General features: G+C 41.9%; 37 protein-coding genes (2 of these 37 cut by a window edge). 25 read left to right on the top strand and 12 right to left on the bottom strand.

The features are described from left to right. Positions 1-2116, top strand: the 3' portion of a protein-coding gene (locus IQ13_RS15995; protein ID WP_144887617.1) for a DUF8696 domain-containing protein. 1775 nt of this gene lie to the left of the window's left edge; only the last 2116 of its 3891 coding nucleotides appear in the window; its start codon lies off the left edge, out of view; it ends in the stop codon at positions 2114-2116. Positions 2117-2312: 196 nt separating this feature from the next. Here IQ13_RS15995 and rbp read toward each other — a convergent pair whose 3' ends face one another. Continuing rightward, entirely contained in the window at positions 2313-2630 is a 318-nt protein-coding gene (rbp, locus tag IQ13_RS16000) for an RNA-binding regulator (RefSeq protein WP_144887619.1), read from the bottom strand. 262 nt (positions 2631-2892) lie between these two features. Beyond that, positions 2893-3141, bottom strand: a complete 249-nt coding sequence (locus tag IQ13_RS16005) for a hypothetical protein (RefSeq protein WP_144887621.1) — start codon at positions 3139-3141, stop codon at positions 2893-2895. A 355-nt stretch (positions 3142-3496) separates the two neighbouring features. Between IQ13_RS16005 and IQ13_RS16010 the strand changes: the two genes are divergently transcribed. Then, complete coding sequence (locus IQ13_RS16010) at positions 3497-4426, top strand: proline iminopeptidase-family hydrolase (protein ID WP_144887624.1); 930 nt, start codon at positions 3497-3499, stop codon at positions 4424-4426. A 246-nt stretch (positions 4427-4672) separates the two neighbouring features. Here IQ13_RS16010 and IQ13_RS16015 read toward each other — a convergent pair whose 3' ends face one another. Further along, on the bottom strand, positions 4673-5284 hold the full coding sequence (locus IQ13_RS16015) for a fibronectin type III domain-containing protein (RefSeq protein ID WP_144887626.1): 612 nt from the start codon (positions 5282-5284) through the stop codon (positions 4673-4675). Positions 5285-6335: 1051 nt separating this feature from the next. On the opposite strand from IQ13_RS16015, the gene IQ13_RS16020 reads away from it, so the two are divergent. From IQ13_RS16020 to IQ13_RS16130, 23 genes are all read left to right on the top strand, one after another. Beyond that, positions 6336-7010 (top strand): hypothetical protein, encoded by a 675-nt coding sequence (locus IQ13_RS16020; protein WP_144887628.1) that lies wholly within the window; start codon positions 6336-6338, stop codon positions 7008-7010. A 226-nt stretch (positions 7011-7236) separates the two neighbouring features. After that, positions 7237-7842 (top strand): hypothetical protein, encoded by a 606-nt coding sequence (locus IQ13_RS16025; RefSeq protein ID WP_144887630.1) that lies wholly within the window; start codon positions 7237-7239, stop codon positions 7840-7842. A gap of 348 nt (positions 7843-8190) precedes the next feature. Beyond that, the gene (locus IQ13_RS16030) at positions 8191-8379 is read left to right on the top strand and encodes a hypothetical protein (RefSeq protein WP_144887632.1); all 189 of its coding nucleotides are present in this window, start codon (positions 8191-8193) and stop codon (positions 8377-8379) included. Positions 8380-8530: 151 nt separating this feature from the next. Continuing rightward, a complete protein-coding gene (locus IQ13_RS16035) occupies positions 8531-12451 on the top strand; it encodes a glycosyl hydrolase (RefSeq protein ID WP_144887634.1) in 3921 nt (1306 codons plus the stop codon). A 366-nt stretch (positions 12452-12817) separates the two neighbouring features. Then, positions 12818-13780 (top strand): sodium-dependent bicarbonate transport family permease, encoded by a 963-nt coding sequence (locus tag IQ13_RS16040; RefSeq protein ID WP_144887636.1) that lies wholly within the window; start codon positions 12818-12820, stop codon positions 13778-13780. 146 nt (positions 13781-13926) lie between these two features. Continuing rightward, positions 13927-14907: a type I glyceraldehyde-3-phosphate dehydrogenase gene (locus tag IQ13_RS16045; protein WP_144887638.1), complete on the top strand. Its 981-nt coding sequence runs from the start codon at positions 13927-13929 to the stop codon at positions 14905-14907. A gap of 124 nt (positions 14908-15031) precedes the next feature. After that, on the top strand, positions 15032-16213 hold the full coding sequence (uxuA, locus tag IQ13_RS16050; RefSeq protein ID WP_144887640.1) for a mannonate dehydratase: 1182 nt from the start codon (positions 15032-15034) through the stop codon (positions 16211-16213). A 513-nt stretch (positions 16214-16726) separates the two neighbouring features. Continuing rightward, complete coding sequence (locus IQ13_RS16055) at positions 16727-17980, top strand: DUF2264 domain-containing protein (protein WP_144887641.1); 1254 nt, start codon at positions 16727-16729, stop codon at positions 17978-17980. 146 nt (positions 17981-18126) lie between these two features. Beyond that, positions 18127-19347 (top strand): ROK family protein, encoded by a 1221-nt coding sequence (locus tag IQ13_RS16060; RefSeq protein WP_144887642.1) that lies wholly within the window; start codon positions 18127-18129, stop codon positions 19345-19347. Positions 19348-19414: 67 nt separating this feature from the next. After that, complete coding sequence (locus IQ13_RS16065) at positions 19415-22744, top strand: SusC/RagA family TonB-linked outer membrane protein (RefSeq protein WP_144887643.1); 3330 nt, start codon at positions 19415-19417, stop codon at positions 22742-22744. 27 nt (positions 22745-22771) lie between these two features. Beyond that, positions 22772-24358, top strand: coding sequence for a SusD/RagB family nutrient-binding outer membrane lipoprotein (locus IQ13_RS16070; RefSeq protein ID WP_144887644.1), 1587 nt, complete (start codon positions 22772-22774; stop codon positions 24356-24358). Between the two features lie 127 nt (positions 24359-24485). Beyond that, positions 24486-25943 carry an alpha-L-fucosidase gene (locus IQ13_RS16075; protein ID WP_199758283.1) on the top strand — a complete coding sequence of 486 codons (1458 nt, stop codon included), beginning with the start codon at positions 24486-24488 and terminating at the stop codon, positions 25941-25943. Between the two features lie 201 nt (positions 25944-26144). Next, a complete protein-coding gene (locus IQ13_RS16080) occupies positions 26145-28391 on the top strand; it encodes a glycoside hydrolase family 20 protein (RefSeq protein ID WP_144887645.1) in 2247 nt (748 codons plus the stop codon). 65 nt (positions 28392-28456) lie between these two features. Next, complete coding sequence (locus IQ13_RS16085) at positions 28457-30496, top strand: glycoside hydrolase family 2 protein (protein ID WP_199758284.1); 2040 nt, start codon at positions 28457-28459, stop codon at positions 30494-30496. Positions 30497-30532: 36 nt separating this feature from the next. Next, the gene (locus IQ13_RS16090; RefSeq protein ID WP_144887646.1) at positions 30533-31855 is read left to right on the top strand and encodes an alpha-L-fucosidase; all 1323 of its coding nucleotides are present in this window, start codon (positions 30533-30535) and stop codon (positions 31853-31855) included. A 16-nt stretch (positions 31856-31871) separates the two neighbouring features. Next, the gene (locus IQ13_RS16095) at positions 31872-34796 is read left to right on the top strand and encodes a GH92 family glycosyl hydrolase (RefSeq protein WP_144887647.1); all 2925 of its coding nucleotides are present in this window, start codon (positions 31872-31874) and stop codon (positions 34794-34796) included. A 127-nt stretch (positions 34797-34923) separates the two neighbouring features. Beyond that, positions 34924-35799, top strand: a complete 876-nt coding sequence (locus tag IQ13_RS16100) for a DMT family transporter (RefSeq protein WP_144887648.1) — start codon at positions 34924-34926, stop codon at positions 35797-35799. A gap of 87 nt (positions 35800-35886) precedes the next feature. Beyond that, positions 35887-39042 carry a glycoside hydrolase family 2 TIM barrel-domain containing protein gene (locus IQ13_RS16105; protein ID WP_144887649.1) on the top strand — a complete coding sequence of 1052 codons (3156 nt, stop codon included), beginning with the start codon at positions 35887-35889 and terminating at the stop codon, positions 39040-39042. Positions 39043-39048: 6 nt separating this feature from the next. Beyond that, on the top strand, positions 39049-40572 hold the full coding sequence (locus tag IQ13_RS16110; RefSeq protein WP_144887650.1) for an alpha-L-fucosidase: 1524 nt from the start codon (positions 39049-39051) through the stop codon (positions 40570-40572). 15 nt (positions 40573-40587) lie between these two features. Continuing rightward, positions 40588-41673: a sulfatase-like hydrolase/transferase gene (locus tag IQ13_RS16115; protein WP_144887651.1), complete on the top strand. Its 1086-nt coding sequence runs from the start codon at positions 40588-40590 to the stop codon at positions 41671-41673. 303 nt (positions 41674-41976) lie between these two features. Further along, positions 41977-43530 carry an alpha-N-arabinofuranosidase gene (locus IQ13_RS16120; protein ID WP_144887652.1) on the top strand — a complete coding sequence of 518 codons (1554 nt, stop codon included), beginning with the start codon at positions 41977-41979 and terminating at the stop codon, positions 43528-43530. Between the two features lie 42 nt (positions 43531-43572). Next, the gene (locus tag IQ13_RS16125) at positions 43573-45546 is read left to right on the top strand and encodes an alpha-L-arabinofuranosidase family protein (RefSeq protein WP_144887653.1); all 1974 of its coding nucleotides are present in this window, start codon (positions 43573-43575) and stop codon (positions 45544-45546) included. A gap of 6 nt (positions 45547-45552) precedes the next feature. Further along, complete coding sequence (locus IQ13_RS16130; protein WP_144887654.1) at positions 45553-46566, top strand: arabinan endo-1,5-alpha-L-arabinosidase; 1014 nt, start codon at positions 45553-45555, stop codon at positions 46564-46566. 14 nt (positions 46567-46580) lie between these two features. On the opposite strand, the gene IQ13_RS16135 is transcribed toward IQ13_RS16130, so the two are convergent. The 9 genes from IQ13_RS16135 to IQ13_RS16175 all read right to left on the bottom strand — a co-directional run. Next, positions 46581-47147 (bottom strand): DUF4256 domain-containing protein, encoded by a 567-nt coding sequence (locus tag IQ13_RS16135; RefSeq protein ID WP_144887655.1) that lies wholly within the window; start codon positions 47145-47147, stop codon positions 46581-46583. A gap of 11 nt (positions 47148-47158) precedes the next feature. Continuing rightward, positions 47159-47737, bottom strand: a complete 579-nt coding sequence (locus IQ13_RS16140) for a YdeI/OmpD-associated family protein (protein ID WP_144887656.1) — start codon at positions 47735-47737, stop codon at positions 47159-47161. A 174-nt stretch (positions 47738-47911) separates the two neighbouring features. Further along, the gene (locus IQ13_RS16145) at positions 47912-49123 is read right to left on the bottom strand and encodes an acetate/propionate family kinase (RefSeq protein WP_144887657.1); all 1212 of its coding nucleotides are present in this window, start codon (positions 49121-49123) and stop codon (positions 47912-47914) included. Between the two features lie 3 nt (positions 49124-49126). Further along, complete coding sequence (gene pta / locus IQ13_RS16150; RefSeq protein WP_144887658.1) at positions 49127-51214, bottom strand: phosphate acetyltransferase; 2088 nt, start codon at positions 51212-51214, stop codon at positions 49127-49129. A gap of 253 nt (positions 51215-51467) precedes the next feature. After that, entirely contained in the window at positions 51468-54881 is a 3414-nt protein-coding gene (locus tag IQ13_RS16155; RefSeq protein WP_144887659.1) for a PAS domain S-box protein, read from the bottom strand. 257 nt (positions 54882-55138) lie between these two features. After that, the gene (locus IQ13_RS16160) at positions 55139-55498 is read right to left on the bottom strand and encodes a YrdB family protein (RefSeq protein WP_144887660.1); all 360 of its coding nucleotides are present in this window, start codon (positions 55496-55498) and stop codon (positions 55139-55141) included. Positions 55499-55555: 57 nt separating this feature from the next. Further along, the gene (bla, locus tag IQ13_RS16165) at positions 55556-56290 is read right to left on the bottom strand and encodes a BlaB/IND/MUS family subclass B1 metallo-beta-lactamase (RefSeq protein WP_144887661.1); all 735 of its coding nucleotides are present in this window, start codon (positions 56288-56290) and stop codon (positions 55556-55558) included. Positions 56291-56435: 145 nt separating this feature from the next. Continuing rightward, positions 56436-57116: a DUF1349 domain-containing protein gene (locus IQ13_RS16170; RefSeq protein ID WP_144887662.1), complete on the bottom strand. Its 681-nt coding sequence runs from the start codon at positions 57114-57116 to the stop codon at positions 56436-56438. 228 nt (positions 57117-57344) lie between these two features. Then, positions 57345-57671 carry the 3' portion of a Cthe_2314 family HEPN domain-containing protein gene (locus tag IQ13_RS16175; protein ID WP_144887663.1) on the bottom strand. 459 nt of this gene lie beyond the right edge of the window, so 327 of the gene's 786 nt are visible here — the last part of the coding sequence; the start codon falls outside the window, past its right edge — the gene reads right to left on this strand; its stop codon occupies positions 57345-57347.

The raw sequence follows: 57671 nt of genomic DNA on the forward strand, positions 1-57671 counted from the left end.
TCAATGGAATGATCTTTTCCCGAACAGCCTCTCCTATATCGTAGAGTACGGCGATATGCCCGGCGATAATACCAGCAACAATGTGGTGTTTACAAAAGAACTTGCTGTTGCAGGTGCATCAAGCGGAAGCATCAGTGGTGGTAATGTTACAGTATGTGAAGGCACGAACAGTACTACACTTACACTCAATAATCTTACCGGTTCGGTAGAACAGTGGGAGTGGAGTTATGATAATTTCCTTACAGCTGGTACGGCTATCAGCAATAACACAACGTCGTTGGTTGTAGAAAATATCAGCCAGACTACTTATTACAGAGCAGTGGTTAACTCAACAAGTCCTGCAACTTGCAACAGTTTGGCAACATCAGCTGTTCCTGTAATTGTTGCTGTAACAGAACCCGGTACAGTAGATGCAGTTAACAACACTATTTGCGAAGGCACACAAGCTGAGCTTACTTTGTTTGGTAACAGTGGCGATGTTTTGCAATGGCAGGTTGCAACCGATGCAGGTTTTACAAACCCAACCACCATCAACAATACCACTACAACGCTTAACCACACGCTCAGTACTGCGGGTACCTATTACTTCCGTGCACAGGTTCAAAACAATGGTTGCGGTGCAGCTGAGTGGAGTACAGCCAAAACAATTTCTGTAAATGTTGGAACGCCGCCGGTAGGTGGTTCGGTTAACAGTTTTGAACACCTGGCCGGTACACAAAGCGGTACACTTACACTCAGCGGAAATACCGGTACAGTGAGTAAATGGCAGGCTTCAACTGATAATGGATTAATCTGGACAGACATCAGTAACACGAATGCAACGTACGATTATACAGTAAACAGCAGCACGCAATTCCGTGCAGTGGTAACCAATGCAGGTTGTGGCAGTGCTTACAGTAATGCAGGTACAGTGCGAGTGTATGCCAATAATCAATATGTATGGAAGGGAACCAATAATACTGATTGGAATACAAATGGTAACTGGCTTGAAAATACAAAGCCTGTAACTGGCGCAGATGTAATCATCAGCAATACTGCGGCAAATCACCTGGTAATCGATCAACAGTATACATTGAATGAGCTCGATTTTAATGGATCGAACCGCAAAGTGCAACTGGGGAATTACAACCTGATACTGAATAATATCATTGGCGCTGATGCCAATAACTATTTCCAGACAAATGGTATAGGGCAATTACGCAAGAGTATTGCGAATGGCAGCAGCTTTGCGTTCCCGGTTGGTAACAGCACCTACAATCCGGTAACTATTTCCAACAACACCGGTGCCGGCGATCAGTTCAGCGTTCGTGTATTGGATGAAGTATATGCAAACGGCAGTAACGGTTCGCTTGTTACTTTAAGCCGTGTACAACGCACCTGGGATATTAGTAAAGCAAATTCTAATGCTGGCAGCGGTATCAACTTTGTATTCAATTGGAATGCAGGCGATATTCCGCAACCATTGTCAAGCGCAGCATTGTACCATTATGGAACAAGCTGGGATAAACAAACCGGAACAACCAACAGCACATCTACCAGTCTTACCTATACGGGTTATACCGGCAGCTTCTCTCCATTTGCAGTAATGGAGTCAAGTTCTACACTGCCTGTAAGCTGGCTCAGCTTTACAGCAGCACGTAAAGAGCAAACAGTGCAGCTGCAATGGCAAACTGCTACCGAGCAAAACACAAAAGATTTTGTGGTGCAGCACAGCACCGGTAACAGCAGCTGGAGCAGCATTGGTACTGTGGCAGCAGCAGGTAACAGCCAGAGTGTAAGTAATTACAAGTTTACACATCTGCAGCCGGTTGAAGGCAGCAATTACTACCGTTTAATTCAGCGTGATGTGGATGGTAAACAAAGCATCAGCAAAACCGTACAGGTACAGTTTACAACGGCGGCACGTATGCAGGTTTATCCAACACCTGTAACCAACGGTGTGCTGCATGTGAAATTACCGGCCGATGCGGTAATCCGTATCTACAACAGCAACGGTAGTTTGGTGCTTGAGCAAAAAGGCAAGGCAGGTTTGCAACAACTGCAACTAAGCCTGCTTGGTAAAGGAAGTTACTACCTGCGTGCAGGTACAGAAACAGCAACCATTTTAGTGCAGTAGTTTCAATCAAGGTTTATAATCGAGTAAAGCCGGAGCAGCAATGCTTCGGCTTTTTTATTGCATGCCGTGCAGACAAGCTTGGTGGGTATAAGCCGGTTTGCTGTTAAATTATGAACAACAATACGTATATGCTAAAGATTACAGGACAATAAAAAAGCCCTGCCAATTGGCAAGGCTTTTTATGCGAACAGTAAGATTAGTAACGATTCTTATTATAACTTCTGTTGTTGTTGAAGTTACCACCGCCGCTGAAGTTGCGTGCTGGTCTGTCTTCTTTTGGCTTTGCTTCTGAAACTTTAATAGCTCTGCCTTCTACAGTAGCGCCATCGAGTTCTGCAATTGCTTTTTTCGCAGCAGCATCATCACTCATTTCCACGAAACCGAAACCACGTGAGCGGCCCGATTCACGGTCGTTGATAATTTTAGCTGAAGAAACTTCTCCGTAAGGAGTAAAAAATTCTCTTAAATCTTCGTCTTCTACGTTGAAGCTTAAGTTTGAAACAAAAATGTTCATGTTTGTTTAAATTAAATTGTCATCAATACTTGAGAAAGGCAAGAAGTAAGAAACTAACTAAGATGCGAATAAACAGCAGACTAATTAACCATTACGGTGCGAGGCTCAAATTAACAGGGCGAAGGTACGCTTATAATTCGGAATATGCACAAGAATCTTTTTCAAAGAGGGGCGGTTCATTAACCATGCCCCTCTTTGTTGTTCGGAAAGCTGCGGTAATGTGTTTGTGCTGAACCTGTTATAGCTTGCCGTGTGCCGGTCTTCAGCCAAATAACTCATTGATGGAAATGGACTGAAGGTAGGGCGAAAGGGCCGTAGTGTTATCGAACACACGGTATTCCTGTATTGCCCGGTTTTTGAAACTGCACCAGGTTTCGATGTAATAGTAGTCCAGCTGAAACAGGAAGATCATGTGTTGTTCCTGCTGCCGTTTACCAATTAAAACCCCGAGGTGCAGAACAGTTTCTTTCTTTTGTTGCTCATCTAACAGAATAAATTCGGATAGCCTCATTGTAATGCAGTTTACTTGTTAATGAATACTAACTTTTTAAACGATGCCTGAACAAAGACGGTTGATCTGAAACAGATCCTGAATAACTAAAAAAATGAAATTGTGCTAAGTGCGCTGTACCTGAGCTGAACGGATATACAAGAATCTACAGCGATAGCATAAAGTTAGCAGATTTCTATTCTTTTGCAGAAAAATAATTGCAGTTGCTGGGGAGGTTAGCTGTGAGTGGTGAGTTCGTTGGCCCCAGAGGCTGCTGCAACCAACCCCGGACAGTAAGCAAACCAATTCTCCATCTTCAAAAATAAATGCATCTTGCATAATGAATTTTTCAGCCAACCAATCAAACTAAACCCTCATGTTTCAACGGCTTTTTGTTTTTGCAGTTTTGCTTATCGCTCTTTCATCCTGTTCGCATCAACACATTAAAGAAGGGGAGGGCTATCTACAGGTGGAAGGAGGCTCGATCTGGTACAAGGTTATTGGCAGTGGCAACAAAACCCCGATTGTACTGCTGCATGGCGGACCCGGTTTTCCCAGTTACTCGTTAACGCCTTTGTTTGCCTTAGCTACAGACAGGCAGGTGATTGTGTACGATCAACTTGGCTGTGGCCGTTCAAGTAATTTGAATGATACAGCATTGATGAATATCGCATCTCAGTTGAAAGACTTAAAGACGCTTCTGCAAAAGCTGGAGATAACCGATTTTTATTTATACGCACATTCTTACGGAACGATGTTGGCGGCTGAGTATTATTTTAAAAACGAAAACCTGCCCAAGGCCTTGATCCTGGCAAGTCCTTGTATGAGTGCGAAAAGATGGGAGCTTGATGCAGATACCCTGATGAATTCGATGGACGCAGTATACCGTAAGCCTTTGCAAAACTTTAAAGCGGGCAACTATAAGGATACGGCGCTTTATTCGGAAGCAATCAAAAAATACTACAGCAGTTTTTATAACAGAAAGATGAACAGCTACATTGATTCGTCTATTGCCCGAAGTGGTAAAGCACTGTATGTACACATGTGGGGTAAAGAGGAGTTTACAGTAACCGGTAATTTAAAAAATTATAACCGCATCAATGATCTGCATCAAATCAAGATTCCAACCCTGTTTACCGCAGGTGAGTTTGATGCGGCACGGCCGGCAACGGTAAAATATTATCAGAGCCTTACACCCAATTCGAAGTTTGTCTTGATTGAAAATGCGGCCCATTCAACCATGAACGATAATACAACGGCAGATCTTAATGCTATCAGTTCGTTTATACAGTCAATTGAAGAATAAACGATTGAAGCCTTTCGGCACACGGGCAGCGCCAGGCTCACGAAGGAGTTTTGGCATGTGCGGCTTTTGTTGCAGTATTTCGTGACGGAGAAAGCCAACACTTATTGAACGTCTTTGCGAGCTCCTGTATTTGGCGAAGCAATCTCTATCTTCGGAGACCGGACTTCAAACCATCAACCATAAACAACAAAGCCGCCCCAAACGGCGGCTTTTTATCATCCTTAACAATCAACCAGCTGTTCATCATTAAATTACCATGCGGCTCACTGCATCGCTGTACAGCAGCTGGTTATTGGTACCAATTGCCCCTACACGGCAATAGTACACCGTACCCGGCTGTAAGTTGGTAAACTGCATGCGGCTGGTAGTACCTGTAGTACTTACCCAGCTGCCGGGCGCCATGGTGGCATCGGTGGTATACTCATGAAAGTAGGCATGCGCACCTTTTACTGCTTTTACACTTACCAGCAGCGTACCGGGGGCGGCACCATTATCAACCCGCAGGTTTTCGGGGCGGGTAAGCACCACCGGCTGCGGATCTTTGCTGATGTCGAAACCCGAACTGAGAATCATGGCTGCATCGCCGTTGGCCGTAAGGTTTACATACGTACACAGGCTGCGTAACACATTTTCCAGTTCGGCCCGTTTGGCATTTTTATCGGCCACATCGGCACGGTTACCCGTAAGGGCTTTTACCAGTGCAGAGCTGTAATTGTCTGCTGCAGTTTCCAATGCAGCTAAGCTGGGCGTTGGGGTGGGGAAATTCGCATTACCCGTCATGTTGCTGATAATGCTGTGGGTTTTGCTTTCCAGGTTACCGTCGGACATTCTGGAAAAAGAGCTGATCGCTTTTTTCATAGATTTTGGTTTAAAAAATGCTTGAAATATCTATGCTAAACCAGCCATGCAAAGCAGAGCAGATGTTTAACACAGGTTGACGCAACAAAGCAAAAAAACAAAACCTGCAACTGCAAGTACCCGAAAAGTGGTATGGCCAACCCCTTGCAAAAACCGCCTAAAAGTTTATTTTAATAGATGAATAAGAGGGACGCATGGCCCTGTAACCCTTGCTGCTGCTGCGTTTGCGCATGTGGAATTTCCGTAACAAAGGGCAAAACTGCGTAAATATTTTTTGGAGCAACCGGCCAAACAGCTTTGTTTTTTGCCTGCAGCAGTTGGTAAAAAGCAAAGAGAAAGCGCTTTGTACAACTGCACAAAACCATTGCAGCAGCAACAGAAGACCGCTGTATGGTTAACAGCAGGGCTTTGTATAACCAACAGAAAGCCATTGTATAGTTAACAGCAAGGCTTTGTATAACCAACAGAAAGCCTCTGTATAGTTAACAGCAAGGCTTTGTATAACCAACAGAAAGCCTTTGTATAGTTAAAAGCAAGGCTTTGTATAACCAACAGAAAGCCTCTGTATAGTTAACAGCAAGGCTTTGTATAACCAACAGGAAGCCTCTGCATGGTTAACAGCAGGGCTTTGTATAACCAACAGGAAGCCTTTGTATGGTTAACAGAACAGCTTTGTAGAACCAGCAGATGTGCAATGTATTGGCAACAGCCGCCTGCAGAACCTGTCCTGCACAGCCTTCATCTGTCTACTGCACAACAGCAACTGGCCTTGCAATGAAGTATACACGGCAATCGGAGCCTGATGCAACCGGCATTAAAAAACAATGAAAGAGAATAGATTGATTTTGAAGTGCAGTTATAAGCCGTGTGCAAACACTTATGAAACGTTTGCACACGATTATTGTAAAGTTGTATTTGCGCAACCAACAATACAAAAAGGCGAATGCTAAATGATTGAAAAACAAGCTTTGTTATTTGGGAGATGTTGCGTATAATAGCAGAAATACACGTGTTGCCTGCAAGCTTATAGCGACATTCGACAATTCCCAATATGACATACGAGTTAGAGAAAAAAATATGGACTGATAAAGATTTTGAGCAAATGGGTTGGCACGACTGCCGCATTTATAAAATTCGTTTGACAGACGATTTGGAACTTGATATTGACTACATTCTGCAATGGAATAAACCAGACCTTGAAGGAATGCCTTTTACGTTTTGGGTTGCACCGGCGACATTAGTTTTTAAGAACATCAAAAATCCCCATCTTGACATCGACACATCATTTAATGATGCAATCGAAATTGAAGACATAGAACGAACACAAGAGAATCATATTACTCGTTGGACAATCATCACACAGCAGGGCGACTTTGAGTTTATAAGCGAAGGATATGAACAATTCATTCGCCAAGAGCCATTCTTTGAGTTTGGTCAGACAATTTCATTCATTGAACGCAATGGCATTTCACTTGACAGAACAACGAATCAGGAAAATTTAAATAGAACCCGAGAAGACATTGTTGAGCGAAGAAAAAAAGATTTGGAGCATTACGAGAATGCGAAAAAGCGACATCTCAAAAAACAAGAGACAGAATACCTTGACAAAGCAAGAGAGAATAACGAAATCGACACAAAGCAATATCTCTTAAAGAAAAAAGAGATTAAAGAAATGCTCGACTATTATGACCATTGGTTAAAGAATACAATATTTGAAAATTGGTAACAAGACAGAAAGCCAGCAGGCAACAAACGCATTTGTGCTATTGGGGTGCGACGCAAAGCGTCGTTCAACAGCAGTAACGCTGTTCAGCTTTTGTCACAGCTGACATTTACTATTAAGCAACAGAATAAATTTTCTACTTTAGTTCTTCGTTCAGCAGGCGTCGCCGGGGCGACGAATAGATGAAGTCCCCAACAGCACAAATGCCTGAACGTTGTAGGCAATTTTAATGGACACATCCTTTCATATCAAAAATTGGTTGACAACGGCTTTTGAAGAGCCAGTGGACAGAATAAATGAAACATATTATTTTGACAAGTTGTACAATCAATTTTTCTCAATTTTTATTACAGACTATTATCTTTTAGAAGAAGAACCAGACACAAACATTCAGTCGCCATATAGTGACAAAGATTTACAGCTACTCAAAGACAGAGTAAATAGAATTGAAAGTAAGGACAGTTCAATAGTATATATTCCAAGACTATCGATTGATGAAAGGAAACAAATAATAAAAGAGTTTTTAGAGCGGAATCCACAATCGTTTGACAATGAAAAATCCCAGTTACTTATTGACGACGAAACAGGACGAAACTATTTCGACCTAAAGGAAATCAGCAACGGACTAAAATCTGAATGGAAGATTTTCAAAGTGACAAAGATTTTAGAAAAAGCAGAAACCTTTTGTAATCTTAGTAACATTGACATTGAATCTGCATCACTTTGGACAGACACTAAAGTAACTAGCATCAGTTGGGACTTAACAGAACCTAAAAATAAAACGGTGGACAAAGAACTAAAAGTTGAAAAGAAAGTGTGGTGGAAATTTTGGTGATGTGTCTCGACAAAACTGCCTACAACATTGGGTTTTATGCAAGTAGGGCTTGACATTGTAACATCAGCTATTTGCAAATCCCAGCTTCAGTTCCAGCAGACGAATATCTATCGGCTTTTGTACTTAACTTCATCAACATATTTTCAATCGGCAGCGGTTATCGGCAGACGGAATACTAATTCCCAACCTGCATAAAGCCCTGCTCGTTAGCGGCTATTAGTTCGACCCCAAAAGCCAAAACAACGTGCGACACATTCCCTTCGCCGCTGAGTCTTCGCACTTCAAAGGCGATGTCTGGCAGCGCCGACTCGCCGTCAAGAAGAAATTACAAACAGCCTTTTTTTGCACATGAAGACGATTGCTACGGCATTGTTTTGCTCACGTCGGCATCCCCGCCAACAGGTAATAAGTCAACATCAAACAGATTGTTCGTTTGTTGGCGAGTACGCCAACAACAGCACACCACCAGCAACCGTTACAACCGACACAGCTTTCTCAAAAAATAAGTTGCAGCAAATCAACAGCATCGCACAGTAGTACTGCAAATAAGCTCAGTAAATATGCCGTACCTTTCAACCTAAACAAGTTCCACAACAACATTTTCACCCCCCTTTAATGAATTGTTTGTTTCCCCCCGTTGCAATGGAACAAAATAGTTTTGGTACCTACAATCAAAACTAAACTTGCCATGTTCAAATTGCTTTCAACAAAGTGGGTGTATGTTGTACAACTTTGTTTTTTCTGCTGTTTATTTTCTGCAGCAAAAGCACAGGATGCTACTGCCTGTGATACTTCTGTACGTTACCTGTATTGGACGGGAGAGGTGAATAACGATTTCTTTAACGAAAAAAACTGGCGGGTTACAGTAGAAAAACCATCAACGGACGATGGTACTCCCGGCAAGCCAACCTGTTTACCCGGCGGCGGTTCGCATTTGTATGCTATTTGTCCCAATGTACATGAGCCGGTAAATGATAAATATCCGAAAGATAAAAGTTTAGAACCGGGGCAACCTATCCGTTTCAACTTATACATCGAATCGGCCAATGTGTTGGCCAATGGCGGTATCAGTTTTGCCTGTGCACAAAAAGGCATTACGCTCACAAACGCACAACTTACAGTACAGGGTGGAACCGTAAGCCGGGGTGCATTGTCGTTGTTGAATGAGAGTACGGTTTACTTACGTGAAGGCAGCATGTCGCCAACGTTATTGCTTAACTTTCTAGATGCAGCATCGTGGGTGTACCTGTACAACGAAAGCCCGGATGCATTGATGACGAAGTTGGGTAATATCCTTGTTGATCATGTTGCGGGAACTATTGATGAGAATTTTCGCATCAATCAATATTATCAAAAAGGATCAGTGGTACGTCCGCTTTCGGCAGCATTGCTGCCGTTAAAAATATATGCTGGTACTGCACAAACAGGAAGCGTTGCTCATTTGCAGGAAGATATCATTTACACAGGTGCGTCTATTCCTAATGGCATGGATAATGCTGCACGCTCTTTTGTGCTTAAGCGTGGCTTCATGGCAACATTTGCTGTTAACAGCAATGGTACAGGCAAAAGCAAAGTGTACATTGCTTCTGAAAATGATCTTATCATTGATGCGTTGGATGTTGCATTGCAGGGCAATGTAAGTTTCATCAGGGTGGTGCCGTGGAACTGGGTTGTTAAAAAAGGAACCGGCGGCTTTTATGATCAACTGCATGCAGGTTGGTTTTACAACTGGAATAACAACAACAATCCATTACCCAATTACGAATATGTGCCCATGGCATGGGGTGCGGGTGGTGCATTGCCGGCAGGCATCGGTACTGTTTTGCAAAAGAAAAAAACAACGCACCTGTTAGGCTTTAATGAGTCGGATAACTGCGAAGACCAATCCGGACAGTACAACAATCTTTGTCAGCCTGCAGTTGCTGTTGCGTATTACGAAAACTTAATGAGCCTTGGTGTGCGTTTGGGTACACCGGCACCACGTGAAAACGGACCATCAACCTGGTTGCTGGAGTTTGCACGTATTGCCAAAGAAAGAGATGTGCGTTTTGATTTTGTTGCTGTGCATTGGTACGATTGGGGAAGTAATCCTGCCGGCAGTCCCAATGCAGATCCGCAGCAGATCTTCAATCGATTTAAAGCCTACCTCGCCAACGTGTACAACATTTACAAACTGCCCATCTGGATTACGGAGTTTAATGCCAACCCCAACAGGGGAAATGCTACACAGGAAGCATTCTTACGTTTAGCGCTTCCTTATCTGGAAAGTCTCGATTACGTAGAACGGTATGCTTATTTTCAACCCAACTCTGCGTATGCAACGGTGCCGCAAACACCTGCTGATTATTACGACAGTAACAACGAATTAACCAATATTGGTTTGCTGTATAAGAATCATTCTTCAACAGCATCTATACCCGAAGCAACTTATGTTTGTCCGAATAATTTAGAAGGACTTGATCTGCCTTATGTTTCTAAACCAACCAACAGCTTGGTATTTGAAGCAGAGTGTGGCAAGTATATCGGTAACCAATGGGATGTGCTGGAAAACGAGCAGGCATCCAATGGTTTTTACATCAGGGGAAACAATTCGCTTACAGGCGCTTCACCTATTGCCAAGCAGGTGCATTTTGAATTTGAGTTGGCAGAAGCGGGCAGTTACCGTATGTGGATCCGTTCTGCATCAACAGGTGGTGCAGGTGCAATCCGCATTAGTGTAGATGGAAAATCGTTTGAACAAATTTCTCCGTTTACCGGCAGTACGTTTACCTGGTTCCAGGTGCCCCGGTTTTACGATTTGGGTGAAGGCAAACATCGTTTCAGCATTGAATATCCGAACAGTAATTTATTGCTCGACCAGGTACTGTTTACCAACGGTATTGAAAACTTTGACCTGCTAAAAAAGGAGAGTGGTTACTGTGTTCCTGAAACAACGAAATGGGGATTGGAAACAATCGATGTGCAATCGTTTTACGAAGCGGAAGCTGCTGCTTACGGTACAAGCTGGAGTACGCAAACATCAGCCAATGCTGTTGGCGGTGTGTATATGTTAAGTGCAGAAGGGGTGAGTGCAACGGATGTACCCGAAGGAACAGATAAAGTAATTGCCTTTACCGTACAGGTTGATAAAGCGGATGAGTATGATATTTGGACAAAGATCCAGGCATTGAAACCTTCGGCTACAGGTTTATGGATTGCAGTAGATGACGAGCCATTCCGTAAATGGAATGGATTGAACAATACAACCTATGAGTGGATGTGGAGAAAATTCCACTACAGTTATGGTGCAGAAAACAGAAGCTTTACTTATTTCCTTACAGCTGGACAGCACGAAGTAAGAATTGCAATCGGAAGCGGATTTGTCTTTGCTGACCGTATAGCTGTTGTTACCAAAGGAAAGCTGCCGGAAATAACTGATCCGAATGTATTGGCTCTTTCAGAAAAGCTGGAGTTTGAAGCAGAGTATGCACGGATCATTACAGGTGCAGGTACTACAGGAACGGTTCCAACAGTTGTCAGTTGTTCTACTTCATCGAATTTGCAACAGGTGAATTTAGGAACAAGAAGTGGTAACTGGATTGCGTTTGATGAAGTGGTTGCAGATGCAGCCGGTCCCTATAAACTAAAAGTTTCTTACATGAGTAAGAATGCAAGACCTTTCCGCATTCGTGTAAACGGAACATTAATGGGTCGGCAGCTTGTAGCACCATCAGGTAACTGGTGTTATATTGATGCAACCAATACTACATTGGGTTCGCCTGCAGTGTATGAAGTGGTGGTTATTTTAAAGCGTGGGCTGAATACAATTGAACTCGGACTGAACAACAGCGATCAGGCTCCTTTTATGGATAAAATAAAACTGGAGAAAGCAGACCTGAACGGACTTGGACTGGAAGCAGAGTTAGCAGAACTGTTTGGTACATCTGCTACCGTAGCATGTACTGTCGCATCAAACGGTGCACAGGTAAACATGGGGGCAGCTGCTGCAAATGGTATCCGTTACAACAACCTTGTAAGTGCAGCAACAAAAAGTTATGAAGTAGATATCTACTATATCACCAAAGTGCAACGCAACATGCGTGTTTCAATGAATGGCGAAGCATTTACTACACTTACATTCGATGCATCCGGCAACTGGTGTTATGAAACAACGCCGGTAGTAGCAAAGAAAACCATTACATTGAATTTTGTACAGGGTTCCAATACAATTGAGTTTCGTCCAACCGGTGCTGATGCGCCATTCATTGACCGGATTGTGATTCGTGAAGTTGCTCCGGAAGTAACAACGGCTGCAAACCAGCAGGAAGTGTTCGGCACAATTGTGGGAGCGCAGGTGCTGGAACAATCGTTCACCAATGTGTTTACAGTATATCCTAATCCTGTAAAGGCAGCCGCAACACTAACTGTTACATTGCCCGATGCTGTATTTACAAACGGGCCTGCCATGTTACAGCTTACCGATGTTAACGGAAGAGTGGTATATACACAAAACCTGTTACAGCAAGGTAACCGTCAGCTTCGCTTAACAAATAAACTCAACAGCGGCATGTATGTATTATCGATTATTCAGGGAAAACAACGCACAAGTAAAAAGGTAGTCATTCAGTAGCAGCAAGTTATATCCATGGAAAACCAAACGGCCCCGGATTTATTCGGGGCTGTTTGATTTAAACACATTGCTTCATGTTGTTGTGCATTGTTTGGAAGTAGCAATGAAAAGACTGCTTTTTTAATAGAGAATCTTTCGGCAGTAAATTTGGATAAAAAATATTTATGCTTTCTATTAGAAAGATAAATAAAATTTAATGAGTAGAAGATGTCACTTTTGCGGCGTTAAAAAAACAAGGTTTGCCTGCTGCTCCTGTTCATGATTGTTTGCATGAGAGAAATGATTTTACAGTAAAGCAGCGGGCCTTTTTCTGCCACAATACAAGCGGTATGCATCTGCGAACCGCCTGTGCTAAAACGACCGCTCATGAATGTGCAACTGCTCAGCGAAAATTTAACCAATCCCGCTTTACTCTTCTTTGTATTAGGCATCATCGCAGTTTATTTAAAAAGTGATCTTGAAATACCTCATAACTCATCGAAGTTTATTTCGCTTTATTTGTTGTTTGCCATCGGGTTTAAAGGTGGCCAGGAATTATCGCATGAAACACTGAATGCAGAAATCGGTTGGTCGATGTTGTTTGGTATTCTTATTTCGCTGGCTATTCCTCTATATACTTTTTTTATTTTAAAACGCCGGTTGAATGTGTTTGATGCGGGGGCAATTGCAGCAGCATACGGTTCGGTAAGTGCGGTAACTTTTGTAACTGCAGTATCCTACCTCGAAACACATCAGCTTTCGTTACATGGGCATATGGTGGCCATTATGGCTTTGATGGAATCGCCGGCTATTATTGTTGGATTGTTGCTGATTTCTTTGTTTCGAAAAGAAGAGATTATGCTGTTGCAGAAACGTGCAGTTGTTACCCATGCGCTTACCAATGGCAGCGTATTGCTCATACTGGGAAGTCTGGCTATTGGTTATGTTGCTGATGCCAAACAAGCCGAGGGTATTAAGCCGTTTACCAACGATTTGTTTAAAGGATTCCTCGCAATTTTTCTTTTAGACATGGGTATTACCAGTGGTCGTAAGCTGAAGGCCTTTTTTTCGCAAGGATGGTTCCCGCTCATTTTTGCAGTATTAATTCCATTGATCAATGGTTCTGTGATTGCTATGGTAAGTTCATTGGTTACAGCAGATGTGGCGAACCGTTTCATTTTTGCTATACTTGCCGCCAGTGCATCGTACATTGCCGTTCCTGCCGCTATGAAAATATCGGCTCCAAAAGCAAATCCCGGTTTGTTTTTACCCATGGCACTGGCCGTTACATTTCCGGTAAACATTACGGTTGGTATGCCGGTCTATTTTTTAATTATACAGGCAACATAAGCTGTTAGAGGTTTTCCGTAAACGAATGATGATCGTATGGTTCTTTGCAACTAAGCTAACCGGCAACAAATTCCTTGTTCCATGCCCGTTCATCCTACCGCACATCGGCCTAACTTTGCGGCTTCAACAATCACCCACATACAATTATGCGAATAGCAATAAACGGGATGGGCAGGATCGGACGGATGTTGTTTCGCCGGCTTGCAAACGATCCACAACTGGAAGTAGTAGCTGTAAACGATTTGATGGATGCAGCTAACCTGGCTTACTTATTAAAATACGATTCATTATACGGTGCCTGGCAGCAGGAGCTGTTGCAGGAAAAGAACGAGTTTACTGTTGCAGGAAGAAAAGTTGCTGTGTTGCAGGAAGCAGAAGTAACAAATATTAACTGGAAAAAGTATGCTGTGGATGTGGTACTGGAGTGCAGCGGAGCATATTCATCTAAAGCAAAAGCTGCACAACATCTTACAGCAGGTGCAAAACGGGTGCTGCTTTCTACCACAGGCTCAAGTGATATTCCGTTGCTTATTTACGGGCATAACCACACCAATCCCGCCGGTAAAGATGAAATTGTGTCACCCGGTGGTTGTATGACCAATTGCAGTACGCATATTTTGTACCTTCTCAATGCGATTGGTATTGAATCGGCGCAGTTGAATATTTTACATTCGTATACTTCACGCCAGGAGTTGGTAGATGCTGCACACAAACAATACCGCAGGGGAAGAGCAGCAGCAGAGTCAATTATACCTGTTGAGATAGATCTTGCGCAATCGCTGGAACGCTTGTTACCGCTCGAGGGAAGAATTGCAACTGTATCGGTACGTATACCTGTTACCAATGGTGCCATGGCCGATATTACGGTACAGATGAAAGAAGATATCAGCAAAGAACAGATCAATGCCTTGTTTAAAAAGGCTGCTGCCAACGAATACAAAGGCATTCTGCAATACACCGAAGATCCATTGGTATCTGCCGATATCAGGGGTAATACTCATTCCTGCATTATTGATGGACAATTAACATCAGTTGTTGGACGGCAGTTAAAACTCATTGCCTGGTTCGATAACGAATACGGGTATACCAGCCGCATGATCGATTGGTTACGCTACTGGAACGATTAAACGAACGCTTGCTTTACGTAAACGTTTTCGTTCTTTATGAACGTTGTAGTAGTTGTTTACAGCATTATTGTTGTACGTTACAACTGAAGCAGGTTAATTTTACGCCTTTAACCAACTGACAAGAATGAATCAAAAAACGACAGGGCTTATTGAAACCATGCGTTGGTACGGCCCTAACGATCCTGTATCGTTAAGCGATATTGCCCAGGCCGGCTGTTCGGGTGTGGTAACAGCATTGCATCATGTTCCTAACGGTGAAGTATGGACGATTGAAGAAATCAACAAACGGATTGCTGAAGTTGAAGCTGCAGGCCTAACATGGGATGTGGTGGAAAGTGTACCTGTACACGAAGCCATCCGCAGGCAAGAGCCGGGCTTTGAACTGTATATCGAAAACTATAAACAATCTCTACGCAACTTGGGTGCATGTGGTATTCCTGTTGTTACGTACAACTTTATGCCGGTGCTCGACTGGACAAGAACCGATTTGTATTATACAATGCCCGATGGCAGTAAAGCGTTGCGTTTTGAACGTGCGGCTTACATTGCGTTTGATGTGTTTATTCTGCAACGCAAGGGCGCAGCAGATGAATACAGTAAAGAAGAATTACAAAAAGCAGAACAACGTTTGCAATCCATGACTGAAGAAGAGAAGCAAACACTTATCCGCACCATTATTGCAGGGTTGCCCGGCAGTGAAGAAAGTTTTACTGTTGCTGATTTTGCAAAAGCATTATCTGCTTACGATACAATTGATGCGGCAAAGCTGAAACAGCATTTGATTTACTTTTTACAGCAAGTAACACCCGTTGCAGAAGAAGCCGGTGTACAGCTGGTGATTCATCCTGATGATCCGCCACATCCGATTTTTGGTTTGCCACGTGTGGTAAGTACAGAAGCTGATATTAACGATTTGATTGCTGCAGTACCATCGCCTGCAAATGGCTTGTGTTTTTGCACCGGTAGTTTTGGTGTGCGTGCTGATAATGATTTGCCGGGTATGGTACAACGCTTGGGCAGTCGCATTCACTTTTTGCACTTGCGCAGCACACAACGCAATGCCGATGGCGATTTTTATGAAGCCAACCATTTGGAAGGTGATGTAGATATGTATGCGGTGATGAAAGAAGTGCTGCTGTTGATGCAAAAAGAAAACCGTCGTATTGTGGTAAGGCCCGATCATGGTCATCAGATGCTCGACGATCTCAGCAAAAAAACAAATCCCGGCTATAGTGCCATTGGCCGCTTGCGGGGTCTGGCCGAACTGCGTGGGCTGGAGCTTGGCATCAGCCGTTCATTGGTTTGAACAGAATTTTCAGGTATGTAAAAGCGGAACAGGAGTATGTCTGTTCCGCTTTTTTTATGTTTTGCGCAACTGTGGGAACGTTTGCGTAACAGTTTTTTCAACTATTTTTTTGTAAAAAAAAGCGTTGGAAGTCATTTGCTTTTTATAGCTGAAACCCTTTGCCAGTAAGGATTTTGGCATTCAAGATGGGCGTAGGCATCATAGAATGAAGCATTTTCTTGTTTTTACCGCAATCGGTTACATTGTAATTTTGATTTATCAAATAAGGCGAAAGGGTAGAGCGGTAAAAAAGTGATTCGGCTTATTTGCACAAACAAGATCTTCGAACTCTTTTTTTATATGGCAAGCAATCGTTAACGGTCAACTGTTTTTACAGATGACCTTTTTTTTGCCCCTACCTCAAAGCTTAAGCCTTTTACAGAAACTCATTTCTTTTTCTCTTGAACGCACAAAGCGAAAAGATAAACTGTAACTTTTGCCCGAATTTTTTAAGTACATCAAGTAATCAATCTTATGTTTAAACGAATTGCTTTTTTATGCGTGTTGCTTTCAGGTAGTTGTTTATTGCATGCACAGAAAAAAAAGAAACCGGTCGCAGCGCAACAATCAACTACAACAGTTCAAACCGACCGCACAGTTTGGGTAAACAATCTTTACAAAATTGTGTACCCCGTTATTCATAATATGGCAGAAGGGACATTAAAACAAAATCTGCCGTTAGAGCTGGGCCCGCAGTATTACCTGCCGGTAAAGAAAGTAACCTATCTCGAAGCGGTGGGCCGTACAATGGCGGGTGTTGCTCCTTGGCTGGCTTTGCCGGATGATGAAACCACAGAAGGAAAAATGCGCATGCAGTTGCGCAATGAATTGCTGAAAGGCTTGCGCAATGCTGTTGATCCATCGCATCCCGATTATTTAAATTTCCGAACCGAAGGACAGCCAATTGTGGATGCTGCGTTTGTAGCGCATGCTTTTTTGCGTGCACCCAAAGCGTTGTGGGAACCGTTAGACAGCTTAACGAAACGCCGTTTTATTGAAGAGTTTAAATCGTTACGTAACAGGAAGGCCGCTTACAGCAACTGGTTGTTATTTGCAGCCTTAACCGAAGGATTTCTGTTGAGCATCGGAGAACAATACGATCCCGCACGTATTGACTTTGCTGTACGTAAAATGAAAGAGTGGTATGTAGGTGATGGTTGGTACAGCGATGGTGAAAAATTCAGTATGGATTACTATAATTCTTTTGTTATTCATCCGATGCTTGTGGACTTACTGAAAATATTGGTTGAAAAAAAAATGGCCCAACAGCAGGAGTACGATCTGTCTGTACAACGTATGGTGCGGCATGCTGAGTTTTTAGAACGTATTATTTCTCCCGAAGGAACGTTCCCTGTATTTGGTCGTTCTATTACCTACCGTACAGCTGTGTTCCAGGTGTTGGCACAGGTAGCTTTAATGGAAAAGTTGCCTGCGCATGTTGCACAGGCGCAGGTACGTGGTGCGTTAACGGCAGTTATTGATAAGATGTTTACCGGTAATCAAAACTTCGATGCCAATGGATGGTTAGTGCTGGGTTTCAATGGGCATCAGCCTGCAATTGCCGATCAATATACCTCTACCGGCAGTTTGTATTTATGTACACTCGGTTTTTTGCCGCTCGGTTTACCTGCCAGCCATCCATTTTGGACCGACGCTGCGGCTGAATGGACGGGCAAAAAGGCATGGAAAGGGGAGCCTGTTAAAAAGGATTATAAGGTAGAATATTAAAAATCAGACAGATAAGTATCAAAAAGGTAAGATAGTAGGATAAGTTGAGTGATGTTTATAAATAAGTGGAAAAACTTTTATAATTTTTTTAAGAAGTTTTAAAAGTTTGTCTATTTTAGCTCTCGACTTTAAACTCGATTGCCTACATGCTGCCAAAGAATAGCCGTTACAAACGCCAAATTCAAAAGCATCTCTATTTCGAAAAAGAGTTGTCTTGTGCCGATCTGAGCCTTTTGACTGATAAAAGCCTTCCGCTTACAACCCGTGTATTAAACGAGTTGATAGAAGAGGGGGCTGTAGTTGAATCGGGGTATGCCCACTCTACAGGTGGTCGTCGTCCTTTGGTATATTCCCTTAAAGCAGATATGCTCTATGTTGTGTCGGTGGCCATGGATCAGCTGGTTACCCGCATTGCTATCCTGGATATGCAAAACAACTATGTGCATGAGCCTTTACGCATTGAGCTGCCACTGAGTAATAATGCAGCAGCGCTTACACAGCTCACACAATACATTAATCAATACATTCTCTCTTCAGGTATATCTAAAGAAAAAATTGCCGGTATTGGTATTGGTATGCCCGGTTTTGTAGATGTTACCAAAGGCATTAATCATTCATTTCTTAAAACAGAAAGCGGAAACAGTATTGTAACTGTTGTGGAGTCAGCTGTTGGCGTGCCTGTGTTTATTGATAATGATTCCAGTTTAATTGCATTAGCCGAACTGAAATTTGGAGCAGCCCGTAACAAACAAACCGTAATGGTGGTAAACGTTGGTTGGGGTATAGGTCTGGGTATGATTGTGAAAGGGGAACTGTTTCGTGGCAACAATGGTTTTGCAGGCGAGTTCAGTCATCTTCCGCTATTCACCAATAATAAATTGTGCTCCTGCGGTAAAAGCGGTTGCCTGGAAACCGAATCATCTCTGTTTATTGTTGCAGAAAAGGCCATCAAAGGCTTAAAAGAAGGTCGGGCTTCTATCCTCAAAAATTTAACCTTAGAACACGCCGAAGATTCTTCCCGTAAAATAATGGAAGCTGCAAGCAAAGGCGATATGTATGCCATTGAATTATTGTCGGAAGCAGGTTATCATATCGGCCGTGGTATATCTATTCTTATTCACCTCTTCAATCCCGAATTGATTGTATTAAGCGGTCGAGGTTCAGTAGGAGGAAAAATATGGCTGGCACCAATTCAGCAGGCGATCAATGAACACTGTATACCGAAGATAGCCGAAAACACACACCTGGAAATTTCATCGTTAGGCTTTCAGGCTGAGCTGATAGGAGCAGCAGCGTTGGTAATGGATCATTTTGATATGTTGGACAGGCGAAAAACCAAAAACGCAGGCAGTGAGGTAGAGCTTTAATTCAATTTTTTCCAACACTCCACATTCACATTTGTCTCTTTATTCTTTAACCAAAATACAAACTGCAATGAAAACGTTGTTCAAACGATTACTGCTTTTTACAATGGCAGCCATGTGCTTACTAAACGTAACGGCACAGGAAAAAAAGACGGTTACCGGTACCGTTAAGGATGCAGAAGGAAATCCTTTGCCTTCTGTAACCATTAAGGAAAAAGGTACTGCCAACCAAACAACCACCGGTGCAAACGGAGCATTCCGTATAACAGTTGCGTCTAATGCAACGCTGGTATTTACTTCGATTGGTTTCGAAGCCAAAGAAGAAAGCTTAAATGGCAGAACCACTATCGAAGTAAGCATGGATGTATCCAGCAAAGAAATCGGAGAAGTGGTTGTAACCTCACTTGGTATTACCCGTGAAAAGAAAGCGCTTGGTTATGCCAGCTCTACTATTAAAGCCGAAGATCTTACACAGGCAGGCTCTCCAAACTTTGCAGCTGCATTGTATGGTAAAGCTCCCGGTGTACGTATAGGTGCAACACCAGGCGGTGCAACAAGTGCGGTGAACATTAACATCCGTGGTATTAACTCTATTACAGGTAGAAACCAACCATTGATTGTAATGGATGGTGTGCCTATCCGTAACGAAGAAGTAAGAAACAACGATTACTGGAACGATCAACGTTTGCGTGGTAATGGTTTGCTCGATATAAATCCTGAAGACATTGAAAACATTTCAATCCTGAAAGGTGCATCTGCTGCAGCACTCTATGGTTCTGAAGCGGTGAATGGTGTTATCCTGATTACAACTAAAAAAGGTTCAAAAAGTAACAGAGGTTTCAGTGTAGACTTCAATGCAAACTACAGTATGGACCAGGTAGCTTACCTGCCACGTTACCAAAACGTACGTGGTGCCGGTGCTCCGTTAAATGTAAACAATGGCGGACAGGATAACGAAGGATTTATTTACTACGATACCAACAATGATGGTATTAAAGAAACCAGAGGTATTCTTGGTTACAGCATCAACTTCGGTCCTAAATTCGATGGCAAGCCTACAATGGCATGGGATGGTGTTATTCGTCCTTACGAAGCACAAAAAAACAACTATGCAGGTTTGTTCCAGACAGGAAGAAATTCGAGCATTAACGTAGCGGTTTCGCAAACATCTGCAAATGCTACAACACGTTTTTCTTTAACACGTCAGCAAAATCAGGGTATCAGTCTTGGTGCAGAAAACTATAAGAATATTGCCAATCTGAATACTTCGCTTAAGCTGGGTAAGAAGTTTACAACTGATGTAATTGTAAACTTTATTAACCAGAAAACGCATAACCGTCCATACTCAATCGATCGTATGATCAACAACTTTACGGGTATGATGGGCCGTTTCGATAATGCAGACTGGTACCTCAATAAATATCAAACCAGCAAAGGTTACCGCTATGTAACAGGAACCAACCAGAGCTTAACACCTGGCGAAAACATTATTTACAATGGGTTTAAGGGCGACATTGCTGATTATGTATGGCGGGTAAAAAAACATACAGAAGATGAGTACAGCAACCGCATCATCGGTAGCGTTACCAATACCTGGCAGATTATTAAAGAACTGCGTTTACGTGCAAGATTCTCAAGCGACTTTACTGCACTCCGCTCAGAAAGTAAACAGGCTACTGAAGTGCCTTTGGCATTTGGTAACTCCGGTTATTTTGGTATGAACTCTTATCAGAATAACATTATGTATGGCGATGCCTTGCTTACTTACTCTAAAAACATCACACGTGATATTGAGTTTAATGCTATGGCGGGTTATACTGCAACAAAAGAAACACAAACAATGATGGGCCGTGGTACAAACGGTGGTTTAAGTACCGAAAACCTGTTTGATGTTGCTGCTTCTGTTAACGTTGCAAACAGCTCTTCATCAAGATTTTTCCTGATTAAAGATGCGATTATTGGAACAGTGAATGCGAACTACAAAAATTATCTTTTTGTGGAAGCAACAGTACGCAGAGACCGTACATCTGTAATGAATCCAAGCCACAACAGCTTCGTTTATCCTTCAATCAACTCAAGCTTTATTCTTTCCGATGCGGTTAAGCTGCCTGCTTATGTAAGCTTTGCAAAAGTGCGTGCTTCATGGGGCGTGGTAGGTAACTATCCGGATATTTACAATGCAAACATTGCGTACAACCAAAATACATTGGGTGTTCAAAGTGTAGGTGGTCAGCCGGTATTGTACACAACAATTCCTTCTTCTTTTGGTAATGATGCGATCAAGCCAGAGGAGAAACATGAAATTGAATTTGGTGTTGAAGCAAGGTTCTTTAACAATCGTTTAGGCCTGGAAGCTTCTTACTACAATGCACAGATCAGAGATCAGATTCTTCCTTTAACTATTCCTGCAACATCAGGTGCAACTTCTGTTCTTACCAATATCGGTACACTGCGTAACAAGGGTATTGAAATTGCGTTAACAGGAACACCGGTTAGCAAAAAGAATTTTAAATGGGAAACTGGTGTAAACTTCTCTCAAAATAAAAACGTTGTTGAAAAATTATCATCTGGTTCTAACGAATTGTTGCATGCTGATTACGACGGTAATGCAGCACAATTGAAATCAGTGGTAGGTCAGTCAATGGGCGATTTTTATGCGCATCCTGTATTAACAAACAACAAGGGCGAAAAAGTAGTTGGTTCTAACGGTTTATATACCCTTGATGCCAACAATATGGTGAAAGTTGGTAATGCAATGCCAAAGGTAGTAGGTGGTTTCTTCAATTCATTCCGCTACAAAAACTTCAACCTGGATGTACTTACCGATTTCCGTTTTGGTGGTTATGTAATGCCAACAGGTATTTACTGGATGATCAGCCGTGGTTTGCTTGAAGAAAGTTTAAACTACATGGATAAAGAACATGGTGGTATCAGTTATTATGTAAACGCACAAGGTAAAGGTGTACAAACAACTGCTACTGCTGGTCCTAACGGCGAAAAAGTTTACAATGATGGTATGCTGGTTGATGGTGTTACATCAGATGGTCAGAAAAATACCAATGTTATTTCTCAGGCTTATTACTACTGGAACGTTTACAACTGGGGTGGTCCTCAGTACAGCTATTCACGTTATGAACTGTATATTCAGAAGAACTCATACGTTAAGTTGAGAGAAGTTTCTCTTAGCTATACGTTACCTGAGAAAGCTGCCAAATTTGTTGGTGCAAGAAAAATTCAATTGTCTGCATTTGGCCGTAACCTGTTCTACCTCTACAGAACATTAAAGGATATGGATGCTGAACAAACAACTGCAGGTTCAAGATGGTTCCAAACATTAAACAATGCCGGTACAAACCCATCAACAAGAAGTTATGGTGTAATGATCAGGGCAAATTTCTAATTCTGATTAACGACAAAAAAAGTAATTATGAAAAAAATAATACTGATAGGAGCAACGGCACTATCGCTGGCAATGACCTCCTGTAAAAAGCAGGATTTTGCAGACAATTATGCTGATCCTTCTAAAATATCTCAAACCTCGGTTGAAAAGCAGTTTGCAGGCTTTTTATCGTACAACCGGGAGTATGTTTTACCTTCTTACTGGAATTACTTTGTTGTACTGCGTACAACAGTAAACAGGTACTCGCAGGCTGTTGGCTGGGTTAACTCAACAGGCCAATACGTTCCGGGTGCTGCAGGTATAAACGATCGCTGGAATAACTACTATGGTTTTCTTTCGCAGTTCAGAGAAATGGAAAAAGTATATGCCGGAATGAGTACTTCCGATCAGCAGTTGCGCAGAATTTATATGATTGCTGCAACGATTTATTTGTACGATCATACTCAAAAAGTAGTTGATCTGCATGGCGATATTCCTTTTTCGGAAGCCGGCAAGCTGAGTGCTAACGGCGGCGATTATGCTGTTTCTTTACCCAAGTATGATAAAGCAGAAGATCTCTACACCAAAATGCTGGATGATCTGAAAGCATTTGCAGATGAGCTGAATTCAATTACTGTATCAGCTGCAATTCAAACAGGGTTCAACAACCAGGATATTGTAAACAAAGGAAGTATTGCAAAATGGAAGAAGTATTGTAATTCACTTCGTTTACGTATGCTCGGCAGAGTATCGGGTGTTGCAGCATTTCAAACAAGAGCAGCTACAGAAACAGCAGCTATCTTAGGTAGTCCTGCTACTTATCCTGTAGTTGAAACAAATGCAGATAATATCCAGATCAAAGTGTTCAACCTCAGCACACCGCTCAACTCAACAGGTTTCAGAACCGGTTTGGAAGATTGGGATGGCAATGTTGCAGGTAAATTAATGATCGATCACATGAACACGAACGCTGATCCAAGAATCAGAGCAATGTTTGAACCCGGACCCAATGCAGCAGGTGGTGCTTACATTGGTCTAGATCCAATGGCAACTGCATCAACACAAACTACTTTGGTTGCAGGTGGTACACTGGCTCGTTACAACCGTTCAACCATCAGCCGGAATCAGTATTTTCCCGGTGTGTTGATCAATGCTTCTGAAGTTAGCTTTTTAACTGCTGAAGCATACCTCAAAGCAGGTAACAACACTGCAGCAAAAGCAGCGTACAATGCGGGCATTGCCAAGTCTATTGAAAACTATTATCTCTACAGATCTGTAAGCAACGATAATACAGCAGGTGCACTTACTCCTGTAACTCCTGCTGAAGTAACTGCATATCAGACAATGGCTGGTATAAACTGGGATCTTGCAGCAACAACTGCAGATAAACTGAAGTTGATTGCAGCGCAAAAATGGATCGACTTCAGCGTTATTCAACCTTTGGATAACTGGGCAGAAATACGTCGTTTGAACAGTCCGGTAATGAGCTTTGAAGTAGATAATGCAAATGCTCAGCAACTTCCACCTGCAAGATGGCTGTATGCTACATCAGAACCTACTTACAATACGGTTAATTATAACCAGGTAAAGTCAAAGGACAACCTTACAACAAAAATTTTCTGGGATATCAATTAACATTTTCGATTAGCAGTTTTGGGTTTTTAAACAGGGCCTTGTATAAGGCCCTGTTATTATCAAAATTCTGAAGCTGTGCAGACTGGCTGATGGAAACGGATTTTCAATTCCTGTCAACAAAGTGATTATGAACAAAAAAATGAAACAGCTGGCAATTATTGCATCGTTTGTATTTGCAGGCGGAGTGCATTCGGTTAATGCGCAGCATAAAGAATATTATCCTGATCCTGATACAGCTATTCAGCGCAGGTTAGAAGAGTGGCAAGACCTGAAGTTTGGCTTATTGATGCACTGGGGAACGTACAGCCAGTGGGGTATTGTTGAAAGCTGGAGTATTTGTCCCGAAGATCTGGGATGGGCAACAGGTGCAAGAAAGAAAGGTGTTGCAGATAATTATGTTGATTATGTTAAGGCATATGAAAATCTGCAAACAACGTTTAATCCTGTAAAATTCAATCCGGAAAAATGGGCAGCGGCTGCAAAAGATGCCGGTATGAAGTACATGGTGTTTACAACCAAACATCATGATGGTTTCTGTATGTTCGATTCAAAATATACAGATTACAAGATCACCGATAAAGCAACGCCGTTTTCAAGTAATCCACGCAGCAACATTACCAAAGAAGTATTTAACGCATTTCGTAAAGAGAACATGTGGATCGGTGCTTATTTCTCAAAGCCCGATTGGCATACCGATTATTATTGGTGGAAGCAATTTCCGCAAAGCGACCGAAACCCGAGTTATTCTGTTCAAAAATATCCTGAACAATGGAAAAAGTTTACAGACTTCACCCATAATCAAATTAACGAACTGGTAAGTGATTATGGTAAAGTAGATATTCTTTGGCTTGATGGTGGCTGGGTACGTAAAAAAACAGATGAAGAAGTGAAAGCTGATTTGCTGGAAGTATATGAAGGCAGCAGGTGGGCCCGTAATCCGCAGAGCCAGGATATAAACATGCCTGAGCTGGTTAAAAAAGTAAGAGTAAAGCAGCCAAAAATTATTGTGGTAGACAGAGCTGTGCCGGGAGAACAACAAAATTATTTAACGCCGGAGCAACATATTCCTGAAAACGGTTTGCCTTATCCATGGGAAACTTGTATGACGATGGCAAACAGTTGGAGCTATGTGCCCAACGATCAATACAAATCAACAAATGAAATTATTGAGAAGCTGGTTGATATTGTAAGCAAGGGGGGGAATTACCTGTTAAACATCGGGCCAAGTCCCGAAGGTGAATTTGATCCGGTTGCTTACGACCGCTTAAAAGAAATAGGTGTGTGGATGAAACTGAATGGTAAAGCCATTTATGGAACCCGCATGTACAAACAATTTGGCGAAGGAGAGAATATCCGCTTTACACAAAGTAAAGATGGAAAGATATTGAATATTTTTCTCTTCAATTATCCGCAGGGTAATGTACATATCAGGAATGTTGCGTTCAATGCAAAGTCAACAGTTAAGCTGATTGGCAGTAATCAAAAATTAAAATGGAAAGCCGCTGCTGAAGGAGTAGATATTTCTTTGCCGGCTTCGTTGAAGTCGGTTACAGACCATGTGTGGGTATTGCAGGTACAATTATAAATAAACGATCTGTTCTTAATTATGCGGCATACGCCAACAAGAGCAGGTTTAAATTTCATAATCAGTAGTTTTAGCATACAAAACTATACGGCCGGCCATTCCTGGCTGGCCTCTTTTTTAACTACTGGTGTATTCGGCAAAGAGCTGTGTTGTAAAAGTTTTTTACTGCTGCTTGTTTTAAAAGGTGATTAAAATAGATCCATGAAATTAGTATCAATACTTCTGTTTCAGCTGGTAGTTATCCAGGTAATGGCCCAAAATAAATTGCAACTGGTAACAAATGGCAAAAGCAATTACTCTATTGTTATTCCTGAAGCTGCTACTGAAACAGAGAAACAGGCAGCACAGGTAATGCAGGAATATCTTTCCCGTATGTCAGGTGCTTTACTTCCTGTTATTTCTGATAAGATAACATCACAAGCGAAAGAAATTATTATTGGCAACACCAATCGTTTCAAAGAAAAAAATAATTTAGAAGAAGATGGTTATCATATCAGTACCGTAAACGGAAAGCTGATTATTACCGGTGGTTATGGAAAAGGAGTGATGAACGGCGTTGTTTCATTTCTTGAAGATTATCTTGGTTGCCGTAAGTTTTCGCCCGATGCTGAATATGTTCCTGTTAAAAAAACAATTGCGGTTGGTTTTATTAATAATAAACAGGTTCCTTACAATATCATCCGTGTTGTAAACGGAAATTTTCCTTATAACGAACAATACAAAAACTGGCGCAAGCTGCATACCATTGCAGATAAATGGAATGATGGTGCATGGAGAGGATACTATGTACATACGTTTAACAGACTGGTTCCTTCAACAGAGTATTTTCAATCGCATCCTGAATACTTTTCCTTGGTAAATGGAAAACGTATTCATTACGGACAATTATGCTTATCCAATCCTGTGGTATTTGAAATTGCAGTAAAACGTTTGAAAGAAGATATGCTTGCACATCCCAACATCAAATACTGGAGTGTAAGCCAGAATGATAATTATGATTACTGCCAGTGCAGTGAATGTAAAAAGAATGATGATATAGATGGCGGGCCAACAGGTTCGGTTATTCAGTTTGTGAATAGGGTTGCGGCATTGTTTCCTGATAAAATCATTACCACACTTGCTTATCAGTACACAAGAAAAGCGCCTTTGCATACAAAGCCTGCAAAGAATGTAATGATCACGCTTTGCACAATTGAGCTCAACCGCAGTTTGCCGATTGAACGGGATTCGACAAGTGCATCTTTTGTAAGTGACATCAAAGACTGGAGTACAATCAGCAGCAATATTATGCTGTGGGATTATGAAATTCAGTTCACCAATTATCTCTGTCCGTTTCCTTTGTTTCACACCTTACAACCAAACATTCAGTTTTTTAATAAATATGGAGTAAGAGCACAATTTCAGCAATGCAATATCACCAAAGGTGCTGAGTTTGCTGAACTCAAAGCATATCTGCTGAGTAAATTACTCTGGAACCCTAATGCCGATGCTAATGCCGTCATCGATGATTTCATGAAAGGCTATTACAAACAGGCAGCCCCGTTTTTAAAATCTTATTTCACTTTGCTGCATAGTGAAGCAGCTAAATCAAAACAACGTCTTGACATTTATGGCTCGCCGGTGTGGAATGCCAGGACGTTTTTATCACCCGCATTGCTTGCTCAGTATTATAAATTGTTTGAGCAGGCAGAAGCTGCAGTAAAAGATCAGCCGGAAGTATTGCAGCGTGTAAAAATTGCAAAGTTACCTGTGCAGTATGCCGATATGGAAATTGCCAAAACGCAGATGTTTGGTGAAAACGGCTGGTATAAAATTGAAAACGGCAAATACATGCTGAAGCCGGAACGTAAACAACTGCTTGAAGATTTTTATGCTGTCTGCAAAGATAACAACATTGTTGAGTTGAATGAAAATGGTTTAACAGCCGATATTTTTTACCATAGCACACTGCGTTTTATTGATGTGCAAGTGGAAGGTAATCTTGCTTTTCAAAAAAAGGTAACTGGTTCTGTTACACCTGCTGAGCAATATACCGGCACAGGTTTCAGTATGCTCACCAACGGTGTTAAAGGAACTGATGATTATAAAATCAACTGGCTGGGATGGGAAGGAAAGGATATTGTGTTAACGCTTGATCTCGAGAAAGAATCAGCCATCAAACAAATCGGCATCAGTGCATTACAAAGCACGAAATCGTGGATTGTTTTCCCTTCTAAAATTGAATGTTTCATCAGCAGTGATGGAATAAATTTCACTACATGCGGAGTGCAGGCGATCGACAGTAACCACCAGGTGCCACAGGAAATAAAAGATTTTGTGTTTAATCCAAATAATAAGACGGCAAGATTTATCAGGTTTAATGTAACCGGAACAAAAGAATTGCCGGCATGGCATAATTATCATGGAAACAGATCGTGGGTGTTTATTGATGAAATTATTGTAAAATGATGAGTATGTAATTTCGGAAATATTTGCTTTTGTCATTAATGGAATTAAAGTTGAAAGCCCTTTATATGCCTGTCGTTTTGAGGTGGGGCATTATTGATAATGGTTATTTTATGAACAAAAAATTGTTGTTTTCGCTGCTACTTGGTTTGTTTATTTCTTCACTAACGGCGCAGCCGGCGGTACAAAAAATTGTATTGCATCAAAACTGGCAATTCAGTGAGCAAAACAAAAACAAATGGTATGCAGCAAAAGTGCCCGGCACTGTACATACCGATCTGCTTACTAACAAACTTATTCCCGATCCTTATTATCGTGACAACGAAAAGAAACTGCAATGGATTGGCGAAACCAACTGGGATTATAAAACAACCTTTCAGGCAGATGCAGCAATTTTACAAAGGAAGAACATTGAACTTGTGTTTGATGGATTAGATACCTATGCTGATGTGTATCTAAACGGTCAGCTTCTTTTTTCTGCAGACAATATGTTTCGCCAGTGGAAAGCCGATGTTAAGCAATTGCTAAAACCCAACAATACGTTACTGATTCGTTTTGCATCAGCAAAAAATAAAGTTGATTCCATTGCAAAATCGAAACTGCCGTTTGTATTGCCCGATAATGCAAGAACCTATGCACGAAAAGCGCAATATCATTTCGGTTGGGATTGGGGGCCGACATTCATCACCTGCGGCATTTGGAAAAGCGTGTACCTCGAAGCCTTTAATGAACGACCAATAGAAAAACCTTTTACTGCTGTTAATAAAGTTGAATTGGTGCAGCAGCCCGATCAATACGGTAAAACATTTTATTTTAAAATAAACGGCAAGCCGGTGTACATGAAGGGGGCGAATTATATTCCTTCCGATATGTTTACTCCACGTTTAACAAAAGAAGACTATCGGAAAATTTTAATGCTGGCGAAAGATGCCAACATGAATATGCTGCGTGTGTGGGGTGGTGGAATTTATGAGGAGGATGTGTTTTATGATCTCTGTGATGAGCTGGGTATTTACATCTGGCAGGATTTTATGTTTGCCGGTGCAATGGTTCCCGGAGATGAACAATTTTTTAATAATGTAAAAGAAGAAGTCAAATATCAGATCAAACGGCTTCGTCATCATAAATCAATTGTGGTGTGGTGCGGTAATAACGAAGTAGATGAAGCATGGCATCAGTGGGGCTGGCAAAATCAATTCAATCTGCATGGACAGGATTCTGCGAAGGTGTGGAATGATTATGTGCGTTTGTTTCGTGACAGTATTGCCGCATGGGTGAATGTGTTTGATGGTACTCGTCAATATGTAAGCACATCTCCCACCAACGGATGGGGGCGTGCAAAAAGTATTACCGAAGGTGATAGTCATTACTGGGGTGTTTGGTGGGGGCTGGAGCCTGTGGAAATTTTTGAACAAAAGACCGGTCGCTTTGTGAGTGAATATGGTATGCAGGCAATGCCCAACTACAGCAGCATTGAAAAATTTACGTTGCCACAGGATCGTTTTCTTTTTTCTGATGTTATCCATCAGCATCAGAAAGCGGGTAATGGATTCATGAAAATTGAATCGTACCTGCATCGTTACTTTCTGGATTCAGCAAAAGTGAAACAACTATCGTTGCAGGATTATACTTATCTCACACAATGCCTGCAGTATTACAGTCTTAAAAATGCAATCGCCATTCATCGCAGCAAAGAACCTTACAACATGGGTACCTTGTTATGGCAGCTGAACGATTGCTGGCCGGTTGCAAGCTGGAGTATTACCGATTACAGTCGTGAACCAAAAGCTGCCTGGTATGCTGTTAAAGAAGCTTATCGTGATGATGTGAAACCTGTGAGAGATAGTGTATATCCCAAAGATGTCGTTTTAAAGAAACCTTCATTTACAATCAGGCATGAAGGCGAGAACCTGTTCAGCATTGTAAGTAATGTGGATGCGAAATATGTGTACTTGTATAAGCAACAAACCTTTTTTGATATCGATGATAACTATTTCGATTTGAAGGCTGGTGTAAAGAAATACCTGCATGTGAAGAACAGGTATTTTTCAACGAAAGAAATTTCAACAATCAAAATCAAATCGCTTTTTGATGTGTTGCGAAAATGATCTTGTAAAAATTATACAGTTAAATAAGATAGCGTGATGAAGAAACTATTGATTGTTCTTGTACTGCTCGGTTCAGTACAATTGAGTGCCCAGCAAAAAACAGATGCTGCGGCTATTAAAGAAAAAATGCAATGGTTTGCCGATGCCAAACTGGGCATTTTTATCCATGCCGGTATTTATGCAGTGAATGGTATTGATGAATCGTGGAGTTTTCATAACAAAAAGATCAGCTATGCCGATTACATGAAGCAGCTCAAAGGATTCACCTTAAAAAATTATGATCCTGCTGCATGGGCCGATCTCATCCAAGAAAGCGGTGCAAGATATTCGGTGATCACCACCAAACATCACGATGGGGTTGCGATGTATGATACCAAAATGAACAAGTTGAGTACGGTGCAGGCAACGCCTGCAAAAAAAGATATGATCAAGCCGTTCTTTGAAGAGCTGCGGAAACGCAACATCAAGTGCGGTGCATATTTTTCATTGCTCGATTGGAGTCATCCCGATTATCCCGGTTTCTTAAACGACAGCAGCCGTTATAAAATAGCAAACGATTATGATCGCTGGAATCGTTATCGTTCTTTTTTCCAGGGGCAGATCAAAGAGATCAATGCGATGTTCAAACCCGACCTCTGGTGGTTCGATGGAGATTGGGAACACAGTGCCGAAGAATGGGAGTCGCAAAAAGTAAGAAATCTGATTTTAGCAGGTAATGCCAGTGCCATCATTAACGGCCGTTTACAAGGCTATGGCGATTACGAAACACCGGAACAGAATTTTCCGGTAACAAGACCCAAATTCAACTGGTGGGAATTGTGTATGACCACCAATGATAACTGGGGATTTCATCACGATAATAACTGGAAAACACCGTACGAAGTGATCAGCATTTTTGTTGATGCCGTTTCGAACGGTGGCAATCTGTTGTTGGATATGGGACCAATGGAAGATGGAACCATTCCTGCTGAACAGGTAAATGTGTTGAAAGAACTGGGTGCATGGAACAAACGGAATGGGGAAGGAATTTTTAATACAATCGGTGGGCTTCCGCAGGGACATTTTTATGGTCCTACAACATTGTCGAAAGACTCCACCACTTTGTATTTGTTCCTGCACGGAAGTTCGGGCGGTAATATTATGATCAAAGGACTGGATAATAAAATTCAGGATATCACTGTTTTGGGCAGTAATGCCAAACTCACGCATAAAGTTGTTGGTAAAATATCGTGGAGTCATGTGCCCGGATTGGTGTATGTAAATGTTCCGCAAAATGTGTTGGATAAGTATATCACTGTTGTAAAAGTAAAACTCGATAAGCCGGTGAAGCTTTATCGAGGACAGGGTGGATTTAATTAAGAATTGAAAATATAAGATGATGAAAAGAGTAGTGTTTGTTATTTGTTTTATTACGTTGAGTGTTTTGGTAAATGCTCAAACAAATTATGCAAAGCTTGTGAATCCTTTTATAGGCACAGGTGGTCATGGTCATACGTATCCTGGTGCAACAATGCCGTTTGGTATGATGCAGTTAAGTCCGGATACAAGACTGGAAGGCTGGGATGGTTGCGGTGGCTACCATTACAGCGACAGTATCATGTATGGTTTTTCGCATACGCATCTGAGCGGTACCGGTATTGCCGATTACTGCGATGTGTTGCTGATGCCGTTTACAGGAGAAGTGAAATGGAAGAATAGTGAATATGCTTCTCCCTTCTCACACAAAAATGAAAAAGCACATGCAGGTTATTACGAAGTGCTGCTGAAGAAACATAACATCAATGCAGCACTCACCACTTCATTCCGTTCGGGTATGCATCAATACACATTTGATGCAGGCACGAGAGAAGGAAGTGTATTGCTTGATCTGAAACATAGAGATGAAGTATTGGAATCGTCTTTTGAACTAGTGAACGAATACGAAGTAAAAGGGATGCGCCGCAGCAAAAGCTGGGCATCGAATCAAATTCTTTACTTCTACATAAAATTTGAAAAACCGATTAAGACGTATGGCATTGCGTTGAACGATGTCTTACAAAACAATATTCGTTCTGCCAGCGGTAAAAATATCAAAGCCTATTTCAGTTTTGATGTAAGCAGCAACAAAAACTTGCAGGTGAAAGTGGGTATTTCAGGCGTAAGCATGGAAAACGCAAAGCTGAATCTTGATGCAGAAATTCCACATTGGGATTTTACAACCGTAAAACAACAGGCAGAAGATGCATGGAACAAAGAGCTGGGTAAGATTGAAGTAAAAGGTGGTACACAGGATCAACAGATAGCATTTTATACGGCCTTGTATCATGCATCGGTTGCGCCGAATATTTATACTGATGTAAACGGAGAATACCGTGGCACCGATCTGAACTTGCATAAAGCGGATGGTTTTACCAATTACTCCGTTTTTTCATTATGGGATACGCACCGTGCTTTGCATCCGCTCATGTCGATCATTAATCAAAAGAGAACAGCTGATTGGATCAATACTTTTTTGGCGCAATACAAACATGGTGGCATGTTGCCCGTATGGGAGTTGAGTGGTAATGAAACCTTTTGTATGATCGGTTATCATTCGGTGCCGGTAATTGTAGATGCGTACCAAAAAGGAATCAGAGGGTTTGATACGAAGCTGGCATTGGAAGCAATGACCAGTTATGCAGAAAGCAGCCGTTATGGATTAACGCAATACGGCAGACAAGGTTTTGTAAGCAACGATCATGATCATGAAAGTGCATCAAAGACGGTGGAGTATGCATACGATGATTGGTGTATTGCTGAGTTTGCCAAATGGATCAGTAATGATGCTGTAGCAAAAAAATATGCAGCACGTGCTTTGAATTATCGTAATCTCTTCGATCCAACTACATATCACATTCGTGGCAAGGTGCAGAGCTTTTGGTTCTCACCTTTCAATGCAACAGAGGTCAATAACTTTTTTACCGAAGGGAACTCCTGGCATTATTCGTTTTCTGCACAGCAGGATATTGATGGATTGATCAAAATATATGGCGGCAAAGAAAATTTCTTACGTAAGCTGGAAGAACTCTTCACCACCAACCAAACATTAAGCGGTCGTGATCAGGCCGATGTAACAGGATTGATCGGTCAGTATGCACATGGTAACGAGCCAAGTCACCACATGGCTTATTTGTTCAATTATGCAGGCAAGCCTTGGCGAACACAGGAGCTTATTCATAAAATTTGTACAGAGTTTTATCCCAACAACCCGGACGGTTTGATTGGTAATGAAGATTGCGGACAAATGAGTGCATGGTTTGTGTTGAGTGCAATGGGTATCTACCAGCCAACACCCGGTAGTGGCGTGTATGCATTGGGTACACCGTTGTTTGATGAAGTAAAGATTCATTTAGAGAATGGTAAAACATTTTCTATCACTGCAAAGAACCGTTCTGCAAAAAACTTTTATGTCAACAATGTATTATTGAATGGCAAAACACATGCGGCTACCTTTATTAAGAATACCGATGTGGAGAATGGTGGCGAGTTGGTATTTGAAATGAGTGCAACGCCTAATAAAACACGTGGTATCAACAAAGCAGATATGCCTTCATCAAAAGTAAATGATGAGCAGTTTGTAGCAGTTCCGTTCTTTCAGATGAATACGAATAAATTCAAGAACAGCTTAACGGTTACATTGAAGCATCTCGATCCAAAAACAGAGATCTATTATGCAATTGTGAAAGGAGAAGAAAAGCCGAAATTTATCCGCTACGAAAAGCCATTTGTTATCACCGAAACCGCAAACATTGAACTGTTTGCAAGTAAGAATGGAAAACAGAGTGCAAGAATTGCACAGAAGTTTTATAAAGTACCCGGCGACAGAAACATTACGGTGCTAAGCGAAGTGCATCCCATGTACACCGCAGGCGGTAAAGATGCATTGATCGATGGAATAGTAGGTGATGCAAACTGGAAAACCGGCGACTGGCAGAGTTATTATGCAAAAGATTTTGTAGCGATTATCGATCTGCAAAAAGTACGGCCTATAAAATATGTTGGCATCAATGTATTACAGGAAGTGAGCCCTTGGATCGTTTACCCGAAAGAAGTAGTATTTGAGATCAGTAACGATGGCAAGACATATCAACCTTTAACAACAGTTGTCAATAAAATTTCAACCGATGCCAAAGGCCCGGAAGTGCAGCAGCTGGGTGCTGATGTAACTGCAACAGCACGCTACATCCGTGTGCGGGCAAAAACCGGAGGAGCGTTGCCTGCATGGCACGAAAGTGCAGGATCGCCTACGCATATTTTCATTGACGAAGTGATTATTAGATAAACGTCAAGTTTTAAAATCCAATATCCAAATTTGAAAGACCGCAGCTGGAATTTGTTTGCTTCGTTGCGTTAGTTACAGATGGAATAAGTTTGCAGTGCTGCTGTTGTAATGGCTGCGGTTTTTATTTATGAACTGGAAATATCTTTTAGCAGGGGTGTTGTTTGCGTTGTTGTGGTCGTCTGCTGCAGCTGCAACGAAGATTGCCTTACAATCGGCACAACCTTTTGTAATAGCGGTTGCCCGTTTCTTTTTAGCCGGTGCAGGTATGCTGCTGTTTACACATTTGCTGTTGGGCAAACGGTTGCCGCAAAAGAAAGAGTGGTTGTTTCTGGCAGTGTATGGTTTGCTAAACATCAGTATTTACTTAGGTGTGTACGTCATTGCCATGCAGGAAGTATCGGCAGGTTTAGGTAGTATGGCTGTAGCAGTGAATCCTGTGTTCATCAGTATTATTTCTGTTTTGCTTTTTGATCATAAAATGGGTGTGAAGCATTGGCTGAGTTTGCTCGCTTGTGCTGCAGGTGTAGTGATTGCCGCATGGCCTTTGTTGCAGAACAGTTATGCAACCGTAACAGGTTTGTTGTTGATGCTCATCAGTATGTTGGCATACTCGGCTGGTGCCATTTATTTTGCACGCACAAAGTGGAACGATCTGCATATACTCACCATTAACGGCTGGCAAACCTTACTTGGCGGATTGTTTTTAGTGCCATTTCTCTTGTTTACTTATAAACCCGAGATGAATCATTACGATATGAAATTTTTCAGTGGGGTGTTGTGGTTGGTGGTTCCGGTTTCCATTGGAGCCGTTCAGTTATGGTTATGGTTACTGAAACGGAATGCGGTAACGGCTTCGTACTGGTTGTTTCTCTGCCCGGTGTTTGGTTTTATGATTGCTGCACTCAGTTTACATGAGCCGATCAGCCTGTACACATTTGTTGGTGTAATGCTGGTTTCTGTTGGTTTGTATATCGCACTTAACAAGCGGGCTGCTAAGGCCTGATGCTGTTTTTTTACACTGTTGCATTTGCTTAATTCGGTCAATCGTTTGCACAGTGCATTGCCGTAATAAGAAAGTAAGTTTGAGCAAATGAAAAGTTTATTTACGTTCGCCGCTGCAGCTCTTTATACATTGGCTGCTTTTGCACAGGAACTCCCCACAGAATTACAAACGCCCGATGTTGTTTCCATCAATCGCATGCCCATGCGTGCATCGGCCTTTGCATTTGAAAACCGTACATTGGCACAGGGCCGCAACAAAGAACAGTCGGCGTATTTTCTTTCGCTGAATGGTAACTGGAAGTTCAATTGGGTGCAGGACCCACGTAAACGTCCGCTCGATTTTTATAAAACAGATTTTAACGATGCGGTATGGAATAATTTTAAAGTTCCTGCCAACTGGGAAGTGAACGGTTATGGTTTACCCATTTATGTAAATCAACCGTATGAGTTTGCAGGAAGTACCAGAACCGGTGCACGTATGACACCGCCATTTGATATTCCTGTTGATAACAATCCTGTTGGTTCGTATCGCAAAAAAATAAACATACCCGAAAGCTGGAACGGCCGGCAAGTATTCATTCACCTCGGTGCAGTGAAGTCTGCATTTTTTATTTGGGTGAATGGTGTGAAGGTTGGGTACAGCGAAGACAGTAAACTGGCTGCTGAGTTTGATATTACGAAATATGTAAAGCCGGGTGAAAACCTGGTTGCCTTACAGGTGTATCGCTGGAGCGATGGTAGTTATTTGGAGTGCCAGGATATGTGGCGCATCTCGGGTATTGAACGTGATGTGTATCTCTACTCAACACCAAAGCTTGATGTGCGTGATTTTAAAGTGATGAGCACGCTTACTGATAATTATACCAATGGATTGTTGAGTATAAAAGCAGAAGTAAACAACTATCGTATCGATCAGCGTACAAACCACAGTAAGCCTGATACATTTGCTGTGGATATTGAACTGATGGACGCAGTTGGTAACAACATCTTAAAAAAATCAACTTCAGGCATACAAACGGTGCTGGGTAATTACAAAAGCACTGTTACGTTCGAAGAAAAAATCAGCAATGTAAAACAATGGTCGGCTGAATTGCCTTATCTCTACACCTTATACATTACGTTAAAAGATAAACAAGGGAATGTAGTGGAAGTAATTCCGCAGCGTGTGGGATTCCGTTCCATCGAGATCATCAATAATAATTTTTTAGTGAATGGTAAACGTGTGTTTCTGAAAGGTGTGAACCGTCATGAACATAACGCTACACAAGGGCATACGCTCACCAAAGAAGACATGCACAAGGATATGGAGATGATGAAGAAGCTGAACGTGAATGCTGTTCGTCATTCGCATTATCCGCCCGATCCGTATTGGATGGAGCTGTGTGATGAATTTGGTTTGTATGTAGTGGATGAGGCGAACATCGAATCGCATGGCCGTTACTATGACTTGGCTTACACTTTGGGTAACGATAAACAATGGCGGATACCGCACCTTGAACGTATTTACCGTATGTACGAGCGGGATAAGAATCATACATCGGTTGTAACATGGTCGTTGGGTAACGAAGCAGGGAATGGTGTGAATTTTTATGAAGCCTACGATTGGTTAAAGAAGAATGATATCCGTCCCGTGCAATACGAACGTGCAGAGAATGATTACAATACCGATATGATCGTTCCGCAGTATCCTGATCCGAATTGGTTAAAACGTTATGCAGGTCGCAACCCAAGTCGTTTGCTCATCATGAGTGAATATGCACATATCATGGGTAACAGTCTCGGAAACTTTAAAGAATACTGGGATGCGATTGAAAATAATCCCAACCTGCAAGGTGGTTTTATCTGGGAGTGGATCGATCAGTCAATTGATACAGTGAAGAATGGCAAACGTATTATGGCTTATGGTGGCGACTTTCCCTTGGAAGGGCCTGTGCCGCAAAATTTCACTGATAATAATTTTTGTGTGAAGGGTGTGGTAACCGCTTATCGTGGATTAACACCCATGGCTGTTGAAATTAAGAAAGTGCATCAGTTCATCAAATCTTCGCTGCACAACAATGAACTGACCATCCGTAATTCTTACTTCTTCCGTAACCTGGATAATGTGCAGTTAAGTTGGGAGCTGATGGAAGATGGTAAGCAGATTGAAAAAGGCATCATCAATCAATTGTCCATTGCAGCACAGCAATCAACAACAGTAACACTGCCGGTTAAATCAAAACAAAATGAAGCAAAAGAATATTTCATCAATGTGCACTATACATTGAAAGAAGCGGAGCCGTTTTTGGAGAAAGGATATGAAATCGCTTACGAACAGTTTGCATTAAAGCAAGGTATTGTTGTACAGGATATGATCACCGGCAAAGGAAACCTACAGTTGAAACAGACTGAAACAAGTTGTGCTATTTCCGGTAAAGGCTTTACGGTGAATTTTGATTTGAAGAATGGCACTATGGGTTCGTACGTTCTAAACGGAACAACTATTGTGGAACAAGGTCCGCAACCATCGTACTGGCGTGCACCAACCGATAATGATATTGGTGCCGGCTTCAACCGCAACCTGCGTATGTGGCGCAATGCCTATGAGCAGGGAAAATTAATTGCAGCAACAGTAACCAAACAAACCGATGGATCATACACGATACTGTTTAAAAAAGAAATTGTGAATGACGATGCGGAGAGTGAGCAGCAGTTCACTGTTTATGCAGATGGTAAAATAAAAGTGACCAGCAGCATTGATGCAGTAAAAGGGAAATATTCTTTGCTGCTGCGTGTAGGAAATGATCTGCAGCTGAAAAAAGAATTTGATCAAATCAGCTTTTATGGTCGTGGCCCTTGGGAAAATTATTGGGATCGTAAATCAGCATCATTGATCGGTTTGTACAAACAGAATGTGAGCAATCAATATTTCTCTTATGCCCGTCCGCAGGAGAGTGGAAACAAAGCCGATGTGCGTTGGGTGAAGATGACGAACAAAGCAGGTAAGGGAGTTGAGTTTGTGTATGTGGACAGCCTGTTGAATTTTTCTGCTTTACCTTATACGCTGGATGATCTGGATCCGGAGACTGAGAAAAAACAGTATCACTCCGGTGAGTTGATTATGAAAGATAAAATTTATATGCATGTTGATCTGCAGCAAACAGGTTTACAGGGTATTGATAGCTGGGGTTCTATGCCCATGCAGCAATACCGTATTCCGTTTGCCAATCATCGCTATACTTACTGGATGGTACCGGTTAAATAAAAACGTATGAAGTTTCATCAATTTTTAAAGTATTCGTTTACTGTTGTTGCTATTGTTGCCGTACAACTTTGTACTGCGCAAACAAGCAGCACAAATTACGTAGTCATCAAACCTGGTGATACAGAAAAAGAAATTGTTGCGAAAGCAGCAAACGTAACACCAAGTGCAAGGCAGTTGCGTTGGCAACAACTGGAATTAACTGCGTTCTTTCATTTTGGTGTGAATACGTATACCGACAGAGAGTGGGGTAATGGTACTGAAAGTCCTTCCATTTTTAATCCTGTGTTGTTCGATGCAGAGCAGTGGATCAAAACGGTAAAGGCTGCTGGTTTTAAACAGGTGATTATTACCGCTAAACATCACGATGGTTTTTGTTTGTGGCCAAGTAAGTACACCGAACATTCAGTGAAGAGCAGTCCGTGGAAAAATGGTAAAGGCGATGTAGTGAAAGAAGTTGCAGCAGCCTGTAAAAAATATGGCGTTGGTTTTGGTGTGTATTTGTCGCCGTGGGATCGCAATGCACCGATGTATGGAACCGATGCCTACAATGATTTTTTTGTAAACCAGTTAACAGAGTTGCTTACACAATACGGTCGTGTAGATGAAGTGTGGTTTGATGGTGCCAATGGCGAAGGGCCGAATGGTAAAAAGCAAGTGTATGATTTCAATCGTTGGTATGCTGTAATACGCAAACTGCAACCTTCTGCAACTATTGCTATTATGGGGCCCGATGTGCGTTGGGTGGGCACCGAAACGGGAATGGGTCGTGAAGAAGAATGGAGTGTAATACCAGCCGATGAAAATATGATGAAGAAAATTGCCGACGGTTCGCAGAAAGATGTAGCCTTTGCACCGAAGGGAGATAAGATGCAGAAAGACCTTGGCAGTAGAGAAAAAATAAAAGATGCAAAAGGATTGATCTGGTATCCGGCAGAAACAGATGTATCGATCAGGCCGGGTTGGTTCTATCATGCAAAAGAAGATGATAAAGTAAAATCGCCGCAACGATTGATGGATATTTATTTCAGTTCGGTAGGGTATAACAGTGTGTTGCTGTTGAATATTCCGCCAAGCAGAGATGGATTGCTTTCTGCAAGCGATGTAAAGAGCCTGGAAGGTTTTTCAGTGCTGCTTAAGAAAACATTTGCAAACAATCTTGCAAAAGGTGCAACAGTAAAATGCAGCAACGGCATCAACACAAATGCATTGCTCGATCAGTCGTACACAACTTATTTTACAACGAAGGGAAAAGATACATCCACGACCATCACCTTTTCATTTCCATCAGCAAAAACATTTGATGTGCTGAGTCTGCAGGAAAACATCAGTATCGGTCAGCGGGTAGAAAAATTTGTGTTTGAATACAAGGATGGAAACGAATGGAAACAGATTGCAGAAGGCAGCACCATCGGTTATAAACGTTTACTGAAATTTAATACAATAACTGCCAAAGAAGTACGGCTTCGTATTTTATCTTCACGTTTAAATCCAACGCTTTCTGCATTTGGTTTGTATAAACTGGCGGAGTAAATCAATCATCAACTTATGCGAATAATTTTCAGCATTGCGCTTTTTCTTACTGCTCTTCATGCAGCAGCTCAGAAAATTGAGAATATCATTGTTGTTACAACCGATGGTTTGCGTTGGCAGGAAGTATATGGCGGTATGGATTCGGCCATCGCCAATAATAAAAAGTTTCACCGGGGCGACAGTGCTTATATCTTCAAACATTATTGGGCAGCAACAGCAGAAGAGCGCCGCAGCAAACTGATGCCGTTTATGTGGAGCACATTTGCGGCAAAAGGACAATTGTATGGTAATCGTAAATACAACAACTATGTAAATAATGCCAATCCGTATTGGTTCAGTTATCCCGGTTACAGTGAGATCATGACAGGTTATGCCGATACAGCGATCAATTCAAATGGGTACAAGCCTAATCCGCATGTAACAGTGCTGGAGTTTTTAAATCAACAGCAAAAGTTAAAAGGTAAAGTGGCAGCGTTTGGTGCATGGGAAGCGTTCAACCGCATTTTAAATGAAGAGCGCAGCGGTATTCCTGTTATAGCAGCGTTTGATACGGCAAATGTTCCTGCATTATCAAGCGAACAGCAATTGGTAAATAAAATGCTGAAAGATTCCTACAGGCCCTGGCATGAAGATGAATGCCTGGATGTGTTTACACACTATGCAGCAATGGCACATTTAAAAGCAAAGAAGCCGAACGTACTCTACATTGCTTACGGCGAAACCGATGAGTGGGCACATGCAGGACAATACCGTTCTTACCTGGATGCCGCACATCAGGTTGATGCATGGTTACAGCAGTTGTGGAATTATGTACAAAGCGATCCGCAGTATAAAAACAAAACAGCCCTCTTTATTACAACCGATCATGGCAGGGGATATGCAGTGAATGCAGAATGGACCAGTCATGGTAATTCCATTAAAGATGCATCCGAAATTTGGTTTGCAGTAATGGCGCCGGGGTTAGCTGCTAAGGGCGAAGTGAAATTAGCGCAGCAGTTTTACCAGCAACAGTTTGCACAAACCATTGCTCGTTTGATGGGTTATACTTACGAGGCAAAACACCCGGTTGCGGAAGCCGTTCCTGCAGTGTTTTCAAAATAAAGATCAGTTGGGTATCAAAAAAAAGCGACAGTCTGTTAGCAGGCTGTCGCTTTTTTTGTTAAAAAAAAGTCAGAAAATTAATAATTGTAAAAATTACAATTATTCCTGTAATTTAGTCCGGCTGAAATTCCTGAACCGATTGCTGATGATGCCGTTTGATTGTACATATTCTTCTGTAGTCTCTGGCTTTGCTGAACGCAGGCAGACCATCTGCTCATCTGTTATCCTTAAGGGAAATGTGTTTCGTGTATACAATTTTGTGTTGTATGCATTTTCATTCTATTGTATCTAAAACAACAAACCATGTTACTGAAAAAAGGACTTTCCGTTTTTTTGCTGGCAGCTCTTGTTGCTGCACAACCTGCCAATGCACAGGAGAATAAAGCAATTCTTAATGCCGATGCGGGTAAATATGTTATCAATAAAAACATCTACGGCCATTTTGCCGAACATCTCGGCAATTGTATTTACAATGGTTTTTATGTGGGTGATACCAATAAGGTAATTCCGAATACGGATGGTGTACGCAATGATATTATTGCTGCGTTGAAGAAATTAAAAGTAGGGAACCTTCGTTGGCCGGGCGGTTGTTTTGCCGATACTTATCATTGGAAAGATGGTGTTGGACCAAAAGCAAAACGCCCATCAATGGTGAATGTTTGGTGGGGTGGCGTTACAGAAGATAACAGCTTTGGTACACACGATTTTTTAAATATGTGTGAGAAAATCGGAGCAGAACCTTACCTGGCAGGTAATGTAGGTAGTGGTACGGTGCAGGAGTTGAGCGATTGGGTACAGTATGTAAACAGTCCGGCAAATACAAGTCCCATGAGTACATGGCGTGTACAGAATGGCCGCAAAGATCCATGGAATGTAAGTATCTGGGGTGTTGGTAATGAAGCATGGGGTTGTGGTGGTAATATGAAGCCTGAGTTCTATGCTAACTTATTCAGACAATATTCAACCTACATGACGGGCTGGTCTGAGAAAAAATTATTTCGTGTGGCTTCAGGTGCAAATGGCGGTGATTATAACTGGACAGAAGTGTTGATGCGTGATATTCCTGCTTCGTTAATGGAAGGTATTGCCTTACATCATTACACAGTAATTAAGTGGGAACAAAAAGGACCTGCCCGCGATTTTACAGAGCAGCAATATTTTGGATCCATGCGTTCTGCTTTGCAAATGGAAGAACTGGTTACACGCCACAGCACCATCATGGATAAATACGATCCGGCAAAACGAGTTGCACTGGTGGTTGATGAATGGGGTGGATGGTATGATGTGGAGCCCGGTACCAATCCAGGTTTCCTCTATCAGCAAAATACCATTCGTGATGCAATGATTGCAGGTGTTACACTCAACATCTTTAACAATCATGCCGATCGTGTACGTATGGCCAATCTTGCACAGGCAGTAAACGTGTTACAATCAGTTATTCTTACCAATAAAGAAAAAATGATTCTTACACCAACATACCATGTAATGGAAATGTACAATGTACACCAGGATGCAACGTTGCTTCCATTACAATTAACAACAACTAACTACACTTTAGGTAACGATAAGTTGCCTGCAGTATCCGGTTCTGCTTCAAAGAATGCAGCAGGTGTTACCAATATTTCATTGGTGAATATTGATCCGAATAAACCGCAAACCATTACCATTGATTTGCGTGGCGGTAACTTTAAAACATTAACCGGCCGTATTCTTACTTCGAAAAAAGTACAGGATTATAATTCGTTTGATGAGCCAAATAAAATTCAGCCGGTAGAGTTTAAAGGCGCAAAATTAAACGGCTCATCACTTGAAGTAACATTGCCTCCCTGCAGTGTAGTGGTGCTTGCTGTAAAATAATTGTTCGAAACCAGTTTAAACAATACCTGATTCACTAAAATAATGAAGCAGACTTTTCTTTCAATCTTTGCTGTCGCTACTCTTTTTTCTGCTGCGGCACAAGACAAAAAAACTTTTGTTGTTAAAGCCAATACACCTGTTGCAGAAGTACAGCCAACGATGTGGGGTGTTTTCTTTGAAGATATAAATCTTGGTGCCGATGGTGGTATTTATGCAGAGCTCATCAAGAATCGTTCGTTTGAATTTTTAAAACCATTGATGGGATGGAAAGTAGAACAACGGCCTTTTACTGAAGGTGCTGTTACCGTGCAAAACAGGCAGATTGGTAATACGGCAAATCCTCGTTTTTTACGTGTGCAGCTGAATAACGCTACACAAACTTCGCTCAGTTTAACCAATGAAGGTTTTCGAGGCATGGGTTTGAAGAAAGATCTGCGTTATGATTTTTCGGTGATGTATCGTACGTTAGCAAGCAATGTAAAATTGCATGTTGAATTGCTGAATGCGAAAAACGAAGTAATTGGAAATACGGTTGTAAATCTTGCTTCAACTGGAAGTGCATGGAGTAAAGCCGCACAAAGTTTTCAATCGAAAGATACGGCGCAGAAAGGCCAATGTCGTATTTGGTTTGAAGGAACAGGAACTGTAGATATGGATATGGTTTCTTTGTTTCCGGAAGATACCTGGAAGAAACGTCCCGGTGGTATGCGTGCCGATATGATCCAGATGCTGGCCGATATGAAGCCCGGCTTTGTACGTTTTCCCGGCGGTTGTATTGTTGAAGGAATCGATCTGGCCAATCGTTATCAATGGAAAAAAACCATTGGACCCATCGAAGAACGTCAGCTGATCATGAATCGGTGGAATGTAGAGTTTGCTCATCGTCCGGCGCCGGATTATTTCCAAACATTTGGCTTAGGCTTCTTCGAATACTTCCAGTTGTGTGAAGATATCGGTGCAGAACCATTACCGATCCTCAACTGTGGTATGGCCTGCCAGTTCAATACAGCTGAAGTGGTTGCGTTGGATCAACTCGATCCGTATGTACAAGATGCATTGGACCTGATTGAATTTGCAAACGGCGATGTAACAACAACCTGGGGAAAGAAGCGTGCTGAAATGGGGCATCCTGCTCCCTTCAATTTAAAAATGATGGGTATTGGTAATGAAAACTGGGGACCACAATATTTAGAGCGGTTGAAGGTTTTTCAAACAGCCATCAAAGCAAAATATCCTTCATTCAAACTCATCACCAGTTCAGGTACTGATCCTGATGGAGCACGTTACGATCTGTTGAATACAGAACTGCGGAAGATGAATGTGGAATTTGTGGATGAACATTATTATCGCAAGCCCGACTGGTTTTTCAGCAATGTAAAACGTTACGATAGCTATACTCGTACAGGTTCGAAAGTATTCGCCGGTGAATATGCATCGCATGTAGATAAAACCAATGGTGATAAACGCAACACCTGGTTAGCTGGTATCAGCATTGCTGCATTTATGACCGGTTTGGAACGCAATGCCGATGTGGTACAAATGGCATCGTATGCACCTTTGTTTGCGCATGTAGATGGCTGGCAGTGGGCACCCGATTTGATCTGGGTGAATAACCTCAATGTGTACGGTACACCCGATTACTATGTACAGAAATTATTCTCGCTCAACAAAGGAACACATGTATTGCCGCTTACGTTCAACAACGAAGCAGTTGCCGGACAGGATAGTTTGTATGCATCAGCTGTAGTGGATAAAGCAACGAATGAATTAATCGTAAAGATTGTCAACGCATCCAACAAACAACAAATCCAAACCATCAGCGTAGAAGGAGTGAAGAAGCTGGCAAAAACTGCAAGGCTGCAGTTGTTACAGCAGAACGATCTTACAGCACTCAATTCGATTGCAGCACCACAGCAAGTAGCACCAGTTGAGAGCGTGATTAACATTGGTGGAAAGAAATTTGATTATACTGCCGCACCGTATTCATTCAGCGTGTTGCGGATTAAACTGCAATAATTTTTCATGAAGAAGATCTGTTTTCTTCTTGCTTTAACGATTGCCGCTGTTGTGCATGCACAACAGCGGCAATCGTCTGTTGGTACTATTACTACAACAGCTCAAACACCGGTACACGATCCGGTAATGATCAAAGAAGGCAATACGTTTTATTTGTTCTGCACCGGTTTTGGTATTAGTGTTTTCTCATCAACCGATCTGCAAAACTGGAAACGGGAAAAGCCGGTGTTTGCAACACCGCCTGCATGGGCTGTTGCTGCAGTACCTGCTTATCGTGGACATACATGGGCACCCGACGTCAGCTACCACAATGGACAGTATTATCTATATTATTCTGTTTCTGCATTTGGAAAAAATACAAGCTGCATTGGTGTGGCTGTTAACAAAACACTCGATCCCTCATCGCCCGATTTTAAATGGGAAGATAAAGGCAAGTTACTGCAATCTGTTCCCGGCAGAGATAACTGGAATGCGATTGATCCGAACCTGGTTGTTGATGAACAGAAGGAAGCATGGCTCAGCTTTGGTTCTTTCTGGAGTGGGTTAAAACTGGTAAAGCTCAACAATGATCTCATCAGCATCGCCGAGCCGCAGCAATGGCGTACGATTGCTGCAAGGCCAAGGTCAACCGCACAAACAGATACTGCCGGAGGAAATGGTGCCATTGAAGCGCCGTTCATCTTTCAGAAGAACGGCTACTATTATTTATTTGCATCATGGGATTATTGTTGCCAGGGCGAAAAGAGTAATTACAAAGTGGTGATGGGCAGAAGTAAAACAGTAACCGGTCCGTATGTAGATAAAACAGGCAAGCCGATGGAACTGAACGGTGGTTCACTCATTATTGAAGGAGATGGCAAGAAATGGTTTGGTGCCGGACATAATGCTGCGTATACGTTCGATGGAAAAGATTATATCATCTTTCATGGTTATGATGCAGCAGATAAAGGCCGTTCCAAATTACGCATTGATGAATTGTTGTGGGATGCGGATGGTTGGCCGTATGTGAAGAAGGAGTAATAAGTCAATTAATTTTATACCCTTAACATTCCCCTGAATCCTCTTGCTGCATAATACGATTGTGCTCCATTGTGGTACACAAATACATGATCGTATCGTCTGTCGGCAAATAATGCACCGCCCAGTTTACGAATGGGGGCAGGTGTAACAATCCAGCTCGAAGTTTTTAAGTCGAACTCACCGAGTTGCTGCAGTGCACGGTAGTGTTCTTCGTTCAGCAATTCAATACCCATATCTTCGGCCATTTGTACAGCGCTGTTGTCGGGTTTGTTTTCTTTGCGTGCTTCCAATGCTTCATGATCGTAGCAACAGCTGCGGCGGTCTTTCGGACTTTCGGCCGAGCAATCAACAAAAAGATACTCGCCTGTTTTTTTATCGTAACCAATTACATCGGGTTCGCCGCCTGTCTGTTCCATTTGGTTGAGTGACCACAATTTTTCCGGTGCAGCTTCTAATTTTTTTTGTACATCAGTCCAGGCAATGCCTTTGTGACGTTTACTGTTTTTTTCGAAACGTGTTTGTACTGTTTGCAGTAATGCAGTAAGCTCTTTGGCAGATAAAGTTTGTTTGCTGTTTTTCATGTGTTCTGTTATTAATCGTTCAAACCTTTGCCTGCAAGAATTTGTGCAGTGCATTTTTCTATTCTTGCTTCTCTTGTTTTAGTCTGCTTGGGTGCAGCAAAGTGAAGCAGGTAGGCTCTTTGTCGTCCGGGTGTTAAAGCTGCAAATGCTTTTTTCAATGCTGCATTTTTTTTGAGTACAGCCTCGAACTCTTCGGGTACTGCATATTCCTTTGTTTTCTTGAGCTCTACTTTTAATCCTGCTTTTTCTACTTCAATTGCTTCGAAAATGTATTGCTTCAGCGTACGTTCAAGCTTTGTGATTTCTTTTAACGAAGTAAAACGTGCCTGGCGTGCCGATTGTACATTTTCTGTTTGCTGTATCAGGATGCCTTTTGGATCTTTCAGCAATGCACCTTTAAAAAAAAGGAAAGCACAGTATTCTTTAAAATCGTGGATGAGCACCACATTGCTTTTACCTTCCACATAACAGGGACAACCCCATTTCAATTCTTCGGTTAAACCTGTTGCAAGTGCAATGTTGCGTAAGGCTTCTGTTTCTTTTTGCCATTTACCGGCTTTGTTGAAGTAGAAATCAACTTTAGGATTCATGTGTGCGTATTGGTTAATAAGGTTTGTAACAGCAGCAATTATGCCGAAGGATAAAAATAGGAAAGTTAACTGAAGAATAAAATGCCGTGTAAAAATGTGCGGTAGCAATACCGCACAAAAAAGCCCGGCATTTTTATGGAACGCCAGGCTGTAACTTTTTTATTGTTTCCGCAACTACGATTGTTTTACCAATTCCGATACTTCCTTGGCAATCTGCCATTCTTCGTTGGTAGGCACAATCAATATTTTTACTTTGCTGTTTGCTGTCTGTATTTCTACAGGAGCATCAGCATGATTCTTTTCAATATTTAATTGTTCATCCAGCTCAATACCTAAACCATTCAGATTTTTACAGGCGTAGCTGCGTGTGAGAACAGAGTTTTCGCCAAGCCCTGCAGTAAAGATCAATGCATCTACACCATTCAATGCGGCCATGTAAGCGCCTATATATTTGCGAATACGATAGCCATACATTTCAAACGTAAGCTCAGCATTACGATCGCCTTCATAATACCTTGCTGCTACATCACGTGCATCGCTGCTGCCTGCAAGTCCGAGCATGCCGCTTTCTTTGTTCAACACATTTTTTATTTTTTCCAACGGCATGTCCAATTCTTCAATCATATGAAAAATAACTGATGGATCAATGTCGCCGCTGCGTGTGCCCATCACTAATCCGCACAGTGGTCCAAAGCCCAGACTTGTATCAATACTATTCCCATTTTCATCAACAGCAGTCATACTGCTGCCATTACCTAAGTGAATGGTGATGGCTTTCAGTTTGTCATTCTTCAAATATTTTTTGGCTTCGTTGTATACATACTTGTGACTGGTGCCATGAAATCCATACACCCGAATTTTATCTTCGGTATAAAACTTTTCAGGTATAGCATAACGGAATACATGTTCGGGTAAGGTTTGATGAAAAGCGGTATCGAACACTGCCACCTGCACAGCATTGGGAAAAAACTTTTCAGCAGCTTCCACACCAATTAAATTAGCCGGGTTGTGCAAAGGTGCCAAGGGGATCAAGGCACGGATGGTATCTTTTACTTCGGGAGTGATCACTTGTGTCTCCGAAAATTTTTCACCACCATGTACAATGCGATGCCCAACAGCTGTAATTGCTTCGGGCGATGCAATCACCGCATTTTCTTTATCGGTTAACAGTTGTGTTATGATTTCAAATGCAACGTTATGATCGGGAAGATTCTGTTCAACAATCTTTTCGCCCGTTGTTCCGTTTTTGGTGAATTGGTGTTTTACTCTGCTGCCTGCAATACCAATCCGTTCTGCAAGTCCTTTGGCTAAAACGGTTTTGTCGTCTGTTTCTATCAGCTGGTATTTCATCGATGAACTACCGGCATTGATCACTAATATCTGCATAGCTTATTTGTTCGTTGATTGAATTGCTGTAATCACTACAGTGTTGTATATGTCTTCAATAGTAGCACCACGGCTTAAATCGTTGATGGGTTTATTTAAGCCTTGTAACATCGGACCAACTGCCAGTGCACCTGTTTCACGTTGCACGGCTTTATAGGTATTGTTGCCGGTATTGAGATCGGGGAAGATGAGTACATTGGCTTGTCCTGCTACTTCGGAGCCCGGCATTTTACTACGACCAACTACAGGATCAACTGCAGCATCGTATTGGATTGGTCCTTCCACCAAAATATCAGGTCTGCGTTCTTTTACAATGGCAGTTGCAGAGCGTACTTTCTCTACCTCTTCACCTGTACCCGATGTGCCGGATGAATAGGAGAGCATGGCTACTCTTGGTGTATCGATACCAAATGTTTTTGCTGAATCAGCTGATGAAATTGCAATCTCTGCCAATTGTTCTGCCGTTGGGTTGGGAACAATTGCACAATCACCATACAATACCACTCTGTCGGGCAATAACATAAAGAAGACGGATGAAACGGTATTGAAGCCTGCTCTTGTTTTTACAAACTGTAATGCAGGCTTAATGGTATGTGCTGTGGTATGTGCTGCACCCGAAACCATACCATCTGCATCGCCTTTGTACACCATCATGGTGCCGTAGTACGATGAGTCGGTCATGAGATCTGCTGCTGCCGCCAGCTCCATACCTTTGCTCTTGCGTAATTCGTACAGTGTTGTATAATAGTCTTCGTATTTTTTACTGTTCAACGGATCAACAATCTGTATGCGTTCATCATCCCAATACAAACCAAGATCGTTTACTTTCTGTTTCACTTCTTCCGGTTTGCCCAATACGGTGAGGTAACCGATTTTGTCTTTTGCCAGGCGTGAAGCAGCTTTTAAAATCCGGTCGTCTTCGCTTTCCGGTAACACAATATGTTTTTGTCCTTTCTTCGCCTTCACCAGTAAATTATGCTGGAACATGATGGGTGTAATGGTTTCCGATTTTACCGAGTTGATCTTTTCACTCAGCGCATCAGTACCAACCGATGATTCGAAAATATCAATCGCCAATCTTATTTTGTATTCATTGCCTGCATAAATTTTTGGTTGAATATTGGCAATGCGTGATGCTGTTTCAAACGTGCCGGTGCTTACAGCTAATATTGGCAGTGTATGCTGCGAACCATCCATCAGATTTACCACCGAACGTTCGGGCAGGAAACCACCTGTTAAAACCAGCCCAGCCACACGTGGATAGTTGGGCGACATATTTGCCAGCATCGTACCTATAACAAGATCCGATCTGTCGCCGGGCATTACCGCTACACAGTCGGGCGAAATACGGTTAAGATAATTGGCCAGCTGCATACCACCAATAATGGAGTTGCGTGCAACGGTATCCAGTTTATCATTACCAAAGAGTACATGTGCTTTTAATTCATCGGCAATCTCTTTCATTGTAGGATGGCTCAATTCCTCGCTGTTGGGTATTATGGCAACAATGAGTTCTTTGGGTAATCTTGCTTTCAATGCTTTTTCAGCAGCGCTTACATCTTTTGTACAACGGCTTACAAATACGCCAATGATCTTAATGTTTTTTGCAACAAACGAATGAAGCTGTAATTGTACATGCTCCACCAGTTCATCAACCGAATCAAAATTATCTTTGATCACCAGCAGTGCGGGCATACCCAGCGATGTTGCCAGCGATGCGTTAAAGTCTACTTCAAATACCGACGTTTCTTCATTGAAATCGCTGCCTTCTACCAATACAAAATCAAACCGCTCTTCCAGCTTCTTATATTTTTCAATGATTTCCTCGTACACATAATTGATGCGTCCGTGGTTGCGTAGCTCATTCAATTCACTTCTCGAAAACGCATAGGCTTCTTCGTATTCCATCGGAATTTTAAAGTGCGAAAGAACAGCATCAATATGATTGTCCTTTTCTTCTTTGTCTTCAATTACAGGTTTAAAAAAAGCCACCCGTGGAGTGGTGCGTTGCAGCATTTGCATAAGCCCAAGGCTGATGATGGATTTTCCGCTTTGGTTAGATGGTGTGATGATGTAAACCGACCGATTCATAAAGTAAAAATTAGTTGAATACACGCAATAAACAGCCTTTTACAGGCAGTTTTATTTTATTCCACAAAATTATTACCAGCCGTTGGAGGAGAAAATGGGATACACTCTTTGTAAAACTGATTATTATCATGTTTCAGAAGGCAGCAAACCATTAAACCAGCTTTACGGATTACCATGAACGAAAAGGTTGCGACGAAAGTATGTTCGCTTTTGTGCAGTTGGTATCTTGAAGTATGCTTACAGGAGCTTGCCGTTATAATGTAAAACGAAGCTTCAGCGAACAGCCTTCTCCGGGCTTGCTGGTTAATTCCATTGTTCCGTTGCTAATGGCTGCTCTTGTTTGAATGTTGAGAAAGCCAACGCCTTTCTTTTTCTGAGCAGGGTCAAAGCCAATACCATCGTCCTGTATGAGTAACGTTAATTCGTTGTCTGCTCTTGTTGTTTGTATCGTTACATTTTTGGCACCGGCATATTTTAAAATATTGTTTAGTTGCTCTTGCACAGTACGGTAAATGGTTAGTTGCATTACCTGTGGCAGCTTACTGTAATCGGTATCGTGGTATTGTTTAATAAACCGGATGTTTGTTTCGTTTTCGATATGTGCAACTATTTGCTCAATACCATCGCTAAGGTTGGTTACATCAAAGCTTGGTGGAATTAATGAATGACAGAGTGCACGTATTTCTCTGATGGCTTTACCAACCAGTTCGTCTGCTTTTTGAATTGTTTCTTCCGATAAGGTTCTTTTCGATACACCAAAAAACAAACGGGCCGATGCCAGAATCTGGTTTACATTGTCGTGCAGTTCCCGTCCGATAAACTCTTTTTCGTTTTCCTGTGCAGTAAGTACAGCGTGGGTAATTTCTTTTTCTTTTTGTTTCCGTTCTTCCTCCAGCTTCATCTCCAGCATCTTTTTTTCTGTAACATCAATGGCAATGGCAAGAACAGCAATACGGTTTTTATACGTTATTTTTTGGGAGGATACTTGCATGTAAATGATAGTGCCTTTTTTGGTCTTATGTTTCCATAAACGGTTAATCTGAAAAGTATTTGCTGTCCTTACTTTTTTGGCAAAAGCTACAATATCTCCAACTTCTTCTTCCGGACGAATTTCTTTGATCGTTATTTCATCCAGTTCCGATCGGGTATAACCGTACACATCAAGGAAGGTTTCATTTACCTCTGCAAAACTGAAATCATCTACATTCCATATAAAAATAGGTGCCGGGTTATTATCAAAAAGATAACGGTATTGTTCTTCCGACCGGATCAATGCTTCTTCTGCTTTTTTCTGTGTTGTAATATCGGTTTGAATAGAAAAAAATTGCTGCAGATTTCCCTGTTCATCAAAAATGGGTTGCACCTGTAAATGGGTCCAGTATGGTTCGCCGTTTTTATTGTAGTTGATTAATTCTGTTTCGAAGTTTACACGCTTACGCAGTTGCGAACGCATATAGGCCAGTTGCGCCGTATCTGTTGCCTTGCCCTGTAAAAATTTGCCTGGCTTTTTGCCTTTTATTTCTTCCAGAGTGTAACCGCTGATGCGTTCAAACGCTTCGTTTACCCATTCAATGCGTTGGTTTTTATCCGTAATAATTACGCCGTTTTGTGTTTCACGGGCAATTCTCGATAGTTTTTCCAGCTCGCTGTTAATTTCTTTTTGCCTTGTGATGTCCTGCGTAGAACCAATCATACGAACAGGCGAGCCATTGCCGTTACGCAGAATATACCCCCTGTCTAAAAGGTGGATGTATTGATCTTCGCCGTTTAAAAAACGGAACTCAATTTCAAAAACACGTTGTTCCGCATCGGCCTTCACTTTTTCCAGCAAGTTTTGTAAGCCCGGTAAATCTTCGGGATGAATGCGGCTAAACCAGAACGAACCTGTGCCGTTTTTCATGGAAGCCGGCAGTTTCAGCATGCGGCAAAACTGTTCTTCATTGCGGTATACTGTATCATTCACGATATCCCAATCCCACACCATGTCGTTGGTTGCTTTTGCCACAAGGTTAAAACGTTCGTTGCTCAGCTCCACTTGCAGCAGGTTCTCTTTCATTTGTGTAATGTCTTCTATCATACACAAATGCCTGGGGTTTTCGTTCGCAGTATGCTCAATAGGTACAATTGACATCTGTATCCATACAATGGAACCGTCGGGTTTAATGTAACGCTTCTGCATGGTAAAGCCCGGTATTTCTTTCCTGTTTAGCCGGCGCATGTTTTCAAGGTCTGGTTCAATATCGTCGGGGTGGGTAATCGTCATCCAGTCAATCGTTTTCAGCTCATCTTTTGTTCTGCCGGTAATGGATGCAAACTTTTCATTCACCTGCAAAATATGACCAGTGTACGAATCGATTAATGCAATACCGAGCGGCGCCTGTTCAAACATGATCCGAAACCGTTCCTGGCTTTCTTCAATGGCTTTTTTAGCTTGCTTGTTTGCAGTAATATCTCTGCCATAACAGGCAATGCCTATTACCTGTTGTTCGGCATTACGTATGGGGTTGATGGTTGCTTCAGACCAGCGTTCGGCAACATGCTGCGTTGCCGGCACATGCAGTTCAAAACTGAAACGTTCTCCTTTGAATCCACGGTCGTATATGTTTTTCCAGAAAGCCAGGTAATCGGCCGGGTAAAAAGTTTCGTTTAATAACTTGTCGCCGGGTTGCAACGTAACGCCGGTATATTCCTGTATACGTGCAATAAACGATTGGTTGGCGGTAATTAATGTATAATCTGCGGCAACACTCCAGATAAGGTCTGTAGTAGCGTTGATGAGTGCCTGTTGATTGATGCGTTCAAACTCTTTTTCACGACGTTCTTTTACCTGCTCATTAATATTTGTTGCTACGGCAATGATGCCCGTTATCGTTCCCTGTTGATCTTTAATGGGAGAGTACACGTTGACAACTTCTATAGCCCTGCCTAATTTGTTTTTTACAACGGCTTCTTCGGTGAAACTGTTGTTCTGTTGCAGCAGCAGCATGATTTCCTGCAAGGGTCGGTTGCCGTTTGCAGTTAAAAAGATTTCAAAAACAGATTGGTTGATGAACTCATTTTTTTGATAACCAAATAATTCCTCTGCAAAACGGTTGCTGTAAAAAATAATGCCCTGCAGATCGGCAGCAAGAACAGCCTGTTCCACATTGTCGAGCAAATTGGTTTGCAGATGAAGAAATTCTTTTGTCTTCAGTTCTTCAGTAATATCTCTGCTTACACCAATGATGCCGGCAACTGCTCCTTGTGCATTGTAAAAAGGCGAGTCGTGAACGTGGACAAGAAAATGATGTCCGTTTTTGTGTTTAACCTGGTATTGGCCTGTCCACGATTGTCCACGTTGCAACTGCTCCATAATGGCCATGCCTTCTTCGAGCGAAAGATCGGTAGGTATGAGTGCCATTACATTGTTGCCCATTACTTCGCTTGCACTCCAGCCATAGATATCGGATGCATACTTATTCCAGTAAATAATGGTGCCTTCCAAATCTGTTACAATAATGGCTTGATGAATGAGATCGGGAATAAGCGATTGAATAAAATCTGTTTGTCCGGCGGTACTTGCTGCAGTGCTGTGTGCTTGTTGCCCATAAATATCCTGCCGCTCAACTGGATTGTTTTGCGTACGGTTGTGTAACGAATCTGCTCCTTTTGCCTTTTCGGGGGCCATCTTGTGGATTGGGTTTAATCGTCCTGGTGGCAGATGTTTTCACAGGCTTACAAAAGTTACGTAATTAATTCAGGATTGCTGCAAATATTATTTATACAAACTCCCTATTATACCTTGGGTACACAGGAAATGTTTGTACTTAGCTGCTGCTTGGTTGTAACAGACGCTCTTCAGTTATGTAGAATAAACTTGTACGTTTTATTGGTTCGTGCTGTGCTGTTGTCGATGCCTGTACAGAACAAAGCGATTGTACTTGCTCAGCGTTTCAAAAGCCATTTAATCCGGTCGTAAGAAACGGCGTAGTGTACAACAGTAACTGTTGCAAACAGCATTGATAATTGCTGCAGCTGCAACGAGCGCAGCATAAGAAAGGCCGCACTAAACAGCAGGCATTCAATGGAGAGTCTTATTACACCGTTAACTGCTACAAGAGGTTTTGCTCCGTCTCCTTCAACTTTAAAAATTGCCCAGAGTAAACTACCCAGCAGGGGTACTACTATGCTCAGTACATATTTGCTTATGTCGTCGAACGTATTCCATGCCCAATACGCAAAGATGGCAATCATTGCAAGCTCCAGCAGAAACCGGACACCTAAGTTGAGTGGATGGTTGCTCATTTTTTTACTGCTTTCTTTCGGTTGATTGATTTAACCGGTCGTTTACATGCTGTTGCTTTAGCCTTTTTTCTTTTTTAATGCTTTGGCCATTTCTATTGAATGGTTCAGCGAATTGAGATTGTTCCAGTCGCTGTGGGCAACAATAATATATTTCGGCGCAGGAAATTTCTTTTTTACTTTTTTCAGAGTGGTTTCATATTCGTCTATATTGCCGTCGCTCAGGAAACCCAGGTTTTCATCGCTTGCTCCTTTTATTAAACAACCGCCGAAAAGAATTTTTTCTTTGTTGAACCAGATCACAATATTGTCTTCGGTATGTCCCTGTCCGGGGTAATAGGTTTCAAAGCTGTATTGCCCTGTATGAAACACCGTGTCTTTTGTCATTAAGAACTCAGCACGTTTTTTATTGTTCTGTTTACTCAGTTCATCGGTACGAACGGTGGTATATGTTTTAATACCCAGCTGGCGGTAGTATTCCAGCCCGGCTGTTTTATCGCTGTGCCAGTGTGTGGCAAAAGCAAGGATTACTTTTTTCTTGTGCCTCGCCTGTATACTGTCGAGCAGTGGTTGAAATTGTGTGGTATCCCAGGGCGTATCAAACAGCACCACGCCTTCGTTGGTTACCACATACATACCATTGGCAGGAACCTTGCTTTGCTCGTAAGTGTTGTAGGTGGTATAGATGTAGAAATCGCCGGTTAAAGCTGTGATCTTCAGCTGGACGTTTTCCGTTTGTGCTGAAAGATTGCTGAACGAACACATAAAGAGTATTGTTGCAAAAACGATGCGCATGCTGTGTAGCTATTTGTTGATGAGGACGTGTAAAGTTATTGATAGCAGGGGAGAATAAGGCAGAGCGCATTATTTCGAGAAGAGGAACTTTTTATCGGCTTCCTGGAGACCGATCCAAGGCGTGGTGTTTACAGGCGTACTACTATTATTCTCCTGTGTAAGGATCTTTAATACGTTTTGCTGCATAGCGGATATTTGAGAAAGTTACCTCGCAGCTGTTGCCTGTAGGCGACTGTGCTAAAAAACCTATTTTGATACTTTTTTTATGGTTGAATTGCAGGTGGCGGATTAACAACCATTTTTTTCCGTCGTTAGAATAATAAAGGGTAATGACGTTGCCTGCTTTCGCCATTTTGTAATAAACCTTATCGTTTGCAATCATTGCCGAATTACAATCGTCAGACACATCTTTGGTTACAACAGAAACAACTCGTCGTACACCGGTATAGTCTTTTTCAAAACAAAATTTTACCCAGTTCAAACTGTCTTCGAATAAAACAAAGGCGCCGCCATCCCATTTGTTTTTAAATGCATGTTGTATTGATGCAGACAATACAAAATCATCGTCTGCAGTAAATAACAATTTTGGTGCATTGTCGGTATTGTAGGTAACATTCGGATCCCGAAACATATCGGTTTTTGCCCCTGCTGCAATACGTAAAACTCCATTTGCATACGAATACTTCAATGGCTTATTCGTCCATGTAAGCACATGAGGAATTTCTTTTAATCGAACAGTATCGTTGCTTTGTGCGTGCGCCAACTTGCAGCTCAGCAAACAAGCCAAACAAACGGCAAACAGGTTAAGGATTACTCTTCCTTTCATGGTTTAATGATTAAAAGCTCAATATTGTTGTTCACGCACAGGTCCGGGCAATCGGGAATATGCTTTGTTCATTTGGCCTGCTGCGGGGTTGGATTAAAGATACAAAAGCGCAGGTTTATTTTTTTGCTTTGGAGACTCTTGTTTTACTGGTTGCAGTCTTCACCAACCAGCTTTTTGTTACGATGTTATTTCGGTTGGTGGTGACACCAACCGATAAGAAAGGCTCAATTAAGGAATGTCAGCAAGTGTTTTTTCAGTTACAGTCTCAATCAGTAATAAAGTTTTTTCAAATCCGCTTAAAGTCAGTTCAAGCTGGGCTTTATAAACATCTGCTAAGTCATATCTGTTTTTAAAAAGTTCTTCCATTTGCTCCTTTTCTGATGGACTATTCAAATGTTTATGCTTAAACAGTGTATCTTCTGTCGTATAGTGAACAGCTTGTTTTCTTATTTGATTTAGCTTTCTGTATTGATTTTCTTTAAATTCTTTTAGCCAAATATAATTTTCATTGTCATGATATTCTTTTGGGATAATCTCAATAGCTTTTGGAAAATA

The organism is Lacibacter cauensis, from assembly GCF_007830055.1.
Classification (GTDB): domain Bacteria; phylum Bacteroidota; class Bacteroidia; order Chitinophagales; family Chitinophagaceae; genus Lacibacter; species Lacibacter cauensis.

Excerpts from the sequence above, each read along its gene's own strand:
- rbp (WP_144887619.1), bottom strand. The coding sequence starts at position 2,630 with ATGAACATTTTTGTTTCAAACTTAAGCTTCAACGTAGAAGACGAAGAT.
- IQ13_RS16005 (WP_144887621.1), bottom strand. The coding sequence starts at position 3,141 with ATGAGGCTATCCGAATTTATTCTGTTAGATGAGCAACAAAAGAAAGAA.
- IQ13_RS16010 (WP_144887624.1), top strand. The coding sequence starts at position 3,497 with ATGTTTCAACGGCTTTTTGTTTTTGCAGTTTTGCTTATCGCTCTTTCA.
- IQ13_RS16015 (WP_144887626.1), bottom strand. The coding sequence starts at position 5,284 with ATGAAAAAAGCGATCAGCTCTTTTTCCAGAATGTCCGACGGTAACCTG.
- IQ13_RS16020 (WP_144887628.1), top strand. The coding sequence starts at position 6,336 with ATGACATACGAGTTAGAGAAAAAAATATGGACTGATAAAGATTTTGAG.
- IQ13_RS16025 (WP_144887630.1), top strand. The coding sequence starts at position 7,237 with ATGGACACATCCTTTCATATCAAAAATTGGTTGACAACGGCTTTTGAA.
- IQ13_RS16030 (WP_144887632.1), top strand. The coding sequence starts at position 8,191 with ATGAAGACGATTGCTACGGCATTGTTTTGCTCACGTCGGCATCCCCGC.
- IQ13_RS16035 (WP_144887634.1), top strand. The coding sequence starts at position 8,531 with ATGTTCAAATTGCTTTCAACAAAGTGGGTGTATGTTGTACAACTTTGT.
- IQ13_RS16040 (WP_144887636.1), top strand. The coding sequence starts at position 12,818 with ATGAATGTGCAACTGCTCAGCGAAAATTTAACCAATCCCGCTTTACTC.
- IQ13_RS16045 (WP_144887638.1), top strand. The coding sequence starts at position 13,927 with ATGCGAATAGCAATAAACGGGATGGGCAGGATCGGACGGATGTTGTTT.
- uxuA (WP_144887640.1), top strand. The coding sequence starts at position 15,032 with ATGAATCAAAAAACGACAGGGCTTATTGAAACCATGCGTTGGTACGGC.
- IQ13_RS16055 (WP_144887641.1), top strand. The coding sequence starts at position 16,727 with ATGTTTAAACGAATTGCTTTTTTATGCGTGTTGCTTTCAGGTAGTTGT.
- IQ13_RS16060 (WP_144887642.1), top strand. The coding sequence starts at position 18,127 with ATGCTGCCAAAGAATAGCCGTTACAAACGCCAAATTCAAAAGCATCTC.
- IQ13_RS16065 (WP_144887643.1), top strand. The coding sequence starts at position 19,415 with ATGAAAACGTTGTTCAAACGATTACTGCTTTTTACAATGGCAGCCATG.
- IQ13_RS16070 (WP_144887644.1), top strand. The coding sequence starts at position 22,772 with ATGAAAAAAATAATACTGATAGGAGCAACGGCACTATCGCTGGCAATG.
- IQ13_RS16075 (WP_199758283.1), top strand. The coding sequence starts at position 24,486 with ATGAACAAAAAAATGAAACAGCTGGCAATTATTGCATCGTTTGTATTT.
- IQ13_RS16080 (WP_144887645.1), top strand. The coding sequence starts at position 26,145 with ATGAAATTAGTATCAATACTTCTGTTTCAGCTGGTAGTTATCCAGGTA.
- IQ13_RS16085 (WP_199758284.1), top strand. The coding sequence starts at position 28,457 with ATGCCTGTCGTTTTGAGGTGGGGCATTATTGATAATGGTTATTTTATG.
- IQ13_RS16090 (WP_144887646.1), top strand. The coding sequence starts at position 30,533 with ATGAAGAAACTATTGATTGTTCTTGTACTGCTCGGTTCAGTACAATTG.
- IQ13_RS16095 (WP_144887647.1), top strand. The coding sequence starts at position 31,872 with ATGATGAAAAGAGTAGTGTTTGTTATTTGTTTTATTACGTTGAGTGTT.
- IQ13_RS16100 (WP_144887648.1), top strand. The coding sequence starts at position 34,924 with ATGAACTGGAAATATCTTTTAGCAGGGGTGTTGTTTGCGTTGTTGTGG.
- IQ13_RS16105 (WP_144887649.1), top strand. The coding sequence starts at position 35,887 with ATGAAAAGTTTATTTACGTTCGCCGCTGCAGCTCTTTATACATTGGCT.
- IQ13_RS16110 (WP_144887650.1), top strand. The coding sequence starts at position 39,049 with ATGAAGTTTCATCAATTTTTAAAGTATTCGTTTACTGTTGTTGCTATT.
- IQ13_RS16115 (WP_144887651.1), top strand. The coding sequence starts at position 40,588 with ATGCGAATAATTTTCAGCATTGCGCTTTTTCTTACTGCTCTTCATGCA.
- IQ13_RS16120 (WP_144887652.1), top strand. The coding sequence starts at position 41,977 with ATGTTACTGAAAAAAGGACTTTCCGTTTTTTTGCTGGCAGCTCTTGTT.
- IQ13_RS16125 (WP_144887653.1), top strand. The coding sequence starts at position 43,573 with ATGAAGCAGACTTTTCTTTCAATCTTTGCTGTCGCTACTCTTTTTTCT.
- IQ13_RS16130 (WP_144887654.1), top strand. The coding sequence starts at position 45,553 with ATGAAGAAGATCTGTTTTCTTCTTGCTTTAACGATTGCCGCTGTTGTG.
- IQ13_RS16135 (WP_144887655.1), bottom strand. The coding sequence starts at position 47,147 with ATGAAAAACAGCAAACAAACTTTATCTGCCAAAGAGCTTACTGCATTA.
- IQ13_RS16140 (WP_144887656.1), bottom strand. The coding sequence starts at position 47,737 with ATGAATCCTAAAGTTGATTTCTACTTCAACAAAGCCGGTAAATGGCAA.
- IQ13_RS16145 (WP_144887657.1), bottom strand. The coding sequence starts at position 49,123 with ATGCAGATATTAGTGATCAATGCCGGTAGTTCATCGATGAAATACCAG.
- pta (WP_144887658.1), bottom strand. The coding sequence starts at position 51,214 with ATGAATCGGTCGGTTTACATCATCACACCATCTAACCAAAGCGGAAAA.
- IQ13_RS16155 (WP_144887659.1), bottom strand. The coding sequence starts at position 54,881 with ATGGCCCCCGAAAAGGCAAAAGGAGCAGATTCGTTACACAACCGTACG.
- IQ13_RS16160 (WP_144887660.1), bottom strand. The coding sequence starts at position 55,498 with ATGAGCAACCATCCACTCAACTTAGGTGTCCGGTTTCTGCTGGAGCTT.
- bla (WP_144887661.1), bottom strand. The coding sequence starts at position 56,290 with ATGCGCATCGTTTTTGCAACAATACTCTTTATGTGTTCGTTCAGCAAT.
- IQ13_RS16170 (WP_144887662.1), bottom strand. The coding sequence starts at position 57,116 with ATGAAAGGAAGAGTAATCCTTAACCTGTTTGCCGTTTGTTTGGCTTGT.